We start from the raw sequence: 53,488 nt of genomic DNA, 5'->3' as shown, positions 1-53,488 counted from the left end.
CGCCCTCGCCCACCACCGCCACCACCACGGCCAACCCGCCACCAGCCTCGCCTGGGGCTACTGGAAACACACCACCAAACTGACCGGCCACCTCAGCCACACCGAAGTCCGCAAGGTCACCCACGGCGCACAAGCCCTGGAGACCAGCCACGCACTCCACCTCCTCGACACCTCACTCACCACCGGCCAACCCCACCACCTCTGCCTCCCCCTCACCCCCCACACACTCCGCACCACCCAAACCACCCAAACCACCCCTTCACTCCTACGCGACCTCACACCACACCCCACCCGACGACGCACCGCCGCCACCGGTACCGGCCACGGCTCCGCACTCGTGGAGCGGCTGAGCGCGCTGCCGGACCCGGCTGACAGGCACCGCCTGGTCCTCGATCTGGTCCGCACACACGTCGCGGCCGTCCTCGGCCACGGCAGGGCCGACAGCGTGGATCCCCAGCAGCCCTTCAAGGACTTGGGGTTCGACTCCCTCACCGCCGTCGAGCTGCGCAACCGGCTCACCCATGCAACCGCCCAGCGCCTCCCTGCCACCCTCATCTTCGATCACCCCACCCCGGAGGCCCTCGCCGGTCGGATCCTTCAGGATCTGGTGCCGGCGTCCGGGAGTTCCTCACTGCGGGTGATCGAGGAACTGAACACGCTGGAGGCGGAGTTGCAGCAGCTGACTCCCGACCACGAGGAGCGGGCCAGGATCACCCTGCGGCTTCAGACGCTGTTGTCGAACTGGAACGACGCGCGGCCGGCCGAGACCGAGGCCGCGGACGTGGGCGACCGGATCCAGGAGTCTTCGACCGAGGAGATCTTCGACTTCATCGACCGTCGGCTGGGTCGGGCCGACGGTGTGGACAGCGCCCCGTCCGGCGGTCGCTGAACCGGCGTCCCTCCCCCAAGACGAACCGCCCCGGTGCCGAGAGGGCACCGGGGCGGTTCGTCTTGGGCGCTGTCGATGGAAACTTGGGCGCTGTCGATGGAATGAGGGGGCTGTGGGCGGCGGGCAGGAGGGAGGGGGGAAGGCTCGCTACTGCGTCTTTCGCAGTACCGCTGCCTCTTCCGCGCTCAGTGGCGGCCCGCTCAGCGGCGGCCGTGCGGGGCCCTGGCGCAGGGCGGTGAGGAATTCGGCGGTTTCCAGGTGGGCGAGGGGTGCGGTCAGGGTGGTGACGGCGGTGAGGGCGTCGCACACCCGCTGGTTCACCAGTGACGCGCTGGTCACGAGGTCGGCGAAGCCCTGGCGTCGGGCGGCCTGGGTGGTCAGGCGCGGGTCGCTGACGTCGGCCCGGTTGTCGGGGTAGCACAGGTCCTGGGAGGCGGAGAGCAGCCATGGTGCGTCGGTGGCGGCGGCGATGGCCTGCTGGGCGGTTCGGGCCAGTCCCGGTTTGAGGCCGCCGGCGCGGCGCAGTGTGGTCTCCAGGGCGTGGGCGGAGCGGGCCGCGACGCTCATGCCGTGTCCGTGGATGGGGTTGAGGGAGACCACGCAGTCGCCAAGTGCCACGAGTCCCTCGGGGTGGCGGGTCAGCCGGTCGAGGTGGAGTCGGCGGTTGAGGGTGCTGCGGGTCGTGCGGACGGGGGTGAGGGGTTCGGCGGCGTCGATCAGGTCGGCGATCAGGGGGTGCCGCAGGGTGCGCGCGAACTCGCTGAAGCGGTTCTCGTCCGTGGTGGGTTCGCCGCCTCGGGTGCCGGAGAGTGTGATGATCCACCGGCCGTCCTCGATGGGGAGGAGCAGGCCGTTGCGGCCTGGGCGGCCGGTGCGGTGGTCGGCGTAGACGCTGACGACGGGGAAGGGCCTCGGGGCGTCGGCGGGGGCGCGGAACACGCGGGTGGCGTAGGTGAGTCCCGTGTCGACGCTTTCCTCGGTGACGGGTGGCAGGCCCAGCCCGCTCAGCCAGTGCTTGAGGCGTGAGCCGCGGCCGGTGGCGTCCACGACGAGGTCGGCGGGGAGTTCGCGGGTGGTGCCGTCCTGGGTGCGGACGCGGGCGCCGGTGACGCGTTCGCGGTCGCCGGTCAGGTCGTGTGCCTCGGTGCCCTGCATGACGTCGACACGTGGGTCGCTCAGTACGGCGTCCCGTACGGTCCGGTCGAGCAGGGGGCGGCTACAGGTGAGGGCGTAGTGGGAGGCGGGGAAGCGGTGCTGCCAGCCGTAGGCGCTGTAGAGGAGCATGTCCTGTTTGACGCCGATGCGGTGGGTCCCCGCGTCACGCAGGCCGTCGAGGGTGCCGGGGAGCAGGGCTTCGATGGCTTCGGCTCCGCCGGACCAGAGGATGTGTGCGTGATGGCTCTGGGGGACGCCTTTGCGGGGTTCCGGTCGGTCGGGGTAGGTGTCGCGTTCGACGACGGTCACCTTGTCGACGTGGTGGCGCAGGGCGCCGGCGGCCAGAGTGCCGGCGAGGCCGCCGCCGAGCACTACGGCGTGCACTGCCTCTCGCGCGTGTGGTGTTGCTTCGGCCATCCCCGATCCGCCCTTTCTCATGGTCCGGTACCGGGCGGTCGACGTATGCCGCCCGGCTCACCTTGCGGGGCGCGGCTTGGGGGTGACTTGCCGGTTTCTAAAGTCTTTCGCGGCTTCGTGGGGGATGGTCGAAGGGCTTACGCTACGGGCCTGTTCGGCAGGTCCGAGTCCGGAAGGGTGCTCTCGTGCGGGATTCGTCCATGCAGGTCGGAGTCGATGTGAGCCGGTGTGTGGCGTCGGGCATGTGTGCGCTGCTGGCGCCCGGTGTCTTCGACCAGGAGGAGCGTACGGGTCAGGTGGTGGTGCTGGAGCGGCATCCGTCGGTGGAGGACTGGGACGCGGTGGAGGAGGCGGAGCGTTCGTGTCCGGGGCAGGTCATCCGCTTCGGTGCGGGGGCTGCCCGGGGTGAGGGCCGGTAGGTGGGCGGGCCGCGGGCGCGTTAAGTGGAGGCAAGGGCGGCTTAAGCGGGCTGTCGGAGGCTGGGCGAAAAGGCGTGGACCGGTGTGGTCGGCGCCGCCGTCGCACAGCGGTTCTCTCCGGGCGCGGCGTGGGCGTACGAGGGTGCGCCGACGTGTGTGGGTCGGGCGTGGCGGGGTTGGGCGGGGCGTTGTGTTCCGTGCTTCACCGTCGTGGTGCGGGGCGGTCCGGCGTGCCCTGGTGTTGTGTCACCTGCCGGTTCCGTCCGCCCGCCGTGCCGGATTCGCCGGTCGCGGGGGCAGGCCGAGAGGGGAACGCGAGATGTCGGAGACGCTGTCCACGCCGCCGCGGCGGTTGCCGACCGAGCGCACGCGCCCGCTGGATCCGCCCGAGGAGCTGGGTCGGCTGCGGGAGGAGGAGCCGGTGAGTCCGCTGCTGTATCCGGACGGGCATGTGGGCTGGCTGGTGACCAGTCATGCCGCGGCCCGGAAGGTGCTCAGCGATCAGCGGTTCAGTGCGCGCGGTGACTTGAAGAAGGTGCCGTTCGAGTTGCCGTCGGGGGGTCGGCCGTGGGAGACGGTGCCGCCGGGTTTCTTCATGCACATGGACCCGCCGGATCACACGAAGTACCGGCGGTTGCTGACCGGGCAGTTCACGGTGCGGCAGATGAAGGCGCTGGAGCCGCGGATCGCGCAGGTCACGGAGGAGCATCTGGACGCGATGGAGCGGCAGGGGCCGCCGACGGATCTGGTGCCGTCGTTCGCGCTACCGATTCCTTCGCTGGTGATCTGTGAGTTGCTGGGTGTTCCGTACAGTGAGCGGCCTCGGTTCCAGGATCATTCGACGACGGTGATGCGGATCGGGTCGTCCCACGAGGAGGTGGCGGCGGCTTTCGGGGCGATCTACGGGTTGATCCATGAGTTGGTGCAGCTCAAGCACAAGGAGCCCGCGGATGATCTGCTGAGTGGTCTGATCGCCAGTGGTGAGCTGGACGACGCCGAGCTGACCGGGGTCGGGATGCTGCTGCTGATGGCGGGGCACGAGACGACGGCGAGCATGCTGTCGCTGGGTACGTACGCGCTGTTGCGGCATCCCGATGAGCTGGCGCGGCTGCGGGAGGATCCGGAGCTGTTCGGCAATGCCGTGGAGGAGTTGATGCGGTATCTGACGATCGCTCAGTTCGGGGTACCGCGTACGGCGTTGGAGGATGTGGAGCTGGAGGGCAGGCTGATCAAGGCCGGTGACGGGGTGACGGTGTCGCTCGCGGCGGTCAACCGTGATCCGGAGCGGTTCGAGGATCCGGACCGGCTGGATGTGGGGCGTTCCACCTCCGGGCACATGGCGTTCAGTTTTGGTATTCATCAGTGCATCGGGCAGCAGTTGGCGCGGGTGGAGATGCGGATCGCGTATGCGGCGCTGTTCCGGAGGTTCCCGGGGCTGCGGCTGGCGGTGGACGCGGATGAGGTGCCGCTGCGTTCGCAGGCGACGATGTATGCCGCGCAGCGGCTTCCGGTGACGTGGTGAGGGGGCCGGTGGTGGCTGGGTGCCGGGCGGTCGCGGTGCGGTCGGGGTGCGGGCCGGTGGCGGTCGTCGCGGTTGTCGTCGGGCGGGGAGGTGGGGCGCGGTGCTGGTTCTGAACGGGTCTTCGGTGCTGCGGGTCGCGGCGGTGGGTACGGCGGTGCCGGGCCCGCGGATCGACAACGCGACGCTGGGGCGCAGGATGGGTCTGGGTCCGGCGTGGGAGCAGTGGGCGGAGGCGTTCATCGGTACGCGGTTCCGGCATCTCGCGGTGGATCTGGAGTCGGGTGAGCCGCGGTTCTCGCTGGCGGATCTGGGGGAGACGGCGGGGCGGCGGGCGTTGGCCGCGGCGGGTCTGGAGCCGTCGGACGTCGATGTGATGGTGATGGGCACGGCCATGCCGGACATGCTGATGCCGACGACGGTGAATGTGATCGCGGACCGGTTGGGTATCGATCAGGTGCCCACGTACCAGTTGCAGTCGGGGTGTTCGGGCGCGGTGCAGGCGCTGTCGCTTGCGGCGTCGCTGTTGTTGTCCGGGGGGCATCGTACGGCGCTGGTGCTGGGCGGTGATGTGTCTGCGAAGCTGGTGGACCCGGACATGGACGCGGCGGCGCTGCCGCCGGCGCAGTTGGTGAATCTGGTGCTGTTCGGGGACGGGGCGGGTGCGCTGGTGCTCACCACGGAGCCGTCGCCGGGTCCGGTGTTGCGGGCGGTGTTCACGCGGCTGGTCGGTCTGGGGCGGGAGCCGGGGCAGACGCTGGACTGGTACGGGGCGAGCCGGCGTTTCGACGGTCCTCCGGTGAGTGAGGACTACAAGGCGATCGAGGAGGCGGTTCCCGTGCTGGCCGCCGAGTCGGCGGAGGAGTTGCTGGACGGACTGGAGTGGAAGCCCGCCGATCTGTCGTATGTGCTGCCGCCGCAGTTGTCGGGTCGGATGACGGCGCGGATCCGGGAGCGGATGGGGGTGCCGGAGGCGCGGGAGGTGTCCTGCGTGGAGGAGACCGGCAACAACGGGAACGCGCTGGTGTTCTTCCAGTTGGAGCGGCTGTTGTCGCGGCTGGCTCCGGGGGATCGGGCTGTCGGGGTCGCGATCGAGTCCAGTAAGTGGATCAAGTCGGGTTTCGCTCTGGAGGCGGACTGACCGGTCCTGGTACGGCTGTACCGTTCCGCCCCGTGTGTGTCGGCGCCGCGGCCCTGTTCTGGGGTCGGGGCGCCGACGCGTGTGTGGGGGAAACCGCTTTCGACGCCCGGTGATATATGGTTTTCATGAAACAGTGAACAGCAGTCCCGGTGCGTTCGGCCATCTCGCAGGCGTACGGCACATCGGTACACATGACGCGGAGGGATGCGCGGATGGCGGTCGCCCCGGACGACGCTCAGCAGGACACCGGCCAGGACCTGGCGGTGAGCCGCTTCATCGAGCAGTTCGCCCTCAGCATGGCGGGGCTGGGCTTTCCACGGATGGCGGCGCGGGTGTTCGTGGCCGTTCTCATCTCCAAGGACGGGCTGACCGCCGTGGAGCTGGCGGGGCAGCTGAGGATCAGCCGGGCCGCGGTGTCGCAGGCGGTGCGTTATCTGATGCAGCTGGGGCTGGTGGAGCGGCAGCGTGAGCCGGGGCAGCGGCATGATCACTACCGGGTCGTGGACGGTATGTGGTACGAGATGTTCGCCCGTCGCGACGAGGTGTTCCTGCGGCTGGAGGACAATCTCGCCGACGGGATCTCCGCGCTCGGCGGTGAGAGCCCGGGGGCCGCGCGGCTGGACGAGACGCGGCGGTTCTTCGAGTTCATCCGGGGCGAGGTGCCCAAGCTCATGGTCCGCTGGCGCGAGTCACAGGGTGCGGCTCCGGACGACGGGTCCTGAGCAGGCGGGGGGGCCGTGGGCGGGGCGGCTGCTTTAGGCGGGGGGCCGTGGGCGGGGCGACTGCTTTAGGCGGGGGGGGGGCGAGGGCGGGGCGGCTGCTTTAGGCGGCGGCAAGGTGGCGCCAAGCGGGCGCGGTGAGGCTGGGGCGCCCGCCCGGGTGTGCGGTGTCGCGCCCCCGGGCGGATGCCCGCGAAGCCTCGCCTGGAGGGTGTGATCCGTGTCCACCGCCCCCGCTCCCCCGCCCGCCGCCGACCCCGTGGCCGACCTGCACCGGTCCGGCCGGCTGCTCGCCGAGTACCGGCGGCTGCCGGCCCTGCTGCGTGGGCTCGGTGATGACGAACTACAGCGTGCGGGACGGTTGTTGACGCGGCTGTCCGTGGACGAGGTGCTCGCCCGGCACCCGGAGCAGCCGGTCGTGTCGGTCGCGGTCACCGGGCACGGGACGGTGGCGGGTCTCGTCCCGCCGCTGACGGCGCAGTTGGCCCGGCACGGGCTGCTGCTGCGCCCGCACGTCGCCGATTTCGGCGGCTGGCTGTTCGACCTGGCCGACCCGGCGAGCGAGGTGTACGCGGCGGGCGGCGATCTGGTCGTGTGTGTGCTGGACGCCGACGTGGTGTTCGACGAGGTTCCCCGGCCGTGGCGCCCCGAGGACGTGGCGCGGGTGCTCGCCGAGAAGGTGCGGCTGCTGGACAGACTCGCCGCCACCCATGCCTCCGCGGGATCGGGCACGCTCGTGTACACCACGCTGCCGCTGCCCCGTGAGTTTCCCGCGCAGTTGGCGGACCACCGCTCGCGAGCCCGGCTGGGCGCGCTGTGGCGGGAGGGGAACGCCCGCCTGCTGGGGCTGATGGAGGAGCATCCGGGGCTTGTCGTGCTCGACCTGGACCAGTTGCTCACCGGTCCGGCCGCGCTGGGCGACGCCCGTCTGGCGGCGTACACGGGGACGCCGTACACCCCCGAGCTCACCGCCGCTCTCGCCCGGGAGCTGGGGCATCTGGTGCGCGGCCGGTCCGGCCGGGCGAAGAAGGTGCTGGCCGTTGACCTGGACGGCACGTTGTGGGGCGGGGTGCTGGGCGACGACGGCCCGGAGGGCATCGAGGTCGCCGGTGGTCGCCGGGGCCGGGCCTTCCGGCGTCTGCAACGCGCGCTGGCACAACTCGCCTCGCGGGGTGTGCTGCTGGCCGCGGTCAGCAAGAACGATCTGGAGCCGGTACGGCAGGTGCTGCGCGAGCACCCGGAGATGACGCTGCGCGAGGACGACTTCGTGCGGGTGGTGGCCAACTGGGAGCCCAAGCACGGGAATCTGCGGGCCCTCGCCGAAGACCTCAATCTCGGCCTGGACAGTCTGGTGTTCGTGGACGACAGCGCCTACGAGTGCGGTCTGGTCGCCCGGGAGCTGCCCGAGGTGACCGTGCTGCACCTGGACGGCGATCCGGCGCTGCACACCGAACGGGTGCTCGCCGACGGCTGGTTCGACGTGCGGGACGTCACCGAGGACGACGTACGGCGCCCGGCGCGCTACCGCGAGGAGTTGGTCCGCAAGGACTTCCTCGACTCCTTCGCCTCGCTGGACGACTACCTGCGCGAGCTGGAGGTGCGCGTCGAACTGAGCGCGGCGGGCGCGCCCGACACCGCCCGCCTCGCCCAGCTCACCCAGCGCACCAACCAGTTCAACCTGACGACCCGCAGGCTCCAGCAGGACGAGATCCGCGCCCTGGCCGGCTCGCCGGAGCACCTGGTCCTCGCCCTCCGCTGCGGTGACCGCTTCGGGGACAACGGGCTGGTGGGGGCGGTGTTCGTACGGACCGGCGGACCGGTGTGGCACATCGAGAACTTCCTGCTCAGCTGCCGGGTCTTCGCCCGGGGCATCGAGCAGGGCTGTCTGGCCGCGCTGCTGGAGCACGCCCGCGCCGCCGGCGCCGAAGCGGTCGAGGCGCGCTATACGCCGTCCGCCAAGAACGGCAAGGTCAAGGACTTCTATCCACGCAACGGCTTCGCACCGTCCGGCCACGCCGAGGACGGGTCCGTCGTGTTCCGTCACACGCTGCGGCGGATCACGGCGGTGCCCGGTCATCTGGACCTGACGGCGCACTGGAAGCGGGAGGGAACACCATGAACGACGTCTCCGAACTGAAGGAGTTCACGCTCGTCCACGCCCGGGCACTGCACCTGCCGCCCGCGTTGTACGAGGGGGTGCTGGAGCGCGTCACCAACGACGAGGACGGCGCGCCGGGGTCGTGGGCGGTGGAGTGGTCGGCGACGGCCGCCGCGCTGGCCGCGTCCGGTGAGCTGCTGCCGGCCTTCCTGTGCTCGGCCATGGCCCGCTTCCCGTTCGTCGACGGTCCGGCGCGGCATGCGGCGTACGAGCAGGCCCGGTCGGTGTTCGACCGGTGGCGGGCGCCGCACCCGGACATCGAGCGGGTGCGGGTGAAGCTGCCCGGTGGTGAACTGGCCTGCTGGGCGGGCGGTCTGTCGGCCGCGGAGCCGAAGCCGCTGCTGCTGGTGACGGGTGGGATCGTCAGCGTGAAGGAGCAGTGGGCCCCGGTGGTGCTGCAAGCGGCCCAGCTGGGGATGGCGGTGGTGGTGACGGAGCTGCCGGGTGTGGGTGAGAACACCCTCGTGTACGACCGGGAGAGCTGGCGGATGCTGCCGGCCGTGCTGGACGCGGTCGCGGACCGCGCGGACGTCTCCCGCACCTACGCCCTCGCGAACAGCTTCGGGGGCCATCTGGCGCTGCGTTGGGCCGGGCAGGACCCGCGGTTGTGCGGGATCGTGACGTCCGGGGCGCCGGTCGGGGTCTTCTTCACGGACGGCGACTGGCAGCGTCGGCTGCCGCGTGTCACCCGGGACACGCTGGCTCGTCTGACGGGCGTCGGGCCGGGCGACGGCACGGCACTGGGTACGGTGCTGGCCGACTGGGCGCTGACGCCGCAGGAGCTGTCCGCCCTGGACATTCCGGTCTGCTACTCGGCCAGTTCGCGCGACGAGATCGTCCCTCCGGGCGATACGGCGCTCCTGCGCCGGCATGTACGGCGGCTGAGCTTCAACGAGTTCGACGACGTGCACGGGGCTCCGGCACATGTCCAGGAGACCGTGCGGTGGACGTTCGGATCACTGCTGGCGATGCGGGACGGCGCTGCGCCGTCCTGAGCGGGTCCGCGCGCGGTGCGCTGGCGTAGGTGGGCGGTGTGCTGCCGTGGGTGGGCGGTTCGCCGCGCGGGTGGGCGGTGCGCTGCCGTGGGTGGGCGGTGCGCTGGCGTGCGTGGGCGGTGCGCTGGCGTGCGTGGGCGGTGCGCCGCGCGAGTGGGCGGTGCGCCGCGCATGAAGAGCCGTCACCGGGACCGCGTCGGGGGAATGCCGTGGTCCCGGTGACGGCTGGTGCCGTCGCGGCCGGCCCTCAGTCGGGGGATGTCACTGAAGGGCCACATCGCGGCGGCGGAACAGGGCGGTGCCCGCGGCGGTGAACACCGCCGTGATCACCAGCAGGACCAGCAGGGGAGTGAGGGTGAACTCGCCGCCCGGCAGCCCGGGCACATGGCTGAACGGTGAGAGGTCGAGCACCGCCTGCGGCAGGTCCAGGGTCGAGCCGATCTGGCTGATCAGCAGGCACACCGCGAACACCGCCCAGGGCAGACTGACCGCGAGCCGGGGCAGGGAGCCGAAGGCGAGGACCGCGAACGACGCGAGGACCAGCACGGCCGGCAGACGTACCAGCGCGGCCCCGACGAGGGAGCCGAACTCCGCTCCCATGTCGCCGGTGGCGAGGCCGTAGCCGACGGCGGCGCTGATCCCGGTGAGCAGCATGAGTACGGTGACTCCGGCGAGCGTGACGACCAGATGGCCCGTCATCCAGCCGAACCGGCTGGTCGCCGTGGACAGCACCGTTTCCATTCCGCCGCTGGTCTCCTCGTTGCGCATCCGGTTCAGGGACTGGACGGCGAAGCCGGCGACCGCGAGGCCCATCAGGCCGATGGTGGCGGAGAGGTAGGCGTCCAGCAGGGAGCCGGTGCCGCCGAGTTGCTGGATGATCTCGGCGGTGCGCTCGCTGTCGCCGATCAAGTCGTTGATCTCGTCGCCGACGATTCCGAAGGCGAAGCTCATGACGGACACGCCGACGGCCCAGCCGGCCAGCGAGCCGCGGTGCAGGAACCAGGCGAGACCGGTCGGGCTGAGCAGGGCGGGGGTGGCCTCGGGCGGGCGGGGCTGGACCGCGCGCATGCCCATGCCGACATCGCGGATGCGGGTCAGGCCGAACGCCACACCGACCTGGACGACGAACGCGGCCAGGGGCAGGGCGAGCACCCACCACTGGTCCTCGTCGAAGGGGCGCAGTTGCTGGCCCCAGCCGATCGGGGAGAGCCAGGAGGGCCAGGCGCTCTCGACGCGCAGTCCGCCGTCGGTGGTGCGCCCGGCCACATCGCCGACGGCGCGCAGCATGAACGCCACACCGAGCGCGGCTGCCGCGGCGCCGTTGGCGGCGCGGGCGCTCTCCCAGATCTGGGCGGTGATCGCGGCGACGCCGGCGAAGGAGACCCCGACCGCGCCGATCGCGGCGCCGGCCGCGAAGGAGGAGCCCAGGGGGAGCCCCGCCGAGGACAGTCCGAGGGCGCTCACGACGGCGAGCGCCACGTTGGCCAGGACGGCGAGCAGCAGGGCCGCGGTGAGGGCCGCGTGCCGGCCCACGGCGGTGGAGCCGATCAGCTCGGAGCGGCCCAGCTCCTCGTTCTGGCGGGTGTGGCGGATGACGGCGAGGATACTCATCAGACCGGCGGCCACGAGTACGAGCAGCAACGACTGTGTCATCGCGGTGGCGCCCTCGCTGGCGCCCGAGACCAGGCCGCTGAACACCAGCGAGGCCGGGTTGTCGGCGGCGCTGATCTGGGCGGCGATCCGGTCCTTGTCGGTCTCGTACAGGCCACTGATGCTCGACGCGGTGGCCGTCTGGACAAGGGTCAGGCCGAGGATCCACAGGGGCAGCTGGATCCGGTCCCTGCGCAGGGCGAGCCGCAGGAGATCGCCGGTGCCGGCGAAGTAGCGGCTCATCGCCGTGCTCCGGCCGGTTCGCGCTGGGCGTGCACCTCGTCGCCGTAGTGCCGCATGAACAGCTCTTCCAGGGTGGGCGGGGTGCTGGTGAGTGACACGATGCCGAAGTCGGCCGCGTGGCTGATCACGGCACCGACCTTGCCGCTGTCCACGGTGAAGCTGAGCCCGTCGGCGCCGGAGTGCACGTCGTGGACTCCTTCGAACCGGTCCAGGCCGGTCAATTCGCGCTCGGTCTGGACGGTGACCGAGACACGGGTGAGGTGGCGCAGTTCCTTCATGGAGCCGGACTCGACGGTCCGGCCCTCGCGGATGATGCTGACGCGGTCGCACAGGGCCTCTGCCTCGGCGAGGATGTGGCTGGACAGCAGCACGGTCGCGCCGGCCCGCTTCAGGTCGAGCACACAGCTCTGGAAGACCGACTCCATGAGCGGGTCGAGGCCGGAGGTGGGCTCGTCGAAGATGAACAGCTCCACGTCCGACGCGAGCGCGGCGACGAGGGCGACCTTCTGCCGGTTTCCCTTGGAGTAGGTGCGGAACCGTTTCGACGGGTCGAGTTTGAAGCGCTCCAGCAACTCGTCGCGGCGCTGCTTGTCGATGCCGCCGCGCAGCCTGCCGATCAGGTCGATCGACTCGCCGCCGGAGAGATTCGGCCAGAGGTTCACGTCGCCCGGGACGTAGGCGAGCCGGCGGTGCAGGTCCACTGCCTCCTGCCAGGGGTCGCCGTCCAGCAGCCGCACCTCACCGGCGTCGGCCCGCAGCAGGCCGAGCAGCACCCGGATGGTCGTGGACTTGCCGGCGCCGTTGGGCCCCAGGAGGCCATGCACCTGACCCTGCTCGACCGTCAGGTCCAGGCCGTCGAGGGCCCGAACCTGGCCGAACGTCTTCACTAAGCCTGCTACGGCAATAGAGTTCGTCACTGTCACAACATATCAAACTTCCATGATGTTGTGAAATCTGCGAAAACTCGTGGCCGGGAGGAGCCCCGCTCCGCTCCTCGACGGGACCCGGCGTCACCGACGGCCCGGTCGCCCCCTCGCGCCGCACCCCCCGCGACCGCCCCGCAGAACCGAGGACTCCGGTAGCCCGATCAGCCCGCCCAACAATGCCATTCCCCTGCCCGTGACCAGCGGTTTTGAAGCTATTCTTAGGGGATTTTTAGGGGGGTTAGGGGCTTTCGAGGGCCCTCTGATTCCTCATAACCTGCACGCGCAACGGAACAACAGCCGGCCCACCACTCGGAGGTCGCCAGCAGTAGCACATGAACATGGTTCCGGTAAAGGAACAGCAGCGGACACAGCATATTTTTCACGGGGGTTGAGTTCGTGCGATACGACATTCTCGGACCGGTTCGAGTGACCGACAGCCGGGGCAGCAAGTTCGTCAGTGCCAGGAAAATGCAGGTGCTCCTGGTCCTTCTGCTCATCCGCGCCCGACAGGTGGTCTCCATCGACGAGGCGATCGCCGAAATCTGGGGGGACAACCCTCCACGCCGGGCCACCGCGGGCATTCACGTGTACATCTCCCAGCTCCGCAAGTTCCTCGCGCAGCCCGGCAGTCGGCACAATCCGATACTGACCAGGCCGCCGGGGTACCTCTTCCACCTGGGCGACGACCAGTTCGACGTCGCCCGGTTCCAGGAGCTGCTCCATCAGGGGCGCCGGCACCTCAAGGACGGCCGGCCGGAGAGTGCTGTGGCGGCCTTCGAGACGGGGCTGTCCCTGTGGCGCGGCCCGGCTCTGGGCGATCTGTGCGACGGGCCGGTCATCGAGGGTTTCGCCACCTGGCTGGAGGAGACCCGGCTGGAGTGCGTCGAGTTGCTCATCGAGGCTCAGCTCAGTCTCGGGCTGCACCGCGAACTCGTGGGCCGGCTGGCCTCCCTGACGTCCGAGCACCCGCTGCGCGAGACGTTCTACCGTCAGCTCATGCTCGCCCTGCTCCGCTCGGAACGGCAGGCCGACGCGCTGCGCACCTACCAGCAGGCCAGGAGCCGGCTCAACAAGGAACTGGGCCTGGAACCGTGCCGGGCGCTGCGCGATCTGCAGCAGGCCATCCTGATCGCCGACGAACGGCTGGAACTCCCGCACACGGCATGACGCGTCTCCCCGACGTCACTCGGGCGGGCGGAGCCACCACGGCTCCGCCCGCCCGAGCGGCGTCTCGGCCTGGTCAGCTCGGCGTCGGCCCGTGTGACCCGTGCGGCCCGTGTGACCCGTGCGGCCCGTGTGACCCGTGCGGGAGGCGCAGCCGCTGCGTCAGTTCCGCCAGGACCCTGGGGCCGCTCTGGTCGCCGTGGACGAAGTAGTGGTCGCCGGGCAGGACCAGCAGTTCGAAAGCCCCGCCGGTCAGCGTCTGCCAGGCCCTCGCCTCCGCCTCGGACACCACCGGGTCGGCGGCGCCGTGGAAGGCCGTCACCGGCACGTCCAGCAAGGGCTCCGTCAGGTCGTGGCGGTAGCTCTCGACGATGCGGAGGTCCGCGTACCCGGCGCCGTCCAGGGCGACCTCCGCCATACCGGCCAGATCGTCGCCCAGTTCCTCGCGCAGCGCGTCGAGATAGCGTTCCGGCTCCGCGCGGCGCAGCCGCATCAGGTCCTCGTGGTCGGGCATGCCGGTGAAGCCCAGACTGCGGGTGGCCGACCGCAGCCGCGCGCCGAGCGGGTTCTCCCGCCCCGTCGGCGCGCTGAACGCGCTGACGAAGAGGTGACGCAGCGACTCCCCGTACTTGGGGCCGAGCCGGTGCGCCAGCCGGTAGGCGAGCAGGGCGCCCATGCTGTGTCCGTACAGGGCGAAGGGCCGGTCCGCGTAGGGCTCGACGGCCTGCGCGACGGCCTCCACCGCCTCCTCCACGGCATCGAGGGGGCGTTCGTCGCCTCGTTCCTCGCGGCCGGGCAGCTGTATCGGGCACACGTCGAGCCCGGAGTCCGCGGCGACCGCCCAGTCCCGGTACAGCGAGGCACCACGGCCGCCGTAGGGGAGGCAGAAGAGCCGTACGGCGCGGTCGTCGCGCGGGGTGGCCGGGAGCCACCGGGCGCTGTCCGTGTCGTAGGCGCGCCGGGGCGCGGTCGCGGTGTGCCCCTCGACGGACGCGGTGACCCGGTCCAGGATCTCGCCGAGGGTGGGTCCGGCGATGAGCAGGTCGGCCGGGAGATCGACCGCGGCCTCCGTCTGGACCAGCCGACGCAGCTCCAGGGCGGCGAGCGAGTCGAGACCGGCGTCCGCGAGGGATTCACCGAACGGGACGTCGTCGGGCGGCAGATGCAGCAGTTCCCCCACCATCCGCGCGAGCCGGGACCGCAGGGCGGCGTGACCGGCCGGGCCACGCCAGCGCGCACGGGTCGCGTCGGCCGCCGCGTCGGTGAGCGGGGCGTCCGGGGTGGGGCCACCGGCGCCGATGACCCGGATCTCGGTGGCGCGGGCCCAGCCGACCGTGCGGCCGTCCTCCGCGCACAGCACATGGTCGCCGACCAGGGTGTCGCGGGTGGCGGGTGCGGTCAGCCGTACGTGGCACCACAGGGGGCCGTCGGCGGGAGCGTCGAAACCGGCCTCGCCGAAGCCGGCCACCATGTAGAGGTCACGCTCGTGCAGGTCCCCCTCCGCGGCGAGCGCGTAGAGCGGGGCGCAGGCGTCCAGGACGCCCGGCGGCACCGGCAGTTCGGGAGCGGGCCGGCCGGGCCCGCCCTGCGTCTCGGCGGGTGACGGGGCGCGGAGCCGGGCCAGGACCTCGCCGTCGCCGAGCCACACCTCGGTGACCCACTCGACCGATGGGCCGTACGGGACTCCGCGCTCGCTGAGGCGGCGGTAGAACTCGGCGCCGTCGATGCGTACGGCGCAGCGCCTCATGATGTCCGCGCGCGTCTGCTCGGTGAGCGGCTCGGGGCCGAGCGGCTCGGGGCCGGTGGCAGGGTCCTGGCCGGTCGGCCCGGACCGCACCCGGCCTCCGGCGTGCCGACGCCAGAGGGCCGGTTCGCCGGCGGCGGAGGCAGGGTCGCCGGTGGCGGAGGCGGGGTCGCCGGTGGCGGAGGCGGGGTCGCCGGTGGCGGAGGCGGTGGTGGCGGTGGCGGTGGTCGGGTCCGGTGGGTCGACGGCCAGGCTGTGTACCGAGAACGTCGACCAGCCGTCGCCTTCGGGTGGGCCGACGACGAGGTGCAGGGCGCGTTCGCGGCTGCCGGAGAGCGTGAGCGCCTGCTCGAAGGTGACGCCGGACAGCCGCAGTCCGTCCCCGGCACGTGTCGCCGACGCGAGCATGTCCTGGTAGTAGCCGATGTGGACGACGCCCGCGGTGTCGGCGACCTCGGGCAGCAGCGCGCGGCTCACCAGGGCGGTGAACTGCCGCTGCTCCAGCGGCGAGGGCACCGTCCGCAGCCCCAGGGTGCCGACCGGTGCGCCGGTGCCGGGTGCCGCCGGGGTGTCCGGCCCGGCGGGTGTGGTGCCGTACGCGCGGCGCCGGAAGGTCTGGCCGGGGAGGTCGAGCCGGGCCCGGTCGTAGCCGTCGTCGAAGGCGGCCCAGTCGACGTCGTCGCCCGCCAGGTGGCGCTGGGCCAGGCTGTCGAGGAGTTCCCGCCAGATGTCGTGGCCGGGCAGTCGCCGTATGCCGTCCGAGTCGTCCTGTGCCGGTGTGCCGCCGATGTGGACCAGGGTGTCGTAGCCGTGCGGGGCGAGCGCTCCGGCCGCCGCCCGCGGGGAGGTGCCGGTCCCGGGCCGGGACCAGAACGCCGGGTCGGCGGCCTGGTCGGCGGTCACCTCGCCGGCCTGCGGGCCGTGCAGCAGACGCAGGGCCGGGGCCCGCCGGGGCAGGGTCGCGGCGGTGGGCGCGGCGGTGTACCGGGCGCCGAGCAGCAGGCCCGCGTCACGGCCGCCGAGGGCGTCGGCCAGCAGGCCGGCCGCGAGGTCGCCGGGAGCGTTCCCGCCGGCCACGGCGCCGGGTACGACGCCCCAGTCCGTGAGCGTACGCACCAGGGCGACCTGGCAGGCGACGGTCCGCACGTCGGCGGCGAGGCCGGTGCCGGGGCACCCGGGGGCGTCCGGTGCGGCGCCCGCCGCGGTGGCCAGCTCGGCGGCGCACGCGTCGTAGTGGGCACGGAAGCCGGGGTGGGTGGGGTGCAGGGCCGCGACGATGCGGTCCGCCCGGTCCGCGGTGGCGTCGAGCAGGAAGGCGACCGGTCGCGCGGGGGCTCGGTCGCGGGCGCCGACCGCGTCGGAGGCGGAGAGCCGCCTGCCGCCGCCGGACGCCTCACGGACCTCGCCCGCGGCGAGGCCGGCCAGCCGGGCGGTGAGGTCGCCGCGCGAGGCGGTCACGAAGGCGGCGCGGTGCGCGAAGTGCGCGCGGCGGGCGGTGGTGGTGTGGCAGACGTCCGCCAGCGGTGCGTCGGGGTGGCGGGCCAGCCAGTCGCCGAGGCGGGCGGCGGCGGCGCGCAGGCCCTCGGGGTCGCGGGCCGACAGGGCCAGCACGTGGGCGGGGCGCTCGGGGCCGCTCTCGCGGGCGGGCGTGGCCGGGGGTTCGGCGACGACGACGTGCACGTTGGTGCCGCTGAAGCCGAAGGAGCTGACGCCCGCGGTGCGCGGCCGGCCGTCGGGATGATCGGGCCAGGACGTCGTCCGGTCGTTGAGGACCACCGGCAGCCGCTCGACGCCGAGCCGCGGATTGGGGGTGCGCAGGTGCAGGTTGCCCGGGATCTCGCCGTGCCGCAGGGCGAGGACCGTTTTGATCAGGCCCGCCACTCCGGCCGCCGCCTCCAGGTGCCCGACATTGGACTTGACGGCACCGATGCGCAGCGGGGCCCCGGCCGGCCGGCCGGCGCACAGGACGTCGGCGGCGGCCCGCACCTCGATGGGGTCGCCCAGCGGGGTGCCCGTGCCGTGCGCCTCCAGGTAGTCGACGTCGTGCGGTGCGGTCCGGGCCGTCTTCAGGGCCTGGGTGATCAGTTCGCGCTGCGCCCTGCCGTTGGGGACGGTCAGACCGCTGGTGCGTCCGTCGTGGTTCACGGCCGATCCCCTGATGAGGGCGAGGACGGGGGCACGTACGGCCGCGGCGTCCCCGGCGCGCATGAGCGCGACCATGCCGCAGCCCTCCGCCCGCGCGTAGCCGTCGGCCGCGGCGTCGAAGACCTTGCAGTGCCCGTCCTCGGCCAGGGCCTCCATCCGGCTGAGGGCGACCATGACGGCGGGTGACATCATCGCGCTGACCCCGCCGGCCACGGCCGCCGTGCACTCGCCGCGGCGCAGGCTCTCGACCGCGAGGTGCACGGCGAGCAGCGACGAGGAGCACGCCGTGTCCACCGCGAGGGTGGGGCCGCGCAGCCCGAGGGTGTGCGCGACCCGGCCCGCGGCGACGCTGATCGCGGAGCCGGTGGCGGTGTACGGTCCGGTGTCCCGCAGGGGGCGGGGCCGCAGGGCGTTCTCGGAGCCGGAGATGCCGACGAAGACGCCGACCCGTTGTTCTGCCCGGGTGCCGGAGAGCAGGCCGGCGTGTTCGAGGGCCTGCCAGCTCGCCTCCAGCAGCAACCGGTGCTGCGGGTCCATCTCGTGGGCCTCGGCGTCCGTGACGCCGAAGAACGACGCGTCGAAGGCGTGCACGCCCTCGGCGAGGAAGCCGCCGCGTCGGGTGGAGGAGGTGCCGGGGGTGCTGCGGTTCGGCGAGTACCAGTGGTCGGCGGGCCAGCGGTCGGCGGGGACGTCCATGGTGCCGTCGCGGCCCGCGCGCAGCAGGTCCCAGAATCGGTCGGGGCTGTCCGCGCCGCCGGGGAAGCGGCAGCCCATGCCGACCACCGCGATGGGCTCCTCGGTCCGGGCGCGCAACTGCCCGACCTGCTCCCGCAGTGCGCGCACGGCGTCCAGGGAACGCCTCAGCAGGGCGTCATCGGTCATGGTGGTTCCTCTCCCCCAGTGTTGCGCCGGACGCCCCCGCGGCCGGCTCCGTCGCGGACGTCCGGCACAGGTGCTCGCACCGCACGTCTACAGCTCCAGTTCGGCCAGGAGGTGCTCCAGTTCGGCCGCCACCGCCGAGGCACCGTCCGCCGCCGGGACACCGTCCACCGCCGAGGCACCGTCCGCCTTCGGTTCCGGCCGGTCGGTGCGCGCCGAAGGTTCGCCCTGCTCGGGCGGTTCGGTGTGCTCGGGCGGTTCGATGCGCAACAGCCGTTCCAGCTTGGCCCGTTCGGCGTGTACGACCCCGAACTCGGGCCTCGCGTGCCGCAGTGCCGCGTCGAACGCGGCGACACCGACGGCGTTGTCCAGCGGGGTCAGGCCCAGCCTGCGGCGTACGAAGCCCTCGGTCGCCGCGTCGACCCGCATGCCGCCCTCGCGCCAGAACGGCCACACCAGGGCGATGCTCGCGCCGGACCGCTCCCCCGCGGCCCGCTTCTCCTCGCGGGCGCGGCTGAAGGCGTTCAGGAAACGGCTGGCGAAGGCGTAGTCGGCCTGGCCGGGATTGCCGGCGAGCGCGGCGAGTGAGGAGAACACCATGAAGACGTCGAGGTCGTCGTCGCGGGTCGCCTCGTCCAGGTGGACGGCTCCGTCGACCTTGCCCGCGAGCACGGTGTCGATCTCGTCGGCGGTCTTGTTCGGCAGCAGCCCGTCGCGCAGCACACCGGCGGAGTGGATGACGCCGTGCACGGCGCCCCACCGCTCCCGGGCGAGGGCGAGCAGCCGGTCCACGTCGGCCCGGTCGGCGACGTCGGCGCGTTCGTACCGGACGTCGCTGCCGAGCGCCCGGAGGTCCTCCAGGGCTGTCCTGCGGTCGTCGGTCAGCTCGGAGCGGCCGACGAGGAGCAGGTTGACGCGGGCCCGGCGGGCCAGGTGCCCGGCGAAGAGCAGGCCGAGTCCACCGGCTCCGCCCGTGATCACCCAGGTCGTGCCGGGGCGGACGGTGTCGGCGGCGGGTGCGAGCGGGTGGGCGGGCACCTCCCGGAGCCTGCGCGCCCAGCGCCCTTGGTCGTTGTGCCGGACCTCGGCCTCGGAGCGGGTCCCGGCGGCCAGTTCGGCGAGGCAGGCGGCGAGAAGCGCGTCCGCCGGATGGCCCCCCGCAGTGTCCGCAGTGTGCGCGGAGTGCACGGTCACGGCCTGCTGGACGAGGCGCGGGTTCTCGTGCTCGACGGAGCGGGCGAAGCCGCCGAAGGCTTCCGCGAGCGCGTCGGCCGGTCCACCGGTGGCGGTGTGCAGGCGGAGCAGGCGTACCGGCTGGTGCAGACCGCCCCGCAGCAGGGCCTGGCTGAGGTGGAACACCGACGTCAGCGCGGTGCGCGGATCGGTCCAGGCGTGCAGGACGGTGGCGGGAGGTGTGTCCAGGCCGGTGAGCAGGTCCGCGTGGTCATCGGGGGATCCGGCCCGGACCGTCCGCTCGGTGCCGGACGCCGTGTACCGCCCGCCGGGACGTACGCCGATCACCTCGGCGGCATTGCGGTGGTGCCGTCGGACGCGTTCGGTGAGGGATCCGTCGGTGTCGAAGACCAGGACCGGGCGGGTGAGCCAGTCGCCGGGCCCGAGGGGCGCGTCGGCCCGTTCCCAGCCGGCGGTGTAGTGGACGACCTGCGGTGCCGTGGCGCCGTCCGGGAGGGCGGTGGAAGTGGGTACGGCGGAAGTGGGTGCGGCCGGGTGGGGCTGGTCGAGTTCGAGCTGGTCCAGCAGATGGCCGGCGAGATCGTCGATGCAGGGGTAGTCGAAGACGACGCCGGCGTAGAGGACCAGCCCCAGCGACTCCTCCAGGAGGTTGCCGAGCCGGACGGCCATCACGGAGTCCAGGCCCAGTTCGAAGAAGCCGCGTTGCCGGTCCGGGGGGCTGTCCGGCGGGAACTGGAGCAGGACACCGAGTTCCCGCTGCATGTGGGTGGCCAGGGTGGTGTGCCGTTCGCTGCGGGGCACGGCGCCGAGCACGGCTCGCAGGTCCGTGTCGTCGGAGGCGTCGGCGCGCGGTTCGCTTACGGGGCCGGGATGTGCCGGGCCGGTGCCGCCGGTCGGCTCCAGCCAGTACCGCTCGGGGGAGAACGGGTACGTCGGCAGGGACGTCCGTCGTCCGCCGGTGGGCGTGGCCGCCCAGTCGGTGTCGGCGCCCTCGGCCCACCGGGCGGCGGTCTCCTCGGGCGTGGCGTCGGCAGGTACGGCCGGTACGGCCGGTGCGCTGCCCGAGCGGCCGGGACGGCGGCCGATGTGGACGCCTGCGGGAAGGTTCTGACCGTCGGCCACCCGCTCGAAGCCGTCGATCGCCTCGGCGAGGGTGCGGGCCGTGAACGCTGCCCGGTGCTCCATGGCCTCCCTGCCCCGCTGGAGCGTGTGCGCGACGTCGACCGGGCGGGCCGCGTCCTCGTCCCGCTCCACCGGGGTGCGTTGCTGGGAGCGCAGGAAGGTGGCCATGCGGGACGCGTAGGAGCGCAGGGTCTCGGGTGTGCGGGCGGACAGCGGGAACACCAGCGGACGGCCGGGGTCCACGGCGGCCGGTCGGGGCCTGGCCGGGGCTTCCTCCAGGACGAGGTGGACGTTGACGCCTCCCGCGCCGAACGAGCTGATCCCCGCCCGGCGCGGTGACTCCTCGCCACCGGGGGCGGACGGCCGGAGCCGGTCCCACGCGGCGGTCTCGCGCTGCACGCGGAACGGGGTGCTGTCGAGGTCGAGATGGGGGTTCAGGCCCGGCGAGTGGAGCAGCGAGGGCACGAGTGTGCCGTGCCGCATCTGGAGGACGACCTTCGTGACCTGGGCGATTCCGGCCGCCGCCTCGGCGTGGCCGATGAGCGACTTCACCGAGCCGATGGCGCACGGCGGACGTCCGCCGTGCCGGTGCGGGGCCGCGGCGTCCGCGTACGCCTCGGTGAGGCCCCGTACCTCGATGGGGTCGCCGAGGCTGGTGCCGGTGCCGTGTGCCTCGACGTAGCCGATGGTGCCGGCGTCCACGCGGGCGTCGCGCAGGGCGGCACGCACGAGTTCGGCCTGTGCGACCGGGTTGGGCACGCCGTAGCCGTAGGTGCGGCCGTCGCTGTTGACCGCCGAGCCCTTGATGACGGCGTGGATCCGGTCGCCGTCCGCCAAGGCCCGGTCGAGCGGCTTGAGCAGGACGGCGCCGACCGCTTCGGCGGGGACATAGCCGGTGCCTCCCTCGCCGAAGGCCCGGCAGCGGCCGTCCTCGGCGAGGAACCCGGCCTCGGCGAGCATGACGTACTTGCTGGGGTGCAGCGACAGGTTCACGCCGCCCGCGAGGGCGGTGGCGCACTCGCCGCGGCGGATCGCGGCGCAGGCCAGGTGGATCGCGTAGAGGGAGGAGGAGCAGGCGGTGTCGAGGGCGAGGCTGGGGCCGCCCAGGTTGAGCAGATGCGAGATCCGGTTGGCGACGGAGAAGGTCTGGGAGGTGACCATGCGCCAGACGCCCTGGTCCAGGTCGTTCCCGGCGAACATCTGGTAGTTGTTGTAGGTCACTCCCGCGAACACGCCCACGGAGGCGCGCCGGTCGCCGAGCCGGGGGTCCGCCAGGGAGGCCGGGGTGTATCCGGCGTCCTCCAGGGTCTCCCAGGCCGTGGTGAGGAAGAGCCGCTCCTGAGGGTCGAGGAGGCGGGCGTCGCGCGGCGAGATGTGGAAGAACTGCGCGTCGAACGCGTCGATGTCGTCCAGGAATCCGCCCCAGCGTGGCCACGCCTCGCCGAAGCGCTCCTGGGCCAGTTCCGCGTATCGCCGGTAGCCGGGCCGGTCGAGCGGTATCTCACCGACGCAGTCCCTGCCCTGGCGCAGGTTCTCCCAGAAGTCGGCCAGGGTCGGGGCGTGGGGGTAGCGGCCTCCGATCCCGATGACGGCGATGTCGGCGGGGCCGTCGTATGCCTCACCGGAGGCGGCGCGAAGGAGGGCCGGAGCCGGAGTCGGCGTGGGCGTCGGCGTCGGCGTCGGCGTCGGCGTCGGAGCGGGAGCGGGAGCGGCCGGTTCCGGCGGTGCGAGGGCCACGGCGGGCGATGGCGCCTCGGGCGACGTGGGGACCGTCGGAGGTGCGGACGTGCGGCGGACCCGTTCGGTCACATGGCGGGCCAGCGCGTCCAGGCTCTTGTACGTGAACAGCGTGGTGCTGTCGAAGGGTCCGTAGCGCTCCTCCAGGCGGCGGCGGAGCTTCTCCACGAGGAGTGAGTTGAGGCCGAGGTCCTCGAATCGGGCGGACGGATCGATCTCCTCCGGCCGCCACTTCAGTGTCTCGGCGAACAGGTGGACCAGGTGCGCGCGGATCCCTTCCGGCGAGACCGTGTCCGGGGGCGCGGCCGGTGCCGCGGCGCCGGCCGCTTCCACCGCCGGACGCGGGTGGCCCTGGGGCGCGAGGTCCTGCGGACGGCAGTGCCGGCGTTCGAACGGGTAGGTCGGCAGCGGTGTCCGGCGCACCGGGCGGTCGCCGCGCAGCACCGTCCAGTCGAGGTCGGCGCCCGCGGCCCACAGCCGGGCGAGGGCGCCGGTCTTCCCCGCGGCGACGAGGGCGGCGAGGTGGGCCGCGCCCTCGGGGCCGTCGAGCAGGGCGCGGGACAGCTCGGCGGTGCCGCCGGCGTGCCCGGTGTACCAGGTGTCGCCCTGCTCCTCGCCGCCCAGGAAGCGGACCAGCGCGTCGTACAGGTCGTCGGCGTCGGCCGCGACCACGGCGAGCCGTGCCTGCATCGGCTCCCGGCCGAGCTGGAGGGTGTCGGCCAGCGCGGTCAGGGCGAAGTCCGGGGTCCCGTCGGCGGGAGCGTGCCGGTCGAGGTGGCGGGCCAGGTCCCGGGCGTATTCCCGCAGTACGTCGGGGGTGCGGGCGGACAGCGGGACGAGGAGCGGGCCGGGGGCCGGGGCGGGGGCCGCCCGGTCGGTGACGTACTCCTCCAGGACGACGTGGGCGTTGGTGCCGCCGAAGCCGAAGGAGCTGACTCCGCAGCGGCGCGGGAGCGCGGTGCCGTCCGCGGCGGTCGGCGTCTCCCAGGTCGTGTCGTGGTCACCGATGCGGAACGGGCTGCCGTCCAGGCGGATGTACGGATTGAGGGCTTCGAAGTGGCGCAGGGCGGGGAGCCGGCGGTAGCGCAGGGCCTGCACCATGGTGACCAGTCCGGCGAGCCCGGCTGCCGCCTCCAGGTGGCCGACGGCGGTCTTCACCGAGCCCAGGGAGCAGTGCGGCTCGGCGGGCGCGGGGTGCCCCCAGTCACGGTAGAGGCGGGTGAACGCCTGCTTGAGGCCCTCGATCTCGATGGGGTCGCCGAGGCTGGTGCCGGTGCCGTGGGTCTCGATGTGGGTCGCGGTGGCCGGGTCGAGCCGCGCGGCCCGCCAGGCGCCGACGATGACGTCGGCCTGGGCGTCGGGGCTGGGTGCGGTGAGTGAGGCGCTGCGGCCCGAGTGGCCCACGGCGCTGCCCCGGATCACGGCGTGGATGTGGTCGCCGTCGGCCTCGGCGGCGGCCAGCGGTTTGAGGACCACCGCGACCACGCCCTCGCCGCGGACGTAGCCGTTCGCGGACCGGTCGAAGGTCTTGCAGCGCCCGTCCGGTGCGAGCATCCCGGCGAGGCCGAAGCATTCGAACGGGGTGGGGCTGAGGAGGAGGTTCACGCCGCCCGCGACGGCCAGGTCGCACTCGCCGGAGCGCAGACTGCGCACCGCGCGGTGGACGGCGACCAGGGAGGAGGAGCAGGCGGTGTCGACGGCCTCGCTGGGGCCGCGCAGATCGAGCTGGTACGACACCCGGTTGGGCAGCACGGAGTGGGCGAGGCCGGTGGCGGTGTGCGCCTGGGGTCCTGCGGCGCTGTGGCTCAGCACCTCCAGGTAGTCCATGGAACTGAGGCCGACGAACAGTCCCGTGGGGCTGCCGGCCAGGTCGCCGGGGCGTCGTCCGGAGTCCTCGATGGCCTTCCACACGGTCTGGAGGAACAACCGCTGGTGCGGATCCATCAGTTCCGCTTCCTGCGGTGCGATGCCGAAGAAGGAGCAGTCGAAGGTGTCGACCTCGTCGAGGAAGGCTCCGTGGGCGCCGCGCGCCCGCTCCGGTCCCGCCCAGTCGCTCCAGCGGTCGCCCGGTACGCCGCCGACGAGTTCGTCTCCTGCGGTCAGCCGCTGCCAGAACTGCTCAAGGTCCCCGGCGCCGGGCAGGACCGCGCTGACACCGACGACGGCGACGGCGTACGGGGCCTCGTCCTCGGCACCCCGGCCGGCCGAAGTGCCCGGCCCGGCGGACACCGCCGCACGTGCGCCGCCACGCTCCGTGTCGTCGTCCCCGGGGTCGCCGTCCCCCGCGTCGCCGTCCCGCGTGTCGTCGTGCCGCGCGTCGGCGTGTTCCGTGTCGGCGTGTTCCGTGTCCGGATGGCGGGCCTTCACCAGGTCGTGGTGCTCCGTCAGCAGGTGGTCCGCGAAAGCCTCCAGCGTGAAGTGCTCGAAGAACACGGAAGGGGTGAGGTCCATCCCGTAGTCCCGCCGCAGCCGTTCGGCGAACTCGATCAGCCGGATCGAGTCGAGACCGAGGGTGCTCAGCTCCGCCCCGGGCCGCACGGCGGACGGCTCGACCTTCAGCACCTCGGCGACCGTGCGGCGCAGGTCGCGCAGCAGCGCTTCGCGCAGCGGCTTCCGCGGGGTGCCGGTGGGACCGGCGGTCGCATGCTGCCGCTCGGGCCGCCGCAGGCGCAGCTCCCCGTCCCTCGGTGGCGCGACTGTCTCGTCGGGCTGCGGGGCGGGCCGCTCCGCGTCGCGCCGGGTCGCCTGGATCAGACCGCGCAGGGCCCGGCCCGGACCAAGGGGTTCGATGTCGGTGACGCCCTGGGCAAGGAGGTGGCGCACGGTGTCCGTCCACCGCACGGGGTGGTCGAGCTGGCTGATCAGCGCGCCGGCGACGTCGTCGTCGTAGGGACGCGCGGTCACGTTGGAGATCACGGGGAGGGCGGGCGACCGCAGGGTGAAGGTCCGCACGTGGTCGGCGAACTCGTCGCGCAGGTCGGACATGTACGGCGAGTGGAAGGCCCCGCTGACCCGCAGCACCGTGTAGAGGCCCGCGCCGGCGTCCTCGAAGGCGGAGCGCGCGCGCTCGACGTCCTCGCGGGGGCCGGCGACCACGATCTGGGTGGGGTTGTTGTAGTTGGCGATCGACAGGTTCCCCAGACCCGGTGCGCCGAGGACCTCCTCGACCTGCTCGGCCGTCAGGCCCACCACGGCGGCCATGCCTCCGTCGGCCACCCTCGCCATCAGTTCGCCGCGTTTGGCCACCAGGCGCAGCCCGGTGGCGAAGTCGAAGACACCCGCCGCGTGCAGCGCGTTGTACTCGCCGAGGCTGTGCCCGGCGACGAAGTCGGGCTCGGGCCCGCCGTCCCGGCGATGTGCCAGCAGGCTCAGCGCGTTCACGACGTACAGGGCAGGCTGTGTGAACTCGGTGGCCTGGAGCAGTCCGTCGGTGTTCTCACGGCAGAGTTCCTCGACGGAATAGCCGAGGATCTCGTCGGCCTCCGCCACCGGTTCCGGGAAGGCGGCGAAGAGCTGCGCACCCATGCCTTTGTGCTGCGAACCCTGGCCGGGAAAAACGAGCGCGAACACGGCGTGTTGTTCCTTAGGTTGCGTGGGGAATACCGATCCGAACTCTTTCGGCTGCGGATTCCAAAGAATGTCCGGCAAATGTGAGCCGCTCCATCATGACCGGAGCGACTAAGGACGCACTTGCGGTCCACTAAAGCCGCGATCCGTCAATTGCCGTGCTTGACTTACCTGTCGCATTCTGCTCATCATATGCTCGTATTGGCCATGTTATTTTCAGCCGCTCTGCGGTAGTCAATTCGGGGGTAGGAAATGTCAGTTGCCGTCTCGGCCGAGGATGTACACGCGGACCGCAGGGGATTTGAACCCGAGGAGCGTCCGGGACCCGCGTCCCTGGCCTCCGCCGGCACGATCGGCGCCGCCCTGCTGGAGATCGCCGACCAGGATCCCGACCGCCCGCTGGCCTACGTCGAGGGGTCCGGTGCGCCGGTGCGGCTCACCGCGTCCGAACTCACCGAGCTGGCAGCGGCGGCGGCGACCACCCTGGCCGAGCACGGGGTACGCCCCGGTGACCGGGTCGGGCTCTGCATGGACACCGGCGTCGACGCCTACGCGGCGCTGCACGGCTGCTTCTTGCTGGGCGCCGTCCCCTTCGTGTGCGAGCCGCCCCTGGCGACCATGCGCCGGCAGCGCTGGGAGGACCGGCTGCGGCTGCTGATCAGCCGCGCGGAGCCCCGTGCCCTGGTGGCGTCACCGGAGTTCCGGGACGCCGTGTCGGCGCCGTGCGCCCAGGCGGGTGTGACGATCGTGGAGCCGCCGTTCGAAGGCGGTCTGGTGCCGGGCTCGGTGCGGGCGCGCCCCGGTGATCTCGCGCTGATCCAGTTCACCTCCGGCACCACGGGCGACAGCCGGGGCGTGACCCTGACCCACGAGGCGGTCTTCGCCAACGCCGCCGCGATCGGTGACCGTGGCTACCGCGCGGGCGATCTGGTCGTCAGCTGGCTGCCGCTCCACCACGACATGGGACTGATCGGTCTGAGCATCGCCCCGCTGCTGCACGGGCTGCCGGTGGCCAGTATGCCGCCGCTGTCCTTCGCGCTGCGTCCCGAGCGGTGGCTGTGGGCGATGCACCGCTACCGGGGCACCTTCACCTCGGCGCCGAACTTCGCCTACCGCCTGTGCGCGACGAACGTGCCCGACGCCAAGCTCGAAGGGCTGGACCTCAGCAGCTGGCGGTTCGCGGGCAACGGCGCCGAGGTGGTACAGACCGCCACACTGCGGGCGTTCGCCGAGCGTATGGCTCCCTACGGCTACCGGGAGCGGGCGATGACGCCGTGCTACGGCATGGCGGAGATCACCCTGGCGGCGACCATGTGTGTGGCGGGCGACCCGCTGATCACACTGCCCGTGCGCCGGGACCGGCTGGCCGCCGACGGCAAGGTCGTGGAGGCCGCGCCGGACGACCCCGAGCGCCAGGAACTGGTGTCGTCGGGCAGTGCGCTGAAGGAGATCGAGATCCGGGTGGTGGACGCGGCGGGCTCGGACCTGCCGGACCGCCGCCAGGGGACGATCCTGCTGCGCTGCCCCTCCATGATGTCGGGCTACTACCGCCAGCCCGAGGAGACCGCGAAGGTTCTCGACAACGGCTGGCTGGACACCGGCGACCAGGGGTTCTTGGACAACGGCCAGGTGTACGTCACCGGCCGGATCAAGGACGTGGTGATCATCGCGGGGTCCAACTACCACCCGTACGCCTTCGAAGCGGCGGCTGCCACGGTCGACGGGCTGCGCGCGGACGCGGTGGCCGCCGTGGGCTGCCCGGACCCCGAGCGCAGCACCGAGGCGCTGGTCCTGGTGGTGGAGTCCCGCAGCCACGCCGACGCCGAGCGGGTGGCCGAGATACGCGAGGCGGTGATCGCCGCGGTCTCCGCGGAGACGGGACTGCGTCCGGCACGGGTCGAGGTGGTGCCCCGGGGCGCCCTGCCCAAGACGCCGAGCGGCAAGCTGCAACGGCGCCAGGTGGTGGACGCGTTGGTCAAGGGAACCCTTCCCGGGCGCCGTTGAGCGGACGCGGTGCCTCCCGGCCGGGACGGGTGCGATGCCGTCACAGCCGGGACGGGTGCGATGCCGTCCCGGCCGGGACGGGTGCCGTCACAGTCGGGACGGACACTGTCACAGCCGGGACGGGCGCTGTCACGGCAGGGGCGGCGGTGTGCCCAGCCGGCCCAGAAGCATGGCGTCGGCGTACGGCCCGTAGAGGTCCACGACTCCGTCCAGGTCCATGTCGGCCAGCGGGCCGATGGGTACCACGTAGCGGCCGGTGACCAGCCCGACGAGCAGGGACGCCACGAGTACGGCCCGCAGTTCGGGGTCGGGGGCCGGGATCCGGCGGGCGATGGGCATCAGCAACTCCCCGCCGGCGACCTCCCGGAACAGCTGCGACGCCTCGGGGTGTTCCATCGCGGAGCGGAACACCACGAGGAGCGAGGAGCGTGCCGCGGCGTCCTCCCAGCGGGTCAGGAACCCCCGCACCAGGCGGCTGCCGGGCCCGCCCGGCGTGCCATCGGGACCGCCCCGCATGCCGTCGGGACCGTCGTCGCCCTGGGGTTCGTCCAGGAGTTCGGGCAGCGCGGGGAGCAGTTCCTCGGCGCGCATCGCCTCGCGGATCACCAGGGAGAAGACCTTCTCCTTGCTGCCGTAGTGGTACATCACCAGGGCCGGGTCCACGCCCGCGCGTTCCGCGATGGCCCGGATCGTGGTACCGCGGTAGCCGTGCCGCGCGAACAGCTCGACCGCCGCGAGCCGGATCAGCTCGCGGCGATTCTCCAGTGCCGCGTCGGGGCCGTGGGGCTCGGCCGCCATCAGGCCGTCCGCGGGTCGCCGGCGCTCACCGCGGAGGCGGGCAGGATGACCACCACCGGGCGGAACGGCCGGAACCGCTCCACCACCAGCACCAGGATCCACGAGACGGCCGCCCACAGCGCCAGGGTGAGCAGCGGGCCGCCGGCCGCGTTGCCGTCGAAGTAGAGGACCCGACGCAGCAGCGAGACGGTGCTGCCCATGGGCAGGTACTCCGAGACGGCCGCGTAGAAGGCGGGCTGGAAGTGCGGGTCGACCACACCACCGGACGACGAGACTCCGAGCGGCAGCACCAGCAGCGCGCCCACCACGATGCCGAGCGCGCGCAGCACCGCCTGACAGGCCGCCACCACACCGACGACGGTCAGCGAAAGCAGGATCGCGATCCCCAGCAGCTCCGCGAAGTGCCCCGTGAGGGCACCGGTGACCGGCCCCGCGAGCAGGGCGCCGATCAGTCCGGCGACCACCGCGTACGCGACGGAGGCCAGTCGGCGGGCCGAGGCCCGTTCGCCGCCCGCCGCCAGGCTCAGGCCCACCTGGAAGAGGAGTCCGCCCACGGACAGGGCGACACACAGCAGCACTGCGCTGACCCCCCGGGAGTCCCGCTCGGGCAAGGGCGCGACGTCCTGCACCTTGGGCGGGGTGCCCAGTTCGTCGGTCAGCCGCTCGTAGGCCGCGGTCGCCGCCCGGGTCGGCGCGTCGCCCGCCGCGCTCGCGGTGAGCAGCGCGGGCGCGCCCTGCGACCCTATGACGATGGCGCCCAGGACCTCCTGGTCGCGCAGCGCGTCCCGGGCCGCCGTCTCGTCGGCGTACTCGGTCACGTCGAAGGCGCCCGGTGCGCCCGCCTCCAGTTGCTGGCCGAGGCGCTCGACGGCCGCGGGCGGCCCTGCCACGCCGAGCGGCAGGTCGTGCGGGGCGGGGCTGCGCAGGCCGGGGATCATCAGCCCGGCGAATGCGATGACCAGGAAGAGCCCGAGCAGCGAAGGGCCTAACAGCACACGGTAGTTGGGGGGACGGCGGGGTGTGGCCGACGGTTCGGGCGGCGCTGTACCGGCGGTCGGCCCGGCAGCCGGAGAAGTCACGATCTGCTCCCAGTTGCTGACAAACAGGATGATTCCACTCAACAGTTGTTGAGGACCCAGTCTGGCGTGGGCCGTGCGGTCGCCACAACTCCCCCTGTGGGTGTTTTTTTGGCCCTCTTTTAGACGGGGGCGCGAACCTGGCCTGAACGGGGGCGCGAACTGGCCTGACGTGACAGGTGGCCCCACTACGCCTCGGGAGGCTCTCGCCATGACGAACTTCGAAATGCTGCTGGTCGGTGGCCCGTCCGCCATTCCGGACGCGGAGCGCGTCCAGGTGTCCCCGTCGCTGACGGAGAAGTTCAAGTACCGGTTCGGAGCCCACTACGAACACTTCGTGCACGAAGGGGAGTTCAGCGTCCACGGCGACAAGCGGCTGCCCGTCTACCGGTGGTCGAGGCGTACCGCCATCGCCGAGTGAGTACGGACGGCCTCACCGTACGACGTCGACGAGATGCGGCACGACCCGGGTCAGCCGCAGCACTCCCCACAGGACGAGCAGCGCGCCGACCGCCTCGGGCAGCAGCCACCAGCCGGTGCGGATCGCCTCGCCGAACAGGACGACACCCAGCGTCAGACTGACCGCGGCGTCACCGAGGGTCAGCGCGGGCTGGGAGGCGACCAGGGGGCCGGCCTGGAGCGCGTTGTCGAGCAGGAACAGCGAGACGATACCGACGAGGGCGAAGCCGTAGGTCTGCCAGGTGGTGAGGAAGGCGGTCAGTCCGGCGTCGGCGAGTCGCCCCGTGGCCGATTTCATCAGTGCCGCGGTGAGCGCGTTGCCGATCGCGGCGCCCGCGGCCAGGGTCGCGGCCCGGAACAGCGGTGAGGACGAGGACCGGAAGAGCAGCACGGCCAGGGCCATCGCCCCGAGGGTGAGGATCAGCACGGGCGTCCACCGCAGCATGGACGCCTGCTCCTGGGTGCCGGAGGGGGCCGCCGAGCCGAGCAGCACGGCGAGTCCGGCCACCATCGCGGCCACCGCCCACCAGCCGTCGGCGTCGAGCCGTCGATGCATCAGCGGGACCGCGATCAGCAGGGCGAAGGGCAGCTCCAGGATGAAGAGCGGCTGGACCAGCGCCATCGGGCCGTTGACCAGGGCGAGTGCCTGGAACACCGCGGCGGCGGCGACCCCGGCGATCCCCACGGCCCAGGCGGGCCGCCGGACCAGCGCGAACATCAGCCGCACCCCGCCGGCCCGGGACACGGTGGCCGCGGCCTTGCGCTGGAACGCCGTACCGGCCGCGTTGCTCATGGCACCCAGCACGGCGAAGAGGACGGCCAGCCCGATCATGATCCCACCATGCCCTGCGCGTTCCGGCCACCGTGACCGGCGGGCGGTGGGTCCGGCGAGGAATCACCGAGTGGCGCATTCCGGACGCTGAATTGACTGACATTGAATGACATTGACTGACCGTGAATTCCCTTTTCAAAACAGGATTTCCGGAGATGACAACGGTCACCAATGCAGCCTTTGCCCTATACATCGATCCATGCTTCTCTTCCGTGGACGGGTCAGCAGCACGGGCGGAATGGAATGGGGAGGGGCACAGTCATGGGCTCTCATCACCACGGACATGGCCACAGCCACGGCACAGGCGGTCATGCCGGGGGCCGTCACCGATGGCGGCTCGCGGTGTCGTTCGGGCTGGTGGGCTCGTACTTCGTGGTCGAGTTGGTGTACGGGCTGATCTCGGGTTCCCTCGCGCTGCTCTCGGACGCCGGGCACATGGCCGCCGATGTGGTGGCGCTGGGCGCGGCCCTGGTGGCGACCCGGATCGCCACCCGCGTCGACCTGACGGGCCGCCGCACCTACGGCTCGTACCGGGCGGAGGTGTTCGCCTCGCTGCTGTCGGTGCTGCTGATGCTGGGCGTCGCCGTGTATGTGGTGTTCGAGGCGGTCGGCCGTATCGGCGAGGACGCGGAGGTGGCCTCGGGGCCGATGCTGATCGTCGGCGGCATCGGACTGGCCGTCAATCTGGTCGCCCTGCTCCTGCTGCGGTCCGGGGCGTCAGAGAGCCTGAATGTGAAGGGCGCCTATCTGGAGGTGGTGGCCGACACCGCGGGTTCCGTCGGGGTGATCCTGGCCGGCTGGCTGGTGATGGCGACCGGGCAGCCCGTGTGGGACACCGCGGTGGCCCTCGCCATCGGCCTCTTCGTCGCGGTGCGGGCGGTCGGTCTGGGCCGGGAGGTGTTCGCGGTCCTCGGGCAGCAGGCGCCCGCCGGGATGGACCCGGGCACCGTCGCCGACGACCTGGCCGCGGTCCCCGGGGTGCAGGACGTGCACGACCTGCATCTGTGGACCCTGACCTCCGGGATGAACGTCGCCACGGCCCATCTGGTCACCGCCGACCAGGCCGACGGCCACTCCGTGCTGGACCGGGCCCGTGACGTCCTCCAGGACCGCCACGGTGTGGCCCATGCCACCCTCCAGGTCGAACCCGCCGATCACGTCGGCTGCGACAAGGTCGGCTGGTAGCCCCGCGCAGCCTCCTCGCCCGGCCGGGAGAGCGGCACCTCACTGAAGGTCAGTGCCCCATGCCCGGCATATCCGACATGCCGGGCTCCTCACTGATATCGGTGCCTTCCTCCACGTCGATCTCGGCCGTGCCGCCGCCCGGCCCCGGCGCGACCGGGTCGACGGCGGCTCCGATGCCGTACGCCACCGCGAAGACGGCGGCGAGCAGCAGCAGGAACCCGCCGATCCGCGAGGGCATGTGTGCGCGCCGATTCCGCTGCTCTTCCATGATGCGGCCTCCCGGTCGGTATCCCCCTTCAGAAGTCGCGACCGGTGGCTCCCGAGTTCCCGGCCCCCGGGCCGGGTCAGTCCTCCCGGGCCGGGTCAGTCCTCCCGCAGCGGGTTCGGCATCGGCCGGTACCGGGCGTCGGCCCCGTCCGCCCCGGTCCACCGCAGCAGCAGATTGGTCTTGGCGGGCAGGCTGGGCGCGCTGAGCAGCGCGTCGGCCTCCGGCAGCTTGGAGCGCCGTAGCTCGGCGCGGACCGCCGGCCACGGGTCGAGCCCCGGGTGGCGGTCGGCCAGTGCCCCCGCCATCTCCACGAGGTTGTTGACCGCGAGGCAGTAGACGAGCCGCTCCCATCCGGCGGCCCGCCCCACGTCCGTGAGCAGTTTCACTCCCTCGGCGTCCCGGTACAGCGCGCGCACCGGAGTCCCGTCGGCCGCACACGCGACCAGGGTGTTCTGGAGGTGGGCCTCGATGACGACGCCGTGGGTGTCGAAGGCGGTGAGCGCGGGCGGCACCACCTGGGCGAGATACGCCTCCCACCAGCGGGCCGGATCGGCGGCGCGGTCGAGCGGGCTGCCCGCGAAGCCCTCCACGAGTCCGGCGGCGAGACACGCGCTCGTGCCGGACGGCAGCCGCTCGCTCAGCCCCTCCCGCACCAGCACCGCCAGTTCCTCGAAGGCGAAGTCGGCGGTGCGGTAGCCGAGGTCGCTCAGCCAGCCACCGGCCCCGCCCGCCCCGTCCGCGGCGGCGAGGGCGCGGGTGGCGGCGGCGTCGGTCCGGCGGAGTTTCAGCAGGTCGTGCCGCCACAGCCGCCGGATGTCGTTGGTGATCCGGACGTCCAGGCTGAACTTCAGGAACAGATCGGGGTCGGGGACGTGCACCGTGCGGATCGCGGCCGTCGGCCGGACCGGGAAGGGTGTGGTGCCCAGCCGGACGAGCCGCCCGTCGGCGAAGGCGGGGGCGAGCGCGGCGGCGACCAGGTCGAGCTGCCAGGGGTGGGCGGGCAGCAGCCGGTAGCCGGGCGGGGCGGTGCCGAGGGCGTCCAGGGCGGAGGTGTCGCCGTCCTCGGCCACGGCGTCCTCGCGCAGCCCGAGCAGCACCAGCGGGAAGCGGGCGTACGCCTCCGGGGCGTAGGGCAGCCAGCGGGTGGCGGGTCCGCCGCCGCGCGCCTTCGGCGCCGGGTGGTACGGATGCCCGGTGAGCAGGCATTGTTCGGAGCGCAGATACGGGTCCGCCGGGGGCGTGGTCCGGGCGCGGGCGGCCAGCAGCGCGGCGACCACGTCCCGGCTGTCGCCCATCTCGGCGGGCAGTTCGTGATTGGCCACTCCGGTGTGCCGGGTCAGCTCGTCGGCGACCAGTCCGACCAGCGCCGTGTGCCCGAGCCGCACCCAGGCCCCGTCGACCAGCACCTCGGGCTCCACGGGCCGCCGGACACCACGGACCCGCAGCAGCCGACCACTGGCGGCAAGCCGATGAACCCGCCGCTCCGCCGGGTCGGCCGCCCCCTCCGCTTCCCCCTCCCCCTCCGCTTCCGCTTCCGGGAAGGGCTCGGCCACCTCCCGCAGCAGACAGTTCAGCAGCGGCGCGAGCGCGTACGCGTCGGCGCGGGTCGTGGCGGCTGCGCCGGTGGGTGGGGGGATGAGATCCACGCGGTCCACTCGTTCCCTACGGTTCATTCGGGCGGGTGCGATCAGTATCCCTCTGTCGTCACTGGTCATGTCAGCCCCGCCCGTACCGCCCCCCACCCGGAGGAGACCCCCCGTGCATCCACTCTCAGCAGCCGAGACCGAGGTCGCCGGTGAGCTGGCCGCCCTCCGTCCGGACCTCGTGGCCGGGTTCGAGGCCGGGCTGCCCGGCGCCCGCGCGGCCGTGCTGACCCGGCTGTGGCGCGCGCTGGCGCACGAGCCGCTGCCCTGGATCGAGCGCGCCCGCGACGAGCACGCGGACGGGGTCACGCTCCGTCTCACCGACGGCCGCCGTCTGCACGGCCCCACCCCCGACCCGTACGCGACGGATGCGTACGTCCAGGTCGTGCGCCTGGACCGCACGGCGTACGAGGATCCCGCCCGGCTGCTGACCGATCTCGCCGTGCCGCACGGGGACGGGTTCGCGGCGGAGATCGCGCACAGCGTGGCCTCCCTCGCCCTCTCCCGGGCCGCCGCTCCCCCGCCCGACCCCGAGGTGTGGCCGTCCCGGGACTGGGAGTGGGAGCAGCGGGTGGTGGACGGGCATCCGTACCATCCCAACTGCCGGGCCCGGCCCGGTTTCTCGGTCGCCGAGCAGTTCGCGTACGCCCCCGAGCACCGGCCGCTGGTCCGGCTCGGTCTGCTGCCCGTGCCGGGGGACGCCTGTCTGGTCGCGGGTGACTGGCCGGACGGGTTGCGGGACGGGAGCCGGCTGCTGGTCCCGGTGCACCCCTGGCAGTCGGCGCATGTTCTCAAGCGGCCCCACGACCGGGAGTCCCCCGCCCATCCGCTGATGTCCCTGCGGACCCTGGCGCTGCCCGGCGGGCCGCATGTCAAGACGGCGTTGAGCGCCCGGCTCACGTCGTCCGTGCGGGACATCTCGGTGCCGTCGGTGACCTCGTCGGCGGTGCTGTCGGCGTTCGCGGAGCGGCTGGCCGAGCGGACGGACGGGCTGCTGCACATCACCCGCACCCTGGGCGCGGTGACGGACGGAACGCCCGAACTGGCGGCGGTGCTGCGGGAGTCGCCGGAGGTGTACGCGGGTCAGGGCGAGCGGGTGGTGCCGGTGGCGGCGCTGACCACCACCGCGCTGCCCGGGTCGTCCGCCTGGCTGGAGCGGTTCGCCCGCCTCGCGCTCACCGTCGGTCTGCGGCTGCTGGACCTCGGGGTGGCTCTGGAGGCGCACGGCCAGAACCTCCTGGTCGTGCTGGACTCCAGCGGCGCCCCGCTGCGCCTCGTCTACCGCGACCTCGCCGACATCAGGATCAGCCCGGCCCGGCTCGCCCGGCACGGGATCGCGGTGCCGGAGGAGTTGCCCGCGCGGATCCGGACGGACGACCAGGACGCCCTGCGCCGCAAGCTGTTCGGCTCCCTGGTGGCGGGCACGCTGGCGGCGACGGCGGGTTCGGGGCCCGTACTGGGGTCGACGCTGGAGGCCGTGGTGGGGGATCTGGCGCCCACCGCGGATCTCGACGCGCTGCGCCGGGGCCCCATTCCGGCGAAGGCGCTGACCTGGATGCGGCTGACGCCGGACCGGGCGGGCGACCTCTGGGTGGAGCTGCCCCGGCCACCACGGTGAGGAACCCCCGCCCCGCCACCGCCACCGCCACCGCCTCAGCTCCGACGTGCGGACCGGCGCCGGGTACGGTCGTCACTCGTGGAGCGCTGTGCCCGGCCCTGTGCCCTGTGCCCTGTGCTGTACCCGGGCCTGTGCCCGGCCCTGTGCCGTGCGTCGGCACAGGCCCGGATCGTCGCGGCCGTGCGGACGGCGGCCCGGCCGGGGAGCACGAAGGACCGGGGCTGCCGCGGCTGGGCGTCGGCGCGCGTTCCGCGACCCTTCGGCCCGCGCCCTCCGGCCGAGGCGGCTCCCACCGGCCTTCCGCGCGGGGGAGGCCGGAGGGTGCTGCCCCTGAGCGCCGAGGCCCGCGCCCGCGGCGTCTGCCCCGCCACCGGTACCGCTACCCGGCCGGCAGGGTGAGGGCCGAGTGGGCCGATCGCCCCCCGGCGGGCCCGGAGGCGGCGGCCCCGCCAGCCCCCGTAGCCCCGCCAGCCCCCGCAACCCCCGCACCCCCGGCGCCGAGCCTCCGCAGCAGTTCGTTGCGCCGTTCCAAGGCCCGCGCGGTGGACGGGAAGAGCAGGGCGTCGCCCTCGCCGACGAGGTCCTGGTTGGCGGTCACGAACGGGCGGGTGTCGTGCTCGTAGGCGGCGAAGCCCGCAGTGTGGTCGCGGTCGGCGAGGGACGCGGCGAGCATGTACGCGCCGACCAGCGCGAGGCTGGTGCCCTGCCCCGTGAGGAACGAGGGCGCGTACGCGGCGTCGCCCACCAGCGCGACCCTGCCGCTGGACCAGCGGGGCATACGGATCTGGCTGACGGTGTCGAAGAACAGGTCGTCCGCGTCGCGCAGGGCGGCGAGCAGGCCCGGCACCTCCCAGCCCGCGTCGGCGAAGACCTCGGCGACCAGGTCCCGTTGGGCCCGGGGGTCGCGGAACGCGTCGAAGGGCGGGGTCGGGTGGGAGAAGTTCAGGAGGGCGTGCACGTCGCCGGAGTCGCCCGGGGCGTAGAGCGCGGCGGCCCGGCCCGGGGTGTTCCACAGGACGGTCTCGTGGGAGAGCCCGAGGGTGTTGCGGACGGTGAATCCGGCGAAGCAGTAGCCGAGGTAGCGGTGGAACCGCGCTTCGGGGCCGAACAGGGCCGCGCGGGTGCGGGAGTGCAGTCCGTCCGCGCCGACCACCAGGTCGAACGTCCGCTCGCCGCCGCCGTGGAAGGTGACGTCGACGCCGTGGTCGGACGGGTCGAGGGTGACGATGGAGTCGCCGAACCGGAACTCCACGTCGTCCCGGACGGCGGCGTGGAGCGCTGCGGTCAGATCGCCGCGCCGCACCTCCAGGTCGTGTCCCGGGGCACCGCCGGTGACGGTGTGCGGGTCGAGCGAGGCCACTTCGCCGCCGTCGGCGTCGAGGAAGGTCAGCCGGCGCAGGTCGATGTGCGCCTCCCGCAGTCGCGGCAGGATCCCCATGCGCCGGACGACGTCGAGCGCGGTGCCGCGTATGTCGATGGGGTAGCCGCCGGGTCGGAGGGCGGGGGCCTTCTCGACCACCGTGACCGCGAACCCGCGGCGGTGCAGCCAGAACGCGAGGGCGGGCCCCGCGACACTGGCGCCGGAGATCAGGACGGTGCGCGCCCGCCTGCCGCGGACCACACCCCCGTGCGGATCGGTGCGGGTCATTCCTTGACTCCTTTGTTCATGGTGCGGACGACGAGCAGGGACAGCGCGAGGACGGCGCCGGCCAGGACGAGGCCGGTGACGAAGCCCGATTCGGCCGGGACCTCCGAACCGGAGGGGGTCGCGGCGGTGAGGAGCGCGGCACTGATCTGCACGCCCACGGCGAAGCCGAGCACGCGGGTGACGAGGACCAGGCTGGTGGCGATGCCGGTGTCGCCCTGGTCGACGGAGGTGGCGATGCCGGTGACCAGCGCTGTGACGCACAGGCCGTTGGCGAGGGAGATCATCATCTTGCCGATGACGAGGTGCCAGATCTCGGTGTGGGCGGCGGCCATGGCGGTCAGGGCGGTGGTCATGAGGAGGACGCCGACGGCGACCACGGCACGCGAGCCGAAGCGCCGCGCCCCGAGCCCGCTGATCGGGCCGGCCAGTGTCGCGGCCACGGCGCCGGGCAGCAGGAGGAAGCCGATCTCGGTGGCGCTGGCCCCGAATCCGTATCCGTCGCCGGAGACCGAGAGCAGTTGCGGGACGAGGTGGACGCCCGCCGAGGTGCCGAGGCAGATCACGAAGGTCAGCGCGCAGGACTTCCACACCACGGGCCGGGACAGCAGGCGCAGATCGATCATCGGTGTGGCGGCGCGGCGTTCGACGGCTACCCATCCGGTGGCGAAGGCGGCCAGGGTCGCGACGAGGGCACCGAGTGCGAGGGGCTGCGAGACGAGGTCGGGCGCGAGTCCGAGGACCAGCATGAGGGTGACGAGGGTCCCGCTCAGCAGGGCGAGGCCGGGCCAGTCGAAGCCGCCGCCGTCGGACCGGCCCGGCGGGTCGGTGGGCATCAGCCGGTTGACCAGCAGGGTGGCCCCGACGACGGCGAGGGTGGGCAGCGCGAACATCCAGTGCCGGGAGAGCCCTTCGGCCACGGGTCCGGCGGACAGCGTGCCCGTCATCCCGCCCCCGACGAACAGTCCGCTGACCACTCCGATGGCGACCTTCGACTCCCCGGCGGGGAGGTGTTTGCGCACCAGGATGAACGACAGGGGCAGCGCTCCCACCATCGCTCCCTGGAGTATCTGACCGAGCAGCAGTACCGGCAGGTTGGGTGCCAGGGCGGACACCGTGCCGCCGACGCAGACCACCGCCATCAGCCGGATCAGGACCCGTTTTCCGCCGTAGCGGTCGCCGAACTTGCCCGCGACCGGGGTGACGAGCGCGCCGGTGATGAGCAGGACGATGCTGAGTAATCCGCCCTCGGAGGGGCTGAGGTCCAGTTCACGTTGGAGCAGCGGGAGCGTCGGTGTCACCACCGATTCCAGGGCACCGGTGGCGACCGCCAGCAGGCCGAGGGCCCCGATCGCGGCCTTCCCGATGCGGACCGGCGGAGCCGTCGTCATGGTCATGGACATCCTTTCCGTCACGGCGGGGACACGGACGTTCCGTCATGGCGGGCACTCGGGCGGCCCCCCGCCGACCTCAAAACTACACTACACCGTGCAGTGTAGAACGGCTACGATGGACCCATGCCGACCACCACGAAGACCCTGCGCGAGGGCTCCGCACCCAAGCGGGCCGCCATCCTCACCGCGGCCCGGGACCTGTTCCTCGCCGACGGCTTCGACCGGTCGAGCGTCGACGCGGTCGCCGCCCGCGCCCAGGTGTCCAAGCGGACGGTCTACGACTACTTCGGTGACAAGCGGACGCTGCTGCAAGCGGTGGTGGACGCCGTCGGCCACTCGCTGATCACCACGGTGCGGCGCACTCTGGACGACACGCTCGCCGACCTGCCCGGGGCCGCGGACCTGGAGGACACGCTGGTGACGTTCGCGATGCGGATCTCGACGGACATGCTCGGCTCGGCGGAGTACGCGACGCTTCAGCGGCTGGTCCGCGCGGAGTCCGGCCACCTCCCGCACCGGGGGTACAACTCCATGGCCGACACCCCCGACGAGGCACTCGCCGAGCGGTTCGCCGCTCTCGGCGCGGCCGGGCTGCTCGATGTGCCCGACGCCAGGCTCGCGGCCGATCAGTTCATCGCGCTGACCTTCGGAGTCGCGCTGGACCGGCTCGGTTCCGCGAACGCCACGCAGGACACCCGGGTACGGCCGCTCGTCGTCGCGGGGGTGCGGACTTTTCTGCGGGCGTACCGTCCGCGGAGCTGAACCCGGTCTCGCCGTCCGCCCGTTGTCACCTGCAGAGGAACAGCCGGGCTGAGGGAAGGGACCGCCGAGCGGATGCCAGTATCAGAGCAGGATTCGCACGCGTACTGCGAGCAGGTCGCAGGTCGTCCGCTGTGGACCCCGGAGAGATTCGAGCAGGAGAGGGGGGCGACACGGGAGTACGGGGAGCAGTTGAAGCAGTACGCCGAATCCCTGGGCATCGCCGTGCTGCCCCCCGAGGAGACTCGGCCCTCCCCCGCGGTCCGGGCGGCGCTGGACACGTACAACCAGGCGCGGGATCAGTACGCGACGGCGGGAGTGGAACCCGTGTCGGGCTACATCAACCAGCAGCAGGCGGCGGAGTTCTACATGGAGACCGTCAAGTGGGAGCAGTCGCAGCTGACGACCCAGCTCAACGAGGTGGCGAACGGTACGCGCCAGGCCACCGACATCACCATCGAGCCGGGACAGCACTACGACCCGGTGCGCGACAGGACGCACCCCGTCCGGGGGCAGCAGGCCGGGACGAGCGTCGCCGAGATGGCCAGAGAGACACCGCGGGGCGCCGCACCCGCGCAGGCGACCGCCGGTTCCAGCCGCACCGCCGACCCCAACGAACTCCGGCGGCGGGCCGCTCAGAACGTCAAGCGGCAGAAGAAGGGCGGACCGTCCCACGGATGATCGGCGGGGCGGCCGTCAGGGGTCGCCTCATCCCTCCCGCAGCGCCTTGGCCAGGGTCCCGTCCCCGGTGACGGTGATCCGGCCCTCGCGCACGGCGTCGGCGAGGGTGGTCTCCCCGCGGGCCACGGCCGTGCAGGTCGCGGCGGACAGCAGCAGCCGGGCGTCGGGCTCCGCGGGCGCGGGGCCGTCGCCGTACACGGCCTCCTCGTCGCGGCCGACGTGGAGATGAAAGTCCCCTTCCTCCAGCCGGACCTCCACGAGCCCCTCCCCCTCCAGGGCGCCGAGCAGCGGCAGCGCGAACCAGTGGGCGCGGACCGCGTCGGTCGGCCGCCGCTCGCCCAGGTCGTCGGCGCCCCACTCCCCCAGCGCCCGGAGCACCGGCAGCAGCCGCCGCCCGCGCGGGGTGAGTTCATACACGTACGCCGCGCCCGGCGGCGGAAGTCGGCGCCGGGTGGCGATCCCGTCCCGCTCCATGTCCTTGAGCCGTGACGCGAGTACGTCGGTGCTCACGCCGGGCAGGTCCGCGTGCAGGTCGGTGTAGCGGCGCGGACCGGCGAACAGCTCACGGACGATCAGCAGCGTCCAGCGGTCGCCGACGACGTCGAGCGCGCGGGCGGCGGAACAGTACTGGTCGTAGCTTCGGCGTGGTGACATGCGACGCAGTCTAGACATGTTGTTGGACTTTCCAAGCTGCCACTTGGTAAAACCAAGCATCACATCGGTCACTGGAGGGCACATGGAGTTCCGGCAGTCGAGCAAGCTCAGCGAGGTCTGCTACGAGATCCGCGGCCCGGTGATAGAGCACGCCGACGCGCTGGAGGAGGCGGGCCACAGCGTGCTGCGGCTGAACACCGGCAATCCGGCCCTCTTCGGCTTCGAGGCGCCGGAGGAGATCGTGCAGGACATGATCCGCATGCTGCCCCGGGCCCACGGCTACACCGACTCACGGGGCGTCCTCTCCGCCCGCCGCGCGGTGGCCCAGCGCTACCAGACGCTGGGGCTCGATGTCGGCGTGGACGACGTGTTTCTCGGCAACGGGGTTTCTGAACTGGTGTCGATGGCTGTGCAGGCGTTCCTGGAGGACGGCGACGAGGTCCTGATCCCGGCCCCCGATTTCCCGCTCTGGACCGCGGTGACCACCCTCGCGGGCGGCAAGGCCGTCCACTACCTCTGTGACGAGCAGGCCGACTGGTACCCGGACCTGGACGACATGGCCGCGAAGATCACCGACCGCACCCGGGCCGTGGTCATCATCAACCCGAACAACCCCACCGGCGCGGTCTATCCCAAGGAGGTCGTGGAGGGCATCCTCGATCTCGCCCGGCGGCACGGCCTGATGGTGTTCGCGGACGAGATCTACGACCAGATCCTCTACGACGACGCCGTCCACCACTCCGCCGCCGCGCTCGCCCCCGACCTGGTCGTCCTCACCTTCTGCGGCCTCTCCAAGACCTACCGGGTGGCCGGCTTCCGCTCGGGCTGGCTGGTGGTGACCGGCCCCCGCCAGCACGCCAAGGACTATCTGGAGGGCCTGACGATGCTGGCCTCCATGCGGCTGTGCGCCAACGCGCCCGCCCAGTACGCCATCCAGGCCGCGCTGGGCGGACGCCAGTCCATCCTGGACCTCACCGCCCCCGGCGGCCGGCTCCACCAGCAGCGCGACGTGGCGTGGGAGAAGCTCAACGAGATCCCCGGCGTGTCCTGCGTGAAGCCCAAGGGCGCGCTGTACGCGTTCCCGCGTATCGACCCCAAGGTCCACAAGATCCACGACGACGAGAAGTTCGTTCTCGACCTGCTGCTCCGCGAGAAGATCCAGGTGGTGCAGGGCACCGGCTTCAACTGGCCCGCGCCCGACCACTTCCGCATCCTCACCCTCCCCCACGCCGACGACCTGGAGGCGGCGATCGGCCGCATCGGCCGCTTCCTGAGCGGTTACCGCCAGTAGGGGAGCGGGCGTTCACTTCAGCGCGATCTCACACCACACGGTCTTGGTGTACGGATCCCCGCCCGCCGTCCCCCAGTGCGTGGACAGCGCTTCTACGAGGAGCAGCCCGCGCCCCGAGTCCGAGTCCGGGTCGGCGGGCTGGAGGGTGCCGGGGGTGGGCGGACGGCGTTCCGGGCGCGCGTCGGTGACCTCGACGCGGAGGGTCGGCCCCTCCGGGTAGAGGGTGAGCCGGAGCCGGAACTGGCGCCCCCGCAGCCGGCCGTGCCGCGTGGCGTTGGTGGCGAGTTCCGCGACGAGCAGCGCGACGGTGCGGCTCGCCTCGGAGTCGGGGGTCCAGCCCCAGCCGTGCAGTTGCCCAACGGCGCAATGCCGGGCGAATCGGGCTCCGCTGGGGGTTGCGGGGAGACGAATTCCGAAATTCATGTCACTCAGCGTGGTCACTGACGCTTAGTGTGGCCAGTAACGACAGCCGTACACAGTGTGACTGACCGGGTGTTGTCCGGCACTGTCCGGGCGGGGACGCGTTACGCAGTGCGGCGCACGCGAGTTGGCACATGGGAGGTGTCAGACATGGGTTACGCGGACGACGAGGAGTCGACGGCGATCCTGCGGATGGTCGGCAACATCGTCAAATCCTTCCGCGAACGGAAGGGGCTCAAACAGGCGGAGTTGGGCAAGGCGGTCGGTTACAGCGAGGAGCAGGTGTCCGCCATCGAGCGGGGACGGCGGGCACCGAGCGAGAAGTTCCTGACGGAGGCGGACCGCGTGCTGGGGATGGATGGGGTCATCTCCGGGCTTCGTAAGGACGTGGAGCAGGCTCGGTATCCGAAGAAGGTTCGGGATCTGGCAAATTACGAAGAGAATGCAGTGGAGTTGTGCGCCTACACCGCTGGCGTTATCGATGGCCTCCTTCAGACACCGGAGTACGCGCGGGTGCTGTACTGCGCTCGTCGTCCACTGTTCACGGACGAGGAGATCGATCGCCACGTTGCCGCGCGACTGGCACGACAGCAAGTCTTCGACCAACAGCCCGTGCCCATCTTCAGCTTCGTCCAGGAAGAGGTCACCTTGCGGCGGCCAATCGGGGGCAGGACGGTCATGCGAAAACAGCTCGAACATCTGTTGGAGGTAGGGCGGCGACGTAACGTTGAGATCCAGGTGATGCCCACAGACCGCGAGGAGCATGCTGGCCTTGACGGAGGACTGCGCCTGCTACGACTGCGGGAAGGAGACACGGTGGCACACAACGAAGTGCAGCTCACCAGTCGCTTGATCTCACAGCCCAAGGAGGTCCAGATCTTCGAGGTCCGCTATGGGATCATCCGGGCTCAGGCCCTCACGCCCCATGAGTCACTGGCCTTCATCGAAAGAGTGCTGGGAGAGACATGACGACATTGCAGTGGTTCAAGAGCACCTACAGCGGAGCTGACGCCCCGGCGTGCGTCGAAGTCGCCGTTACCCCCGAGACCGTCCACGTGCGCGACTCCAAGCACATAGACGGCGCGCGACTCACCGTCACCCCCGACCAATGGACCGCGTTCCTCGGCTCGCACCTGGCTCGGAGGCATGGGTGATGCAGTGGTTCAAGAGCAGCTACAGCGGTGCCGACGACGGTGACCATGACTGCGTAGAGGTCGCCGTCACCCCCAAGACCATCCACGTCCGCGACTCCAAACACACAGACGGCGACCGACTCACCGTCACCCGTGAGGAATGGACCGCGTTTCTCGGTTCACGCCTAGCCTGGGCGCATGGGTGATCTTTTTCTTGTACGGCACGGTGAGACCGAGTGGTCGCGCTCAGGGCGGCACACCGGACGCACGGACGTGCCACTGACCGAGCGCGGCCGGGCCGAGGCGCGGGCCGTCGTACCACTGATCCGCTCGCACCGGATCGGGGCCGCGTTCGTCAGCCCCTCGCAACGGGCCAGGGAGACCGCGGAGCTGATCGGGCTCCAGGATCCCCGGCCCGACGCGGATCTCATGGAGTGGGACTACGGCGCCTACGAGGGCATCACCACCGTGGAGATCCAACGGGACCGCCCCGGCTGGTTCCTGTTCACGGACGGGGTGCCGCCGGGGACGCCGGAGCACCCCGGCGAGAGCGCGGAACAGGTCGGGGCGCGAGCGGACCGCGTGCTCGCGAAGGCGGACGCGGCGCTGGCGAACAACGAGGGCTGTGTGGTGCTGGTGTCCCACGGGCATTTCCTGAGGGTGCTGACCGCGAGGCGCCTCGGGCTGCCGCCGCAGGACGGGGCGTTGTTCCAGCTCGCGACCGGGGCGGTGTGCCGGTTGAGCCAGGAGCACGGGCGGCCGGTGATCGCGGGGTGGAATGTCAGACCCGGGTCGTAGCCTTCGGGGTGGGTGAAGGCGTACTCGGGGAGGTGCAGGGCTGTGACACGACCGCCCACCGTCGCGCAGCGGCGGGTCATCGACGCGGCCGATCCGGTGACCGGACGGCTGCGGGCCACGGAGGCGCAGCTCACGGCGCTGGTGAAGCGGGGCCTGGCCTTCCGGCACCCGCGCCCGCCGCATGAGTACTTCCTGACCCCGGCCGGACATCGGATACGGGAGACCCCCGAGCCGGTGGAGGCGCCCCCGACCCCGCCGACCGGCACCGCGCGCCCCTCCGGGGTGTTCGCGGCGCGGGTCGGTGGGGAGGAGGAGCCCGCGCCGGGCGGTCCGGCGCGGGCGCGGGAGGTGCACAGCGCGTGGCAGGGCCTGCTGGAGTTGCGGCGGATGACCAATTCCGACGGGTCGACGGACCGGCCGTGCGGCTGGGAGCGGGCGCATCTGGTGCAGGCGGCGGCGCTGGCACTGGAGGCGGCGGGGCATCGGCCCGAGGGGCCCGGGTCGCCGGGGTACCGGGTGGGGGACACGCCGCAGCCGGACGCGGTGTCGGTCCAGGCGCCGGACGGGGAGGCGCTGCGGGCGTGTGCGGAGACGCTGGAGCGGGCGGGGTGGCAGCCGGGCGAGTACACCGAGCCGAGGACGCGGCTGCGGTACCTGCTGGCGTCACCGCGGCGGGTGTGAACGGCATGTCAGGATCGGTGGACACAGTCGTTGTCCATGACAAGGAGTTGCGGTGAGCGAAGAGTTCTCGGTGCCGGTGACGGTCCGCGGCTACGAGACCGACGTCCAGGGCCATCTGAATCAGGCCGTCTATCTCAACTACGCGGAGCACGCGCGTTGGGCGCTGCTGGAGGCGGTCGGGATCCGGCAGTCCGATCTGGCGTCGGCCGGGGTGGGCCCGGTGGTGCTGGAGACCACGATCCGCTACCGCAGGGAGCTGCTCGCGGGCGACGAGGTGACGGTGACGTGCGCGTTCGTCTGGGGCGGCGGGAAGACGTTCCAGGTGGTGCAGCGGATCGTCAAGGCCGACGGCACGGTGGCGGCGGAGGTGGAGGGCGTCGGCGGACTCCTGGACCTCAAGCTGCGCAGACTGGTCGCGGACCCGGGCGGCCGGCTCAAGCAACTGGCGTCCGCGCCGGGCCCGCTGGGGGTGTGAGGCCGGGGCGGTCCCGCCCGCACCCTAGCTTGGTCTAGACCAGGCGGGGTACGCTTCCGTCGCCGTCCGCGGCAGTACGGCCATGGAAGCGCCCCGTCGAGATGAGGTCCCATGTACCGACGCAAAGCCATCGCCCGCGCAGTCGCCGTGAGTCTGCTCGCCACCGGCGTCGCCGCCGCCCCGGCGGTCGCCGCCCCCGACTCCGACGGGGCGAAGGCCCGCGTCGGCGCCGACTGGGGCAGACAGTCGATCGTGTTCAAGGCAGCGGCGGGACAGGCCAACGACCTCCATGTGGTGCCCATGGAGGTCGGGCCCGAGGTCCGGCGGATCGGCTTCCGGGACTCGGTCCCGCTGGAGCCCGGTGACCACTGCGCCTACCTCGAACCCGGGATCCCGACGTACGTGGTCTGCGAACTGCCCACCGGCGGTTCCCGGCCGGACCGCATCGACATCTTCCTCGGCGACGGTGACGACGAGATCGCCACCAGCGACCCCGAGGTCACCACGGTCAGCGGCGGCCCCGGCGACGACCAACTGCACGCCCACACCGCGCACACCGTGCGGGGCGACGCGGGGGACGACATGGTCATGGGCCGCGTGGTCCTGGACGGCGGCGACGGCACCGACCACCTGATGGGGGACGACGGCAACCAGCGCCTGTGGGGCGGCCGGGGTGACGACATGATCGAGGCGTACGGCGGCGCGGACATCGTGTACGCCGGTCCGGGCGCCGACCACGCCATGGGCGGCGACGGCCCCGACATCCTCCTCGGCGGCCCCGGCGACGACTCCCTGCACGGCGAGGGCGGTGACGACCTGGTCAGCGGCGGCCCCGGCAAGGACACCGTCGACGGCGGGCCGGGCCGCGACATCGTCCTCCGGTAGGTCCGTCCTCGGAGCGGAGGCCCGGGCCTCGGCGGCGGCCCTCCGCAGATCGCTCGGGGCTCCGGGCTCACTCGGGCGGAACGGAGGACCCGTCGACGATCCGCCGCGCGGTCTCCGTCTTGTCTCGGTGAGCGGACCGCAACTCTTCCAGCTGGGCGGCGTTCCTCTCCACGGCCCGCTGCTGGATCCGCGACTCGGCGGTGAACCAGACCGTCAGGAGACCGGTCCTCTCCTTGCAGCGCACATCCGCGACAGCGGTCCGTCGCTCCCTGTCGGAGGGCTCGGTGCCCACGTCCCGGTGAAAGCGCTTGTCCTCGGCCGCCTCCATGGGGTTGGAGTAGGAGTACTCGTTCTCCTCCATACAGGACGACCATTTCTTCACCGCGGCCCGTACCTCCGGTTCCTCCAGTGCGGCGCCGTGGCTCTCGACCGCGATGCGGGCCGCGGTCCGTGCCGCCTCGGGCCGGTCGTGAGGGTCGGCCAGTCTCCGCGCGGCCGAGCCTTGACAGCCGCCCTCCGGGATCTCCTTCCCCGCGAACTCCGGGCGCCGCGACCGCGGGAAGGCACCACGTTCCCCGTACAGCACACGCAGTGCTTCCCTGTCGGTAGTTCCCCCGACATCCGGACCGGGCCTCGGCGGAAGGCCGTAGCCACGGGCGGCGGCCTCCTCAGCACTGGACAGGCCGTAGCGGCGATCGGCGACCGTACGGGCGGCAGGGGGCGGCGGAGGATCATACGAGAGCCCGAAACCAGCCATGCACTCCTGGGCCAGGCGCTCCTGAGCCGCCTGGATCAGGGCCTCCTCGGCGGAGGTGTAGGCGTACCTAGCCATCGGGAGCCGACCGCTGAGGGACTCGGTGGCTGCCGGAGCCCTTGACGTGCCACCATGCTCACGGGATTCCGGGCCACCGCCCTGGCCGCCCCCGGAGGAGCAGCCGGCCAGCAGGGCGGCGGTCAGGACGACGACGAGCGGCAGGTGTCGGGACATGAGGGATCAGAACATCCAGCAGTGGGCATCGGACCGGCCGTAGGCGAACGACGCGTTGTCGTTGTAGGTGTAGTTGAGCCGGGGCGCGTACTTGTAGGACGGAATGGAGTCACACGGGCCGGTCCAGTTGCTGTTGAAGTACACCTGCATCTTCCACTGGGTTCCGTTCCACGCGGAGGCGGCGTTGTTCTTGACCGACTGCCCCTTCCCTGCACCCTCGCCGAGGAACTTGATGCCGTCGAGACTCGCGTACTCCCTCTTGATGAAGTAGGTGTAGGACCCTTTCAGGTCGCTGTTGTAGTAGAAAGCCATGCAGTACGAGCCCCAGTCACAGCGCACCCCCGTGTCCGCTTGAGCCTGGGAAGCCGTACCGAGCAGCAGAGCGGCGACGGCGGATCCGGTGATTCCCAAAGCGGCTGTTCTCTGCAGAATAGGCACGTTGCTACCTCCGACGGTCGATCCAGCACACGAACGCATGGCGCCCGGAGCGGGAAGCGAGCCGAACCACCGCACCCCCGGACACCACGCGGAACACGCTAGGCCGCCGCGAGCGGGGCGAGTTGGCGAGAAGCGCACCCTTTCTTCACAATCCGCGCCACGGGTGACTCACGCTCCCCGCCGACGGAATTCACGAGGCGGGATCCCCTGGTCGGCACGGAAGACGCGGCTGAAGGCGGCGGCGCTGCCGAAGCCCCAGCGCCCGGCGATCACATGGACAGGGTGCGTGGTGTGCAGCAGGTCGGCACGACAGCGCGCGAGGCGTCGCCGGCGGATGGACACGGCGATCGTCTCGCCCCGTCCCTGGAAGAGCCGTTGCAGCAGGCGCAGGGAGACGCCGTGGTGCGCTGCGATGGCCTCCGGCGCCAGAGCGGGATCGCCGATATGGCGTTCGATGAATACGTCGACACGCTGGAGCAGGAGGTTCTCCTGGGTTTCGGTGGGAAGGGTGTCCCAGGCGCCGAGTTCGCGGGCCAGGACTCCGGTGGCCAGAGCCAGCGCGGACTCCTCCAGTACGCGTACCTCCTGGGTGGTGCAGTCGGCTCCGTGGGATTCGAGGGAGGTGAGGAAGCGGCGGAGTACGGCTCCGCTGCCCCGGTCGACCGTGAGACAGCTTCCGAGCGAGGCGTCCAGACGGGCCGCGGGAAGCGCGATGAGTTCGCGGGGTATGCACAGCAGCAGCGTGACCGAGTCATCCGGGCCGGGACCGCCCGCGCTGTAGGGGTGCGAGGTGTCGAAGAAGAGCATGTCGCCGCGTTTGGCCAGGTTGTCGTTGCGGTGCTGCGAGATTCCCTTGCTGCCCCGCCTGATGAGCGCCAGGACGTAGTGCTCCGGGTCACTCTGCCGGATCAGCCTCGGGGTGCGCAGGGCCCGGTGATCGCCGTGCCGGTGACGCGACACCTCGATCCGCCCGAGACCCAGGACACCGATACGAGCGCGGAACGACGGCGGATCGGTCATCACCAGCTGATGCGGAGCCACCGTCCGCGACACCACGTCGTGGTACCAGTCCGCCCGGTCCGCCACCGGCACCTCATCCGTCGAATACCAGAACCTCACCGCTCCCCCATTCTCCATGAGCCCGAACAGCGGCTCCGGCGAAGCGTCTCACGGCACCGGCCCCCCGGCCCGCACGCTTTTCCCCGCCGGGGCCCGGTGGTGGGCGGCCTCGCTGATCTCCTCTCCGGCCTCCATGGGGTGGGTGACGTCCTGGGCGTCGCTGCCCCGGCCGGTGTGGTTGAAGACCAGGTTCAGCAGGACCGCCGCGACACAGCCCGTGGAGATCCCCGAGTCCAGGATGATGCGCGCGGTCTCCGGGAAGGAGTGGTAGAACTCCGGCGCCGAGATGGGGATGATGCCGACGGCCAGGGACACGGCGACGATCAGGACATTGTTGTCCTTGTCGAGACCGGCCCGCACCAGGGTCTGGATGCCGCTGGCGGCGACCGACCCGAACAGGACCACCCCGGCGCCCCCGAGGACCGGTCGGGGGACGACCGCGATGAGGGCGGCGGCCATCGGGAAGAGGCCCATCAGCACCAGGAACCCGCCGCCGGTGGCGACGACGTAGCGGCTGCGGATCCTCGTCATGGCGACCAGCCCGATGTTCTGGGCGAAGGCGCTGCACATGAACCCGTTGAACAGCGGGCTGAGCGCGGAGCCCAGGGTGTCGGCGCGCAGCCCGGCCGCGATGGTCCTCTCGTCGGCCGGGCGGTCCACGATCTCGCCGAGGGCGAGCATGTCGGCGGTCGACTCGGTCATGGAGACCACCATCACCACACACAGCGAGATGATCGCGGCGAGCTGGAACTGGGGGGCGCCGAAGTGGAACGGGGTCGGGAAGCCGATGATGTCGGCCTCGGCGACCGGTGAGAAGTCGGTGACGCCGAACGGGATCGCGAGGACCGTCCCCGCGACCAGTCCCAGCAGGACGGCGATCTGCTTGACGAAGCCCCGGGTGAACCGGCGCAGGATCAGCACGACGACAAGGGTGAGGGCGGCGAGCGTGAGATGGGTGGCCGAACCGTAGTCGTCGGCCGTGGGATTGGCTCCCTGCGCCCAGCCGAAGGCGACGGGGAGCAGGGATATCCCGATCAGGGTGATGACCGTACCGGTGACCACGGGCGGGAAGAAGCGGACCATGCGGCTGAAGAACGGGGCCGCGACGAATCCCAGCAGTCCGGCGACGATGACCGCGCCGAAGATGATGGGCAGGGCGTCCGACTTGTCGTCGGTGGTGGCGACGATCGCCGTCATCGGGGCGACACCGGCGAAGGTGACCCCGTTGACGAACGGCAGCCGGGCGCCGATCTTCCACACCCCGATGGTCTGGAGGACGGTGGCGATCCCGGCGGTGAACAGACAGGCGCCGGTCAGGAAGGTCAGTTCGGCGGCGGACAGACCGATGGCGGCGCCGACGATCAGGGGCGGGGCGACCACCCCGGCGTACATGGCGGCCACATGCTGGAGGCCGGTGGTCGCCATCCTCAGGGCGGGCAGCTTCTCGTCCACGGGGTGGACGGATCCGGCGGGCGACGGGACGGGGGGCGACGGGACGGGGGGCGTCGGGACGGGGGGCTGGGCGGACGACGGAACGGGTTCGGCAGGCACTGCGGTTCCTCCGGTCGGTGGCACGGCGCGGGCCGTGGGTGTCAGGGAGGTGATGCGAGTGGTCGTGCGGGACCGGGGACGGGAGCAGGCACCGGTGCCGGGGCGCGCCCCCCGAAGGGTGCGCACGCCCGGACCGGTCGCCGTGGACCCCGCTCGGGTCCGCGGCAGCCGACCGGGAGCCGTCCCTCCCGGCCGGAGTCTTCGCGTCGGGCCGCCCCGTGCGGGTCAGCCCTGTGCCGTGATCCGGGCCAGCCGCCGGGCCTCCGCGCGGGTGGCGCGGGCGATGGCGTCCTCGTCGGCGGTGAGCAGCCGGCCGTCCGCCACGATCTGGCGGCCGTCCACGAACGAGGCGGTGACCGGGGCCGCCGCGCCGAGCACCAGCGCGGTGACCGGGTCGGCGATGGAGGCGTGGGCGAGGGTGTCGAGCCGCCACAGCACCAGGTCGGCGAGCTTGCCGGGCTCCAGTGAGCCGATCTCGGCGGCCCGGCCGAGCACCTGGGCCCCGCCGTACGTGCCCAGCCGCAGCGCCTGACGGGCCGTCAGGGCCGCTTCCCGGTGGGTGCCGAGGCGGTTGATGAGCAGGGCGTTGCGCAGTTCGGTGTGGAGTTCGCCGGACTCGTTGGAGGCGGTGCCGTCGACGCCCAGGCCGACCGGCACCCCGGCGGCGAGCAGGTCGGGGACGCGGGCGATACCGGCGGCGAGACGGGCGTTGGAGGAGGGGCAGTGGGCGACGCCGGTGCGGGTGCGGGCGAAGGCGGTGATGTCGGAGTCATTCATATGGACGCAGTGGGCCATCCACACGTCCTCGCCGAGCCACCCCGTGGACTCGAAGTAGTCGGTCGGCCCCATGCCGAACAACTCGTGGCAGAACTTCTCCTCCTCCACCGTCTCCGAACCATGGGTGTGCAGGCGCACCCCGAGGCGGCGGGCCAACTCGGCGCCCTGGCGCATGAGTTCGGTGGAGACGGAGAACGGGGAACAGGGCGCCACGGCGATCTGGGTCATGGCGCCGAAGGAGGCATCGTGGTGGGCACGGACGGTGGCCTCGGTGGCGGCGAGGGCGGCGTCCAGGGACTCGACGGCGAAGTCCGGCGGCAGTCCGCCGTCCCGCTCCCCCCGGTCCATCGAGCCACGGGCCAGGGTGAAACGCACCCCCATGTCCCGGGCGGCCCCGATGATCGCGCCGGACAGGTCACCGGAGCCGCGCGGAAAGACGTAGTGGTGATCCATCGCGGTGGTGACCCCGCCCCGCGCCATCATCGCCAGGGACCCCTCGGCCGCCGCCCGGACCATGGGTTCGTCGATCCGGGCCCACGTCGGGTACAGCGCCACCAGCCAGTCGAAGAGGTTGTGGTCGGTGGCCAGCCCCCGGGTGATCCACTGGTAGAAGTGGTGATGGGTGTTGACCAGGCCCGGGGTGACCAGGTGCCCGGTGGCGTCGATCCGGCGGACCACCTCCGCCGACCCCTCGGGCGCCGGGCCCGCGCCGACCGCCTCGATCCGGTTCCCGGCGAGGACGACATGTCCGGTGGCGTACTCGGTGCCGTCCGCGTCGACGGTGGCGATCGCCGCGTTCTCGATCACGATGCGCTGGGCTGCTGCCATGTTGCGTCCTTGGTCACGGGGGCCCGGGAGGGGAAAGGGTCAGGGGTCAGGGGGTGGTGGGGGGGGAGGTCCAGGGGTCAGAGGGTGGTGGGGGGAAGGGTCAGGGATCAGGGGTCAGAGGGTGGTGAGGTCCACGGGGATCCGGGCCTCGCAGCCGTCCCGCAGGACGGTGGCCTCGATCAGGCCGTAGGGGCGGTCGGCGGCGAAGTAGACCGCCCCGTCGGCGGTGTCGTTCTTCAGCCCGAACGGCTCCAGGTCCACCAGGAAGTGGTGCTTGTTGGGCAGGGAGAAGCGCACCTCGTCGATCTCGTCGCGATGATCGATGATCCGGGCGCCCATCTGGTACAGCGTCTGCTGGAGGGAGAGGGAGTACGTCTCGGCGAACGCCCGCAGCAGGTGCCGCTTCGTCTGCTCGTAGGACCCCTCCCAGTCGGGGGCCGGCCGCTCGTCGTCGGTCCAGTTGAACCGCCAGCGGGCGGAGACCTCGGTGGCGAGGATCCGGTCGTGGGCTTCCTGGAGGGTCGTGTACTTGTCCTTGACGTAGCCCCAGAATTCCGAGTCCGTCGAGTTCATCACCACCAGGTCCTTCAGCCCGGAGACGACTTCCCACGTCCGACCGTCGTAGGTGACCTGGGTGAGCCGGACCTCCTGGCCCGCGCGGACGAAGGAGTGCCGGGGCGCGTCGGCGCCCTCGGTGGCCTCGGCGCCGGAACCGGCGATCCGCTCCCAGGCGTACTCCTCTATCCGGATCCGGGCCCGGTGGATCGGCTCCTGCGAAGTGACGAAGTGCCGGGCGAGATGGATGCCGAACTGCTCGGCGGACTCGATGCCGTGCTCCTTGGCGAACGCGTACACCGTGTTCTTGGTGGTGTCGGTCGGCAGGACATGCGCGTTGGAGCCGGAGTAGTGGACGTCCTCCATGTCCCCGCTGAGCGCGACGGAGACATTGAGGTCCTTGATGTGGTGGGTGGCGCCTTGCCGCGTGATCTTGACGACTCGGTTCTCGGCCTTGCCGTACTGGTTCTGTCCCAGGATCGTGGGCATGTGTCTGCTAGCTCCCTCGGTAAACGGAGTAGCCGAACGGGTTGAGCAGCAGCGGTACGTGGTAGTGCTCGCCCGATCGCACGACGAAGGTGATCGTCACCTCGGGGAAGAACACGGCACCGCTGTCCCGATTCGCGGGGGCGTCCTGCTGCGCATCGGCTCGCTTGTTCTCGAAGTACGGTTCGACGGCGAAGTCGAGCCGTACCTGGGTGGTTCCCTCCGGCAGCGCCGGGAGATCCTTGCACCGGCCGTCCCGGTCGG

43 protein-coding genes (1 of these 43 running past the window's edge) are annotated in these 53,488 nt (G+C 72.1%); 22 read left to right on the top strand and 21 right to left on the bottom strand.

What is annotated here, in order from left to right:
* The coding region (locus ACIQNG_RS12510) for a phosphopantetheine-binding protein (protein ID WP_401484435.1) at positions 1 to 889 on the top strand (889 nt) is incomplete at its 5' end.
* Positions 890 to 1,036: 147 nt separating this feature from the next.
* On the opposite strand, the gene ACIQNG_RS12505 is transcribed toward ACIQNG_RS12510, so the two are convergent.
* On the bottom strand, positions 1,037 to 2,461 hold the full coding sequence (locus ACIQNG_RS12505) for an NAD(P)/FAD-dependent oxidoreductase (protein ID WP_401484433.1): 1,425 nt from the start codon (positions 2,459 to 2,461) through the stop codon (positions 1,037 to 1,039).
* A 200-nt stretch (positions 2,462 to 2,661) separates the two neighbouring features.
* Here ACIQNG_RS12505 and ACIQNG_RS12500 point away from each other — a divergent pair, with 200 nt between their 5' ends.
* The 6 genes from ACIQNG_RS12500 to ACIQNG_RS12475 all read left to right on the top strand — a co-directional run bounded on the left by ACIQNG_RS12500 (position 2,662) and on the right by ACIQNG_RS12475 (position 9,412).
* Positions 2,662 to 2,880: a ferredoxin gene (locus ACIQNG_RS12500; RefSeq protein WP_401426356.1), complete on the top strand. Its 219-nt coding sequence runs from the start codon at positions 2,662 to 2,664 to the stop codon at positions 2,878 to 2,880.
* A gap of 319 nt (positions 2,881 to 3,199) precedes the next feature.
* Complete coding sequence (locus ACIQNG_RS12495) at positions 3,200 to 4,402, top strand: cytochrome P450 (RefSeq protein WP_401426354.1); 1,203 nt, start codon at positions 3,200 to 3,202, stop codon at positions 4,400 to 4,402.
* 100 nt (positions 4,403 to 4,502) lie between these two features.
* Entirely contained in the window at positions 4,503 to 5,540 is a 1,038-nt protein-coding gene (locus tag ACIQNG_RS12490; protein ID WP_401426351.1) for a 3-oxoacyl-ACP synthase III family protein, read from the top strand.
* 212 nt (positions 5,541 to 5,752) lie between these two features.
* Complete coding sequence (locus ACIQNG_RS12485; protein ID WP_401426348.1) at positions 5,753 to 6,262, top strand: GbsR/MarR family transcriptional regulator; 510 nt, start codon at positions 5,753 to 5,755, stop codon at positions 6,260 to 6,262.
* A 217-nt stretch (positions 6,263 to 6,479) separates the two neighbouring features.
* A complete protein-coding gene (locus ACIQNG_RS12480; RefSeq protein ID WP_401484431.1) occupies positions 6,480 to 8,378 on the top strand; it encodes an HAD-IIIC family phosphatase in 1,899 nt (632 codons plus the stop codon).
* Positions 8,375 to 9,412: an alpha/beta fold hydrolase gene (locus tag ACIQNG_RS12475; RefSeq protein WP_401484429.1), complete on the top strand. Its 1,038-nt coding sequence runs from the start codon at positions 8,375 to 8,377 to the stop codon at positions 9,410 to 9,412. Before ACIQNG_RS12480 ends, ACIQNG_RS12475 begins: the two co-directional genes overlap by 4 nt.
* A gap of 261 nt (positions 9,413 to 9,673) precedes the next feature.
* Here ACIQNG_RS12475 and ACIQNG_RS12470 read toward each other — a convergent pair whose 3' ends face one another.
* Positions 9,674 to 11,305: an ABC transporter permease gene (locus ACIQNG_RS12470; RefSeq protein WP_401484427.1), complete on the bottom strand. Its 1,632-nt coding sequence runs from the start codon at positions 11,303 to 11,305 to the stop codon at positions 9,674 to 9,676.
* Entirely contained in the window at positions 11,302 to 12,222 is a 921-nt protein-coding gene (locus ACIQNG_RS12465; RefSeq protein WP_401484425.1) for an ATP-binding cassette domain-containing protein, read from the bottom strand. The genes ACIQNG_RS12470 and ACIQNG_RS12465 overlap by 4 nt, the downstream gene beginning before the upstream one ends.
* Positions 12,223 to 12,627: 405 nt before the next feature.
* On the opposite strand from ACIQNG_RS12465, the gene ACIQNG_RS12460 reads away from it, so the two are divergent.
* Positions 12,628 to 13,398 (top strand): BTAD domain-containing putative transcriptional regulator, encoded by a 771-nt coding sequence (locus ACIQNG_RS12460; RefSeq protein ID WP_401426337.1) that lies wholly within the window; start codon positions 12,628 to 12,630, stop codon positions 13,396 to 13,398.
* A gap of 73 nt (positions 13,399 to 13,471) precedes the next feature.
* On the opposite strand, the gene ACIQNG_RS12455 is transcribed toward ACIQNG_RS12460, so the two are convergent.
* Positions 13,472 to 18,166, bottom strand: coding sequence for a beta-ketoacyl synthase N-terminal-like domain-containing protein (locus tag ACIQNG_RS12455; RefSeq protein ID WP_401484423.1), 4,695 nt, complete (start codon positions 18,164 to 18,166; stop codon positions 13,472 to 13,474).
* Positions 18,167 to 18,253: 87 nt separating this feature from the next.
* A complete protein-coding gene (gene fabD / locus ACIQNG_RS12450; RefSeq protein ID WP_401484421.1) occupies positions 18,254 to 25,786 on the bottom strand; it encodes an ACP S-malonyltransferase in 7,533 nt (2,510 codons plus the stop codon).
* A gap of 249 nt (positions 25,787 to 26,035) precedes the next feature.
* Here fabD and ACIQNG_RS12445 point away from each other — a divergent pair, with 249 nt between their 5' ends.
* A complete protein-coding gene (locus ACIQNG_RS12445) occupies positions 26,036 to 27,787 on the top strand; it encodes an AMP-binding protein (RefSeq protein ID WP_401484418.1) in 1,752 nt (583 codons plus the stop codon).
* Positions 27,788 to 27,916: 129 nt separating this feature from the next.
* Here the strand turns inward: ACIQNG_RS12445 and ACIQNG_RS12440 are convergent, their stop codons facing one another.
* Both ACIQNG_RS12440 and ACIQNG_RS12435 read right to left on the bottom strand, forming a co-directional pair.
* A complete protein-coding gene (locus ACIQNG_RS12440; RefSeq protein ID WP_401484416.1) occupies positions 27,917 to 28,585 on the bottom strand; it encodes a TetR family transcriptional regulator in 669 nt (222 codons plus the stop codon).
* Positions 28,585 to 29,580, bottom strand: a complete 996-nt coding sequence (locus ACIQNG_RS12435) for a hypothetical protein (RefSeq protein WP_401484415.1) — start codon at positions 29,578 to 29,580, stop codon at positions 28,585 to 28,587. The genes ACIQNG_RS12440 and ACIQNG_RS12435 overlap by 1 nt, the downstream gene beginning before the upstream one ends.
* Before the next feature lie 292 nt (positions 29,581 to 29,872).
* Here ACIQNG_RS12435 and ACIQNG_RS12430 point away from each other — a divergent pair, with 292 nt between their 5' ends.
* Positions 29,873 to 30,082: a DUF5988 family protein gene (locus tag ACIQNG_RS12430; RefSeq protein ID WP_401426323.1), complete on the top strand. Its 210-nt coding sequence runs from the start codon at positions 29,873 to 29,875 to the stop codon at positions 30,080 to 30,082.
* Between the two features lie 12 nt (positions 30,083 to 30,094).
* Here ACIQNG_RS12430 and ACIQNG_RS12425 read toward each other — a convergent pair whose 3' ends face one another.
* On the bottom strand, positions 30,095 to 30,952 hold the full coding sequence (locus tag ACIQNG_RS12425; RefSeq protein ID WP_401426321.1) for a DMT family transporter: 858 nt from the start codon (positions 30,950 to 30,952) through the stop codon (positions 30,095 to 30,097).
* A gap of 342 nt (positions 30,953 to 31,294) precedes the next feature.
* Here ACIQNG_RS12425 and ACIQNG_RS12420 point away from each other — a divergent pair, with 342 nt between their 5' ends.
* Entirely contained in the window at positions 31,295 to 32,137 is an 843-nt protein-coding gene (locus ACIQNG_RS12420) for a cation diffusion facilitator family transporter (protein ID WP_401484412.1), read from the top strand.
* Positions 32,138 to 32,186: 49 nt separating this feature from the next.
* Here ACIQNG_RS12420 and ACIQNG_RS12415 read toward each other — a convergent pair whose 3' ends face one another.
* Complete coding sequence (locus ACIQNG_RS12415; protein WP_401484410.1) at positions 32,187 to 32,405, bottom strand: hypothetical protein; 219 nt, start codon at positions 32,403 to 32,405, stop codon at positions 32,187 to 32,189.
* Between the two features lie 95 nt (positions 32,406 to 32,500).
* Positions 32,501 to 34,078 carry an IucA/IucC family protein gene (locus tag ACIQNG_RS12410; RefSeq protein WP_401484408.1) on the bottom strand — a complete coding sequence of 526 codons (1,578 nt, stop codon included), beginning with the start codon at positions 34,076 to 34,078 and terminating at the stop codon, positions 32,501 to 32,503.
* An 85-nt stretch (positions 34,079 to 34,163) separates the two neighbouring features.
* On the opposite strand from ACIQNG_RS12410, the gene ACIQNG_RS12405 reads away from it, so the two are divergent.
* Complete coding sequence (locus ACIQNG_RS12405) at positions 34,164 to 35,666, top strand: IucA/IucC family protein (protein ID WP_401484407.1); 1,503 nt, start codon at positions 34,164 to 34,166, stop codon at positions 35,664 to 35,666.
* A gap of 379 nt (positions 35,667 to 36,045) precedes the next feature.
* On the opposite strand, the gene ACIQNG_RS12400 is transcribed toward ACIQNG_RS12405, so the two are convergent.
* Together ACIQNG_RS12400 and ACIQNG_RS12395 are read right to left on the bottom strand one after the other, a co-directional pair.
* Entirely contained in the window at positions 36,046 to 37,314 is a 1,269-nt protein-coding gene (locus ACIQNG_RS12400; RefSeq protein ID WP_401484405.1) for an FAD-dependent monooxygenase, read from the bottom strand.
* Positions 37,311 to 38,708, bottom strand: a complete 1,398-nt coding sequence (locus tag ACIQNG_RS12395; RefSeq protein WP_401426310.1) for an MFS transporter — start codon at positions 38,706 to 38,708, stop codon at positions 37,311 to 37,313. Before ACIQNG_RS12395 ends, ACIQNG_RS12400 begins: the two co-directional genes overlap by 4 nt.
* A 120-nt stretch (positions 38,709 to 38,828) precedes the next feature.
* Here ACIQNG_RS12395 and ACIQNG_RS12390 point away from each other — a divergent pair, with 120 nt between their 5' ends.
* Both ACIQNG_RS12390 and ACIQNG_RS12385 read left to right on the top strand, forming a co-directional pair.
* Positions 38,829 to 39,467: a TetR/AcrR family transcriptional regulator gene (locus ACIQNG_RS12390; RefSeq protein ID WP_401484403.1), complete on the top strand. Its 639-nt coding sequence runs from the start codon at positions 38,829 to 38,831 to the stop codon at positions 39,465 to 39,467.
* Between the two features lie 72 nt (positions 39,468 to 39,539).
* Complete coding sequence (locus ACIQNG_RS12385; protein ID WP_401484401.1) at positions 39,540 to 40,145, top strand: hypothetical protein; 606 nt, start codon at positions 39,540 to 39,542, stop codon at positions 40,143 to 40,145.
* 27 nt (positions 40,146 to 40,172) lie between these two features.
* Here the strand turns inward: ACIQNG_RS12385 and ACIQNG_RS12380 are convergent, their stop codons facing one another.
* On the bottom strand, positions 40,173 to 40,799 hold the full coding sequence (locus ACIQNG_RS12380; RefSeq protein WP_401484399.1) for a winged helix-turn-helix transcriptional regulator: 627 nt from the start codon (positions 40,797 to 40,799) through the stop codon (positions 40,173 to 40,175).
* An 82-nt stretch (positions 40,800 to 40,881) separates the two neighbouring features.
* Between ACIQNG_RS12380 and ACIQNG_RS12375 the strand changes: the two genes are divergently transcribed.
* Positions 40,882 to 42,090, top strand: a complete 1,209-nt coding sequence (locus ACIQNG_RS12375) for a pyridoxal phosphate-dependent aminotransferase (protein ID WP_401426304.1) — start codon at positions 40,882 to 40,884, stop codon at positions 42,088 to 42,090.
* A 12-nt stretch (positions 42,091 to 42,102) separates the two neighbouring features.
* Here the strand turns inward: ACIQNG_RS12375 and ACIQNG_RS12370 are convergent, their stop codons facing one another.
* Positions 42,103 to 42,513: an ATP-binding protein gene (locus tag ACIQNG_RS12370; protein WP_401484396.1), complete on the bottom strand. Its 411-nt coding sequence runs from the start codon at positions 42,511 to 42,513 to the stop codon at positions 42,103 to 42,105.
* A gap of 147 nt (positions 42,514 to 42,660) precedes the next feature.
* Between ACIQNG_RS12370 and ACIQNG_RS12365 the strand changes: the two genes are divergently transcribed.
* The 7 genes from ACIQNG_RS12365 to ACIQNG_RS12335 all read left to right on the top strand — a co-directional run bounded on the left by ACIQNG_RS12365 (position 42,661) and on the right by ACIQNG_RS12335 (position 46,482).
* Positions 42,661 to 43,479: a Scr1 family TA system antitoxin-like transcriptional regulator gene (locus ACIQNG_RS12365; protein ID WP_401484394.1), complete on the top strand. Its 819-nt coding sequence runs from the start codon at positions 42,661 to 42,663 to the stop codon at positions 43,477 to 43,479.
* Entirely contained in the window at positions 43,476 to 43,664 is a 189-nt protein-coding gene (locus ACIQNG_RS12360) for a DUF397 domain-containing protein (protein WP_401484392.1), read from the top strand. Before ACIQNG_RS12365 ends, ACIQNG_RS12360 begins: the two co-directional genes overlap by 4 nt.
* Positions 43,619 to 43,849, top strand: a complete 231-nt coding sequence (locus ACIQNG_RS12355; protein WP_401484390.1) for a DUF397 domain-containing protein — start codon at positions 43,619 to 43,621, stop codon at positions 43,847 to 43,849. Before ACIQNG_RS12360 ends, ACIQNG_RS12355 begins: the two co-directional genes overlap by 46 nt.
* Complete coding sequence (locus tag ACIQNG_RS12350; protein WP_401426291.1) at positions 43,842 to 44,441, top strand: histidine phosphatase family protein; 600 nt, start codon at positions 43,842 to 43,844, stop codon at positions 44,439 to 44,441. Before ACIQNG_RS12355 ends, ACIQNG_RS12350 begins: the two co-directional genes overlap by 8 nt.
* 42 nt (positions 44,442 to 44,483) lie before the next feature.
* Positions 44,484 to 45,122, top strand: a complete 639-nt coding sequence (locus ACIQNG_RS12345) for a hypothetical protein (RefSeq protein WP_401426288.1) — start codon at positions 44,484 to 44,486, stop codon at positions 45,120 to 45,122.
* Between the two features lie 52 nt (positions 45,123 to 45,174).
* Positions 45,175 to 45,597, top strand: coding sequence for an acyl-CoA thioesterase (locus ACIQNG_RS12340; RefSeq protein WP_401426286.1), 423 nt, complete (start codon positions 45,175 to 45,177; stop codon positions 45,595 to 45,597).
* 111 nt (positions 45,598 to 45,708) lie between these two features.
* Positions 45,709 to 46,482, top strand: a complete 774-nt coding sequence (locus ACIQNG_RS12335) for a calcium-binding protein (protein WP_401484388.1) — start codon at positions 45,709 to 45,711, stop codon at positions 46,480 to 46,482.
* 67 nt (positions 46,483 to 46,549) lie between these two features.
* Here the strand turns inward: ACIQNG_RS12335 and ACIQNG_RS12330 are convergent, their stop codons facing one another.
* The 7 genes from ACIQNG_RS12330 to uraH form a co-directional block, all read right to left on the bottom strand.
* On the bottom strand, positions 46,550 to 47,470 hold the full coding sequence (locus ACIQNG_RS12330; RefSeq protein WP_401484386.1) for a hypothetical protein: 921 nt from the start codon (positions 47,468 to 47,470) through the stop codon (positions 46,550 to 46,552).
* 6 nt (positions 47,471 to 47,476) lie between these two features.
* A complete protein-coding gene (locus tag ACIQNG_RS12325) occupies positions 47,477 to 47,908 on the bottom strand; it encodes a peptidase inhibitor family I36 protein (protein ID WP_401484384.1) in 432 nt (143 codons plus the stop codon).
* A gap of 168 nt (positions 47,909 to 48,076) precedes the next feature.
* Complete coding sequence (locus ACIQNG_RS12320) at positions 48,077 to 49,027, bottom strand: helix-turn-helix domain-containing protein (RefSeq protein WP_401484382.1); 951 nt, start codon at positions 49,025 to 49,027, stop codon at positions 48,077 to 48,079.
* A gap of 48 nt (positions 49,028 to 49,075) precedes the next feature.
* Positions 49,076 to 50,452 (bottom strand): nucleobase:cation symporter-2 family protein, encoded by a 1,377-nt coding sequence (locus ACIQNG_RS12315; protein WP_401484468.1) that lies wholly within the window; start codon positions 50,450 to 50,452, stop codon positions 49,076 to 49,078.
* A gap of 351 nt (positions 50,453 to 50,803) precedes the next feature.
* Entirely contained in the window at positions 50,804 to 52,183 is a 1,380-nt protein-coding gene (locus ACIQNG_RS12310; RefSeq protein ID WP_401484380.1) for an 8-oxoguanine deaminase, read from the bottom strand.
* 114 nt (positions 52,184 to 52,297) lie between these two features.
* A complete protein-coding gene (pucL, locus tag ACIQNG_RS12305; RefSeq protein ID WP_401484379.1) occupies positions 52,298 to 53,227 on the bottom strand; it encodes a factor-independent urate hydroxylase in 930 nt (309 codons plus the stop codon).
* Between the two features lie 7 nt (positions 53,228 to 53,234).
* Positions 53,235 to 53,488: the 3' portion of a hydroxyisourate hydrolase gene (gene uraH, locus ACIQNG_RS12300; RefSeq protein WP_401484377.1), read on the bottom strand. Its footprint extends 139 nt past the window's final position; only the last 254 of its 393 coding nucleotides appear in the window; its start codon lies beyond the right edge, outside the window; its stop codon occupies positions 53,235 to 53,237.

The organism is Streptomyces sp. NPDC091377, from assembly GCF_044757045.1.
GTDB lineage: Bacteria > Actinomycetota > Actinomycetes > Streptomycetales > Streptomycetaceae > Streptomyces.
Note: the sequence above shows the minus strand (reverse complement) of the source record. Positions and strands in the feature narration are given on the sequence as shown.

What these genes read in the sequence shown, in the direction of transcription:
- ACIQNG_RS12495 (WP_401426354.1), top strand. Translation starts at nt 3,200, where the DNA reads ATGTCGGAGACGCTGTCCACGCCGCCGCGGCGGTTGCCGACCGAGCGC.
- ACIQNG_RS12470 (WP_401484427.1), bottom strand. Translation starts at nt 11,305, where the DNA reads ATGAGCCGCTACTTCGCCGGCACCGGCGATCTCCTGCGGCTCGCCCTG.
- ACIQNG_RS12390 (WP_401484403.1), top strand. Translation starts at nt 38,829, where the DNA reads ATGCCGACCACCACGAAGACCCTGCGCGAGGGCTCCGCACCCAAGCGG.
- ACIQNG_RS12335 (WP_401484388.1), top strand. Translation starts at nt 45,709, where the DNA reads ATGTACCGACGCAAAGCCATCGCCCGCGCAGTCGCCGTGAGTCTGCTC.
- ACIQNG_RS12370 (WP_401484396.1), bottom strand. Translation starts at nt 42,513, where the DNA reads ATGAATTTCGGAATTCGTCTCCCCGCAACCCCCAGCGGAGCCCGATTC.
- ACIQNG_RS12485 (WP_401426348.1), top strand. Translation starts at nt 5,753, where the DNA reads ATGGCGGTCGCCCCGGACGACGCTCAGCAGGACACCGGCCAGGACCTG.
- ACIQNG_RS12375 (WP_401426304.1), top strand. Translation starts at nt 40,882, where the DNA reads ATGGAGTTCCGGCAGTCGAGCAAGCTCAGCGAGGTCTGCTACGAGATC.
- ACIQNG_RS12330 (WP_401484386.1), bottom strand. Translation starts at nt 47,470, where the DNA reads ATGTCCCGACACCTGCCGCTCGTCGTCGTCCTGACCGCCGCCCTGCTG.
- ACIQNG_RS12440 (WP_401484416.1), bottom strand. Translation starts at nt 28,585, where the DNA reads ATGGCGGCCGAGCCCCACGGCCCCGACGCGGCACTGGAGAATCGCCGC.
- ACIQNG_RS12365 (WP_401484394.1), top strand. Translation starts at nt 42,661, where the DNA reads ATGGGTTACGCGGACGACGAGGAGTCGACGGCGATCCTGCGGATGGTC.
- ACIQNG_RS12475 (WP_401484429.1), top strand. Translation starts at nt 8,375, where the DNA reads ATGAACGACGTCTCCGAACTGAAGGAGTTCACGCTCGTCCACGCCCGG.
- ACIQNG_RS12350 (WP_401426291.1), top strand. Translation starts at nt 43,842, where the DNA reads ATGGGTGATCTTTTTCTTGTACGGCACGGTGAGACCGAGTGGTCGCGC.
- ACIQNG_RS12310 (WP_401484380.1), bottom strand. Translation starts at nt 52,183, where the DNA reads ATGGCAGCAGCCCAGCGCATCGTGATCGAGAACGCGGCGATCGCCACC.
- ACIQNG_RS12500 (WP_401426356.1), top strand. Translation starts at nt 2,662, where the DNA reads ATGCAGGTCGGAGTCGATGTGAGCCGGTGTGTGGCGTCGGGCATGTGT.
- ACIQNG_RS12360 (WP_401484392.1), top strand. Translation starts at nt 43,476, where the DNA reads ATGACGACATTGCAGTGGTTCAAGAGCACCTACAGCGGAGCTGACGCC.
- ACIQNG_RS12505 (WP_401484433.1), bottom strand. Translation starts at nt 2,461, where the DNA reads ATGGCCGAAGCAACACCACACGCGCGAGAGGCAGTGCACGCCGTAGTG.
- ACIQNG_RS12415 (WP_401484410.1), bottom strand. Translation starts at nt 32,405, where the DNA reads ATGGAAGAGCAGCGGAATCGGCGCGCACACATGCCCTCGCGGATCGGC.
- ACIQNG_RS12425 (WP_401426321.1), bottom strand. Translation starts at nt 30,952, where the DNA reads ATGATCGGGCTGGCCGTCCTCTTCGCCGTGCTGGGTGCCATGAGCAAC.
- ACIQNG_RS12395 (WP_401426310.1), bottom strand. Translation starts at nt 38,708, where the DNA reads ATGACCATGACGACGGCTCCGCCGGTCCGCATCGGGAAGGCCGCGATC.
- ACIQNG_RS12410 (WP_401484408.1), bottom strand. Translation starts at nt 34,078, where the DNA reads ATGAACCGTAGGGAACGAGTGGACCGCGTGGATCTCATCCCCCCACCC.
- ACIQNG_RS12380 (WP_401484399.1), bottom strand. Translation starts at nt 40,799, where the DNA reads ATGTCACCACGCCGAAGCTACGACCAGTACTGTTCCGCCGCCCGCGCG.
- ACIQNG_RS12455 (WP_401484423.1), bottom strand. Translation starts at nt 18,166, where the DNA reads ATGACCGATGACGCCCTGCTGAGGCGTTCCCTGGACGCCGTGCGCGCA.
- ACIQNG_RS12355 (WP_401484390.1), top strand. Translation starts at nt 43,619, where the DNA reads ATGGACCGCGTTCCTCGGCTCGCACCTGGCTCGGAGGCATGGGTGATG.
- pucL (WP_401484379.1), bottom strand. Translation starts at nt 53,227, where the DNA reads ATGCCCACGATCCTGGGACAGAACCAGTACGGCAAGGCCGAGAACCGA.
- ACIQNG_RS12430 (WP_401426323.1), top strand. Translation starts at nt 29,873, where the DNA reads ATGACGAACTTCGAAATGCTGCTGGTCGGTGGCCCGTCCGCCATTCCG.
- ACIQNG_RS12315 (WP_401484468.1), bottom strand. Translation starts at nt 50,452, where the DNA reads ATGGCGACCACCGGCCTCCAGCATGTGGCCGCCATGTACGCCGGGGTG.
- ACIQNG_RS12445 (WP_401484418.1), top strand. Translation starts at nt 26,036, where the DNA reads ATGTCAGTTGCCGTCTCGGCCGAGGATGTACACGCGGACCGCAGGGGA.
- ACIQNG_RS12400 (WP_401484405.1), bottom strand. Translation starts at nt 37,314, where the DNA reads ATGACCCGCACCGATCCGCACGGGGGTGTGGTCCGCGGCAGGCGGGCG.
- ACIQNG_RS12385 (WP_401484401.1), top strand. Translation starts at nt 39,540, where the DNA reads ATGCCAGTATCAGAGCAGGATTCGCACGCGTACTGCGAGCAGGTCGCA.